The 44,576-nt window shown below is 62.9% G+C and carries 46 protein-coding genes; 19 read left to right on the forward strand and 27 right to left on the reverse strand.

Translation table 11 applies throughout. The features are described 5' to 3' along the window. Nucleotides 1–629 precede the first annotated feature (629 nt). Together BRAS3843_RS19715 and BRAS3843_RS19720 are read right to left on the reverse strand one after the other, a co-directional pair. The gene (locus BRAS3843_RS19715; protein WP_008970767.1) at nucleotides 630–887 is read right to left on the reverse strand and encodes a hypothetical protein; all 258 of its coding nucleotides are present in this window, start codon (nucleotides 885–887) and stop codon (nucleotides 630–632) included. 66 nt (nucleotides 888–953) lie between these two features. Next, a complete protein-coding gene (locus BRAS3843_RS19720) occupies nucleotides 954–1,988 on the reverse strand; it encodes a DUF2778 domain-containing protein (protein WP_008970768.1) in 1,035 nt (344 codons plus the stop codon). Between the two features lie 235 nt (nucleotides 1,989–2,223). Between BRAS3843_RS19720 and BRAS3843_RS19725 the strand changes: the two genes are divergently transcribed. Both BRAS3843_RS19725 and BRAS3843_RS19730 read left to right on the forward strand, forming a co-directional pair. Then, a complete protein-coding gene (locus tag BRAS3843_RS19725) occupies nucleotides 2,224–2,646 on the forward strand; it encodes a DUF1810 domain-containing protein (protein ID WP_008970769.1) in 423 nt (140 codons plus the stop codon). 163 nt (nucleotides 2,647–2,809) lie between these two features. Next, nucleotides 2,810–3,055 carry a hypothetical protein gene (locus BRAS3843_RS19730; protein WP_008970770.1) on the forward strand — a complete coding sequence of 82 codons (246 nt, stop codon included), beginning with the start codon at nucleotides 2,810–2,812 and terminating at the stop codon, nucleotides 3,053–3,055. 93 nt (nucleotides 3,056–3,148) lie between these two features. Here the strand turns inward: BRAS3843_RS19730 and BRAS3843_RS19735 are convergent, their stop codons facing one another. From BRAS3843_RS19735 to BRAS3843_RS19755, 5 genes are all read right to left on the reverse strand, one after another. Beyond that, nucleotides 3,149–4,771 (reverse strand): ABC-F family ATP-binding cassette domain-containing protein, encoded by a 1,623-nt coding sequence (locus BRAS3843_RS19735; RefSeq protein WP_008970771.1) that lies wholly within the window; start codon nucleotides 4,769–4,771, stop codon nucleotides 3,149–3,151. Between the two features lie 84 nt (nucleotides 4,772–4,855). Further along, nucleotides 4,856–5,317, reverse strand: coding sequence for a hypothetical protein (locus BRAS3843_RS19740; protein WP_008970772.1), 462 nt, complete (start codon nucleotides 5,315–5,317; stop codon nucleotides 4,856–4,858). 141 nt (nucleotides 5,318–5,458) lie between these two features. Next, nucleotides 5,459–6,289 (reverse strand): tetratricopeptide repeat protein, encoded by an 831-nt coding sequence (locus tag BRAS3843_RS19745; RefSeq protein WP_008970773.1) that lies wholly within the window; start codon nucleotides 6,287–6,289, stop codon nucleotides 5,459–5,461. A gap of 84 nt (nucleotides 6,290–6,373) precedes the next feature. Then, a complete protein-coding gene (locus tag BRAS3843_RS19750; RefSeq protein WP_035982253.1) occupies nucleotides 6,374–7,078 on the reverse strand; it encodes a hypothetical protein in 705 nt (234 codons plus the stop codon). Nucleotides 7,079–7,237: 159 nt separating this feature from the next. Then, on the reverse strand, nucleotides 7,238–8,272 hold the full coding sequence (locus tag BRAS3843_RS19755; RefSeq protein WP_008970775.1) for a glutamine synthetase beta-grasp domain-containing protein: 1,035 nt from the start codon (nucleotides 8,270–8,272) through the stop codon (nucleotides 7,238–7,240). Between the two features lie 544 nt (nucleotides 8,273–8,816). On the opposite strand from BRAS3843_RS19755, the gene BRAS3843_RS19760 reads away from it, so the two are divergent. Next, entirely contained in the window at nucleotides 8,817–9,029 is a 213-nt protein-coding gene (locus BRAS3843_RS19760; RefSeq protein ID WP_008970776.1) for a DUF2735 domain-containing protein, read from the forward strand. Between the two features lie 231 nt (nucleotides 9,030–9,260). Next, nucleotides 9,261–10,007: a tyrosine-protein phosphatase gene (locus BRAS3843_RS19765; protein WP_008970777.1), complete on the forward strand. Its 747-nt coding sequence runs from the start codon at nucleotides 9,261–9,263 to the stop codon at nucleotides 10,005–10,007. A 56-nt stretch (nucleotides 10,008–10,063) separates the two neighbouring features. On the opposite strand, the gene BRAS3843_RS19770 is transcribed toward BRAS3843_RS19765, so the two are convergent. Both BRAS3843_RS19770 and BRAS3843_RS19775 read right to left on the reverse strand, forming a co-directional pair. Next, on the reverse strand, nucleotides 10,064–10,285 hold the full coding sequence (locus BRAS3843_RS19770) for a hypothetical protein (protein WP_008970778.1): 222 nt from the start codon (nucleotides 10,283–10,285) through the stop codon (nucleotides 10,064–10,066). 112 nt (nucleotides 10,286–10,397) lie between these two features. Then, nucleotides 10,398–11,099 carry an SGNH/GDSL hydrolase family protein gene (locus tag BRAS3843_RS19775; protein ID WP_008970779.1) on the reverse strand — a complete coding sequence of 234 codons (702 nt, stop codon included), beginning with the start codon at nucleotides 11,097–11,099 and terminating at the stop codon, nucleotides 10,398–10,400. A gap of 128 nt (nucleotides 11,100–11,227) precedes the next feature. On the opposite strand from BRAS3843_RS19775, the gene BRAS3843_RS19780 reads away from it, so the two are divergent. The 3 genes from BRAS3843_RS19780 (at nucleotide 11,228) to BRAS3843_RS19790 (ending at nucleotide 13,274) form a co-directional block, all read left to right on the forward strand. Beyond that, nucleotides 11,228–11,908 (forward strand): SDR family oxidoreductase, encoded by a 681-nt coding sequence (locus BRAS3843_RS19780; protein WP_008970780.1) that lies wholly within the window; start codon nucleotides 11,228–11,230, stop codon nucleotides 11,906–11,908. 284 nt (nucleotides 11,909–12,192) lie between these two features. Further along, on the forward strand, nucleotides 12,193–12,891 hold the full coding sequence (locus BRAS3843_RS19785) for a DUF2161 family putative PD-(D/E)XK-type phosphodiesterase (protein ID WP_008970781.1): 699 nt from the start codon (nucleotides 12,193–12,195) through the stop codon (nucleotides 12,889–12,891). Nucleotides 12,892–12,968: 77 nt separating this feature from the next. Beyond that, nucleotides 12,969–13,274, forward strand: a complete 306-nt coding sequence (locus tag BRAS3843_RS19790) for a hypothetical protein (protein WP_008970782.1) — start codon at nucleotides 12,969–12,971, stop codon at nucleotides 13,272–13,274. Between the two features lie 126 nt (nucleotides 13,275–13,400). On the opposite strand, the gene BRAS3843_RS19795 is transcribed toward BRAS3843_RS19790, so the two are convergent. From BRAS3843_RS19795 to BRAS3843_RS19805, 3 genes are all read right to left on the reverse strand, one after another. Beyond that, nucleotides 13,401–14,024, reverse strand: a complete 624-nt coding sequence (locus BRAS3843_RS19795; protein WP_008970783.1) for a GNAT family N-acetyltransferase — start codon at nucleotides 14,022–14,024, stop codon at nucleotides 13,401–13,403. A gap of 155 nt (nucleotides 14,025–14,179) precedes the next feature. Beyond that, nucleotides 14,180–14,578 carry a PaaI family thioesterase gene (locus tag BRAS3843_RS19800; RefSeq protein WP_008970784.1) on the reverse strand — a complete coding sequence of 133 codons (399 nt, stop codon included), beginning with the start codon at nucleotides 14,576–14,578 and terminating at the stop codon, nucleotides 14,180–14,182. Between the two features lie 104 nt (nucleotides 14,579–14,682). Continuing rightward, a complete protein-coding gene (locus BRAS3843_RS19805; RefSeq protein WP_008970785.1) occupies nucleotides 14,683–15,966 on the reverse strand; it encodes an ArgE/DapE family deacylase in 1,284 nt (427 codons plus the stop codon). Between BRAS3843_RS19805 and BRAS3843_RS40840 the strand changes: the two genes are divergently transcribed. Together BRAS3843_RS40840 and BRAS3843_RS42220 are read left to right on the forward strand one after the other, a co-directional pair. Next, on the forward strand, nucleotides 15,959–16,264 hold the full coding sequence (locus BRAS3843_RS40840; protein WP_139024923.1) for a hypothetical protein: 306 nt from the start codon (nucleotides 15,959–15,961) through the stop codon (nucleotides 16,262–16,264). The genes BRAS3843_RS19805 and BRAS3843_RS40840 overlap by 8 nt on opposite strands. Further along, a complete protein-coding gene (locus BRAS3843_RS42220; RefSeq protein ID WP_008970787.1) occupies nucleotides 16,264–16,539 on the forward strand; it encodes a DUF6719 family protein in 276 nt (91 codons plus the stop codon). Before BRAS3843_RS40840 ends, BRAS3843_RS42220 begins: the two co-directional genes overlap by 1 nt. Nucleotides 16,540–16,566: 27 nt before the next feature. On the opposite strand, the gene BRAS3843_RS19820 is transcribed toward BRAS3843_RS42220, so the two are convergent. Both BRAS3843_RS19820 and BRAS3843_RS19825 read right to left on the reverse strand, forming a co-directional pair. Beyond that, nucleotides 16,567–16,929, reverse strand: a complete 363-nt coding sequence (locus BRAS3843_RS19820) for a hypothetical protein (protein ID WP_139024925.1) — start codon at nucleotides 16,927–16,929, stop codon at nucleotides 16,567–16,569. 469 nt (nucleotides 16,930–17,398) lie between these two features. Continuing rightward, entirely contained in the window at nucleotides 17,399–17,950 is a 552-nt protein-coding gene (locus tag BRAS3843_RS19825) for a CreA family protein (RefSeq protein WP_008970789.1), read from the reverse strand. Between the two features lie 233 nt (nucleotides 17,951–18,183). On the opposite strand from BRAS3843_RS19825, the gene BRAS3843_RS19830 reads away from it, so the two are divergent. From BRAS3843_RS19830 to BRAS3843_RS19845, 4 genes are all read left to right on the forward strand, one after another. After that, nucleotides 18,184–19,914 carry a L,D-transpeptidase gene (locus BRAS3843_RS19830; protein WP_008970791.1) on the forward strand — a complete coding sequence of 577 codons (1,731 nt, stop codon included), beginning with the start codon at nucleotides 18,184–18,186 and terminating at the stop codon, nucleotides 19,912–19,914. Between the two features lie 48 nt (nucleotides 19,915–19,962). Then, on the forward strand, nucleotides 19,963–21,603 hold the full coding sequence (locus BRAS3843_RS19835; protein ID WP_008970792.1) for a hypothetical protein: 1,641 nt from the start codon (nucleotides 19,963–19,965) through the stop codon (nucleotides 21,601–21,603). A gap of 283 nt (nucleotides 21,604–21,886) precedes the next feature. Further along, nucleotides 21,887–22,864 carry a polysaccharide deacetylase family protein gene (locus BRAS3843_RS19840; RefSeq protein WP_008970793.1) on the forward strand — a complete coding sequence of 326 codons (978 nt, stop codon included), beginning with the start codon at nucleotides 21,887–21,889 and terminating at the stop codon, nucleotides 22,862–22,864. Nucleotides 22,865–22,882: 18 nt separating this feature from the next. Continuing rightward, on the forward strand, nucleotides 22,883–23,443 hold the full coding sequence (locus BRAS3843_RS19845; RefSeq protein WP_008970794.1) for a dihydrofolate reductase: 561 nt from the start codon (nucleotides 22,883–22,885) through the stop codon (nucleotides 23,441–23,443). Nucleotides 23,444–23,445: 2 nt separating this feature from the next. Here the strand turns inward: BRAS3843_RS19845 and BRAS3843_RS19850 are convergent, their stop codons facing one another. Both BRAS3843_RS19850 and BRAS3843_RS19855 read right to left on the reverse strand, forming a co-directional pair. Further along, nucleotides 23,446–23,901 carry a DoxX family protein gene (locus BRAS3843_RS19850; protein WP_008970795.1) on the reverse strand — a complete coding sequence of 152 codons (456 nt, stop codon included), beginning with the start codon at nucleotides 23,899–23,901 and terminating at the stop codon, nucleotides 23,446–23,448. A gap of 133 nt (nucleotides 23,902–24,034) precedes the next feature. After that, nucleotides 24,035–26,344, reverse strand: coding sequence for an NADP-dependent malic enzyme (locus BRAS3843_RS19855; RefSeq protein WP_008970796.1), 2,310 nt, complete (start codon nucleotides 26,342–26,344; stop codon nucleotides 24,035–24,037). Nucleotides 26,345–26,585: 241 nt separating this feature from the next. Between BRAS3843_RS19855 and BRAS3843_RS19860 the strand changes: the two genes are divergently transcribed. Next, on the forward strand, nucleotides 26,586–28,589 hold the full coding sequence (locus BRAS3843_RS19860) for a hypothetical protein (protein WP_008970798.1): 2,004 nt from the start codon (nucleotides 26,586–26,588) through the stop codon (nucleotides 28,587–28,589). Nucleotides 28,590–29,432: 843 nt separating this feature from the next. Here the strand turns inward: BRAS3843_RS19860 and BRAS3843_RS19865 are convergent. The 6 genes from BRAS3843_RS19865 to BRAS3843_RS19885 form a co-directional block, all read right to left on the reverse strand. Next, nucleotides 29,433–30,107, reverse strand: coding sequence for a transporter substrate-binding domain-containing protein (locus BRAS3843_RS19865; protein ID WP_008970799.1), 675 nt, complete (start codon nucleotides 30,105–30,107; stop codon nucleotides 29,433–29,435). Between the two features lie 140 nt (nucleotides 30,108–30,247). Next, the gene (locus BRAS3843_RS19870) at nucleotides 30,248–30,745 is read right to left on the reverse strand and encodes an N-acetyltransferase (RefSeq protein WP_008970800.1); all 498 of its coding nucleotides are present in this window, start codon (nucleotides 30,743–30,745) and stop codon (nucleotides 30,248–30,250) included. 152 nt (nucleotides 30,746–30,897) lie between these two features. Further along, complete coding sequence (locus BRAS3843_RS40845) at nucleotides 30,898–31,233, reverse strand: hypothetical protein (protein ID WP_139024924.1); 336 nt, start codon at nucleotides 31,231–31,233, stop codon at nucleotides 30,898–30,900. Between the two features lie 252 nt (nucleotides 31,234–31,485). Continuing rightward, nucleotides 31,486–32,871 (reverse strand): PDZ domain-containing protein, encoded by a 1,386-nt coding sequence (locus tag BRAS3843_RS19875; protein ID WP_008970802.1) that lies wholly within the window; start codon nucleotides 32,869–32,871, stop codon nucleotides 31,486–31,488. Between the two features lie 45 nt (nucleotides 32,872–32,916). Next, entirely contained in the window at nucleotides 32,917–33,606 is a 690-nt protein-coding gene (locus tag BRAS3843_RS19880) for an L-2-amino-thiazoline-4-carboxylic acid hydrolase (protein WP_008970803.1), read from the reverse strand. Nucleotides 33,607–33,618: 12 nt separating this feature from the next. Then, nucleotides 33,619–34,737 (reverse strand): serine hydrolase, encoded by a 1,119-nt coding sequence (locus tag BRAS3843_RS19885; RefSeq protein ID WP_083841400.1) that lies wholly within the window; start codon nucleotides 34,735–34,737, stop codon nucleotides 33,619–33,621. A gap of 326 nt (nucleotides 34,738–35,063) precedes the next feature. On the opposite strand from BRAS3843_RS19885, the gene BRAS3843_RS19890 reads away from it, so the two are divergent. Further along, nucleotides 35,064–36,284 (forward strand): FAD-dependent oxidoreductase, encoded by a 1,221-nt coding sequence (locus BRAS3843_RS19890; protein ID WP_008970805.1) that lies wholly within the window; start codon nucleotides 35,064–35,066, stop codon nucleotides 36,282–36,284. A gap of 124 nt (nucleotides 36,285–36,408) precedes the next feature. Here BRAS3843_RS19890 and BRAS3843_RS19895 read toward each other — a convergent pair whose 3' ends face one another. Beyond that, nucleotides 36,409–37,416: a fumarylacetoacetate hydrolase family protein gene (locus tag BRAS3843_RS19895; RefSeq protein WP_008970806.1), complete on the reverse strand. Its 1,008-nt coding sequence runs from the start codon at nucleotides 37,414–37,416 to the stop codon at nucleotides 36,409–36,411. Nucleotides 37,417–37,690: 274 nt separating this feature from the next. Here BRAS3843_RS19895 and BRAS3843_RS19900 point away from each other — a divergent pair, with 274 nt between their 5' ends. From BRAS3843_RS19900 to BRAS3843_RS19915, 4 genes are all read left to right on the forward strand, one after another. Then, nucleotides 37,691–39,091 (forward strand): cytochrome c, encoded by a 1,401-nt coding sequence (locus BRAS3843_RS19900; RefSeq protein ID WP_008970807.1) that lies wholly within the window; start codon nucleotides 37,691–37,693, stop codon nucleotides 39,089–39,091. Next, nucleotides 39,088–39,579 (forward strand): (2Fe-2S)-binding protein, encoded by a 492-nt coding sequence (locus tag BRAS3843_RS19905; protein ID WP_035982252.1) that lies wholly within the window; start codon nucleotides 39,088–39,090, stop codon nucleotides 39,577–39,579. Before BRAS3843_RS19900 ends, BRAS3843_RS19905 begins: the two co-directional genes overlap by 4 nt. Next, a complete protein-coding gene (locus BRAS3843_RS19910; RefSeq protein ID WP_008970809.1) occupies nucleotides 39,576–41,795 on the forward strand; it encodes a molybdopterin cofactor-binding domain-containing protein in 2,220 nt (739 codons plus the stop codon). The genes BRAS3843_RS19905 and BRAS3843_RS19910 overlap by 4 nt, the downstream gene beginning before the upstream one ends. 63 nt (nucleotides 41,796–41,858) lie before the next feature. Beyond that, nucleotides 41,859–42,392: a DUF1003 domain-containing protein gene (locus BRAS3843_RS19915; RefSeq protein ID WP_008970810.1), complete on the forward strand. Its 534-nt coding sequence runs from the start codon at nucleotides 41,859–41,861 to the stop codon at nucleotides 42,390–42,392. A 43-nt stretch (nucleotides 42,393–42,435) separates the two neighbouring features. On the opposite strand, the gene BRAS3843_RS19920 is transcribed toward BRAS3843_RS19915, so the two are convergent. The 4 genes from BRAS3843_RS19920 to BRAS3843_RS19935 all read right to left on the reverse strand — a co-directional run. Further along, complete coding sequence (locus tag BRAS3843_RS19920) at nucleotides 42,436–42,786, reverse strand: hypothetical protein (RefSeq protein WP_008970811.1); 351 nt, start codon at nucleotides 42,784–42,786, stop codon at nucleotides 42,436–42,438. A 169-nt stretch (nucleotides 42,787–42,955) separates the two neighbouring features. Continuing rightward, nucleotides 42,956–43,228, reverse strand: a complete 273-nt coding sequence (locus tag BRAS3843_RS19925) for a DUF3551 domain-containing protein (protein WP_008970812.1) — start codon at nucleotides 43,226–43,228, stop codon at nucleotides 42,956–42,958. 82 nt (nucleotides 43,229–43,310) lie between these two features. Next, nucleotides 43,311–43,580 (reverse strand): DUF3551 domain-containing protein, encoded by a 270-nt coding sequence (locus tag BRAS3843_RS19930; protein ID WP_008970813.1) that lies wholly within the window; start codon nucleotides 43,578–43,580, stop codon nucleotides 43,311–43,313. A gap of 326 nt (nucleotides 43,581–43,906) precedes the next feature. Next, nucleotides 43,907–44,576, reverse strand: a 670-nt coding sequence (locus BRAS3843_RS19935) for an RlmE family RNA methyltransferase (RefSeq protein ID WP_063710313.1), incomplete at its 5' end; no start/stop codon positions are given.

Raw genomic sequence — 44,576 nt, forward strand, 5'->3', positions numbered from 1 at the left:
CGGAAATCGTGGTTGTCTATCGAGATCCCGCCTCATGCAGAGGGACGTACGCGTCGTCACGATACGTGGAGGTGGGCTGCGATGGACGTGAGGGAGCCAGTGGACGACTGGCGCTTGCACGGACGGTCAAGTCGTATGGTCCTGGCATCCCGACGCTGATGTCGCGCTGATGCGATAAGCATCATGCGCAATACGGTGACCAGAAAGCCCGGCGCACCGGGGAGAGTACGAAGCAGCCGTTAAAACCATTCGCGCAGGGAGGGCCGGGTTGAATCGGCCGAACCTGTGGTGACTGCCGCCTGCTTATTTTTCTGCAGGCGGGCCATGGGTGAGGTCTTCACCCGGCCTTCCCTGCGCCCTCGCTCTTAGAGGGTCCCGATCATGAGTCACTCGGACGCGTCAGCGTCGCGAGAACGCGAGACTGTGTTTGTATGCGAAACAAGCAGCGCCACCGTCGGCTCTCATGTGCCGCGCACGCGGAGCATCCAGTACGCCGCGACTCCTCGGTGGATCACTGGTGCGCTGGACTACGGGATCATCCGGTCAAGCCGGGCGACGGCGGGAGCAAGAAGCGCCGGCAGGTCAAACGAGACACTGCGTCTCAGGCACGTCCTGACCCAAATCCCCCGTCACAGGAGCTTGGCCTGGACAAACAGCGTGCGCACCGCGTTGGTAGCCTGCACGGTCATGATCGCGTTATCGGCCGCCGCCTGCAGCGCGGTCATGGCCTGGTCATGCAAGGACTTGAACTCCATCCACTCGACCGCGCTGACGCTCGTGAGGAACTGATGAGCCTGCCCCACCGTCGAGATCGCGGTCGATCTTCCATTGACCTTGATGTTGAAGGTGGTGCGCAACCGCGTTTCCGAGCTTGCCGGATCGTTCATCGGCATGCTCCAGGATGGGCGCCGGAAACGAGCGCCGCGGTCGCGCAGAGGCGCAGCAAAGCGTTGCTACTCCGACTTCAAGGCGGTCTTGGTGAGGGTGGCGCCGTCGAGCCTGGTCACGACTATGAGACGGCTGAACTCACCGTCATCATAGGCCTTCAGGAAGCGCTCATAGTTCCTGATCGACACACAGCCGTTGGAGTCGCCGTCGGGACCGAGCATGTAACTGTGGGTGAGCAGGCCGACGCGCCCGAGTGTCGAGCCCTCGACTGCCGTCATGCGCAAGGCGCGGACGCCGTGAAACAGCTTTTCGCGCGGCTTGAGGTCGTAAGTCGCCGGCGGGGTGGCGCCCACCATGCGCTGGTTGACGTGATCAGGGTCGTCGCGCAGACCGCCCATACCGGAATGCGCCTCGAGGCCGATGCCCGAGGGCAGATAGACCATCTTTGCCGTGATGTCGTAGACCGCGGTCTGCCGGTCATAGCCGAGGGCTGCGAGGTCAACACCGGCGCGAATACCGCTGTCCGGCGTCAGCGAGGCGAGCTTGGACGGGCTCGGCAGGAGGTCGGACAGCTTCTGCAGGAAGGAGCGGTCGTCCACGCGCCCGCCGACGTCGCCAGGATTGGCCGACGCCAGCAGCGTCGGCAGGTTGGCAGCGGCCGGTCGCGGCCGTGGCAGCGGCACGCCGGGCGCCGGCATCGCGACCGTGGTCCCTTCGGTCAGGGTCGGCCGCCAGTCGTTGCTAGCGGCATCGCCCGACATGGGATCGCGCGATCCCATTCCTTTCACCAGCGCGGCGCGCGCATCGAGCAGCTGGGTATCGATGCCGCGCGAGGCGAAACGGTCGAGCGCCCGGATGGCGTCTTTTTCCGAATAGGCGGTGGCGGACGCAGCCGCGGGCGCGAAACGCGATTCGAACGAGATCGGAGCGGCAGTCGGGATTGCAGCCGCCGCAAGCGGCGCCTGGTCGGCATCGGCGCCGATCCAGGCGGCGGCCCCTGCGGAGATGGCGAGCGCAGCCAGCAACAGCGCGACCACTTCGGAACGCCCGAACCGATCACGCGTCAGCAGCACGTCTACACCTGCTTCGTCGGAAGCCATCGCGACCCCAGTGTACTCCCATCGGTCCACCCTACCAGGCAACCGACCCCATGGGAGATTCGACCCGTTTTGACATAGGAAGGACAAGAGTGCGGCATAATCTAGACCAAGACCACCCCAAACCACGGAAACTTGCCGAAGTGATGGACAGGGGTCAGCGGCCGATCAGCTCCGTCTTCACCGCGATCACCCTGGAAACTCCTTTTAACCCAAAGGCTTGGAGCCGGACCTGAGCATGCTCGCATTTGACCTGGACCGCTTTGTGGCGGCACAAGACCCGCTTTATTCACAAGTGGTCGCAGAGCTTGCCGCCGGCCACAAGCAAAGCCACTGGATGTGGTTCATCTTCCCGCAGCTGGCAGGTCTCGGCTTCTCCGCCATGGCCCAGCGCTATGCGATCGGCTCGCGTGCGGAAGCCGAGGCCTATCTCGCCCACCCCGTTCTCGGACCGCGTCTGGTCGAGTGCACCCGACTCGTCGTCGAGGTGAGCGGCAAGAGCATTCACACTATTCTGGGCTCTCCGGACGACATGAAATTCCGCTCGTCGATGACGCTGTTCGATGCGGTCTCGGATCAACCGCTCTTCGCGCAAGCGCTCGACAAATACTATGAGGGCGAGAAAGATCAGGCGACGCTGGACATTCTCGGCCGGATATAGCGCTGGTCCTGCGCTTCAGCTTTGCGACGCAGCGACGAACGCGCAGAGGACCGTGATGGAGCAACGACACGATATTTCGGGTGACAGAAGCACAACTGAGCTTGATCGCGCCAAGATTTGGGGGTCCGATCCACGCGTTATTAGTCCCAAGGGAGACATGCCCATGAGAAAACTGTTTCTGGTTGCTGCGCTTGCCACCTTCGCGGCCGGGTCCGCTTTCGCTCAGGATACCTGCGAGACCAAGGCGGTCGGCAAGGATGGCAAGCCACTCGCCGGTGCTGCCAAGACCTCTTTCATGAAGAAGTGCATGGCCGACGCGTGCGAAACCAAGGCGGTCGGCTCCGACGGCAAGAAGCTCGCCGGCGCCGCCAAGACCTCCTTCATGAAGAAGTGCGAAGCCGGCGGCTAAGGTCGCCTATGACACAAAGATGGTCCCTACCAATCGCGGCGGGGACCATCGAAACGGGTTGAATGGAGAGGGAAAGAGAAAGAGGCGCGCTGGTCAGCTGCGCAAGCCGGGGGCCTCGTGTCCGCTGCGCGTGACATATTCGGTGTAGCCGCCGCCATATTGGTGGATGCCGTCCGGCGTCAGCTCGAGCACGCGGTTCGACAGCGCCGCGAGAAAATGCCGGTCGTGCGAGACGAACAGCATCGTGCCTTCGAAATCCCCAAGAGCCGTGATCAGCATCTCCTTGGTCGCCATGTCCAAATGGTTGGTCGGCTCGTCCAGGACCAGGAAGTTCGGCGGGTCGTAGAGCATCTTGGCCATCACCAGCCGCGCCTTCTCGCCGCCCGACAGCACCCGGCATTTCTTCTCGACATCGTCGCCGGAGAAGCCGAAGCAGCCGGCCAGCGCGCGCAGCGAGCCCTGCCCGGCTTGCGGGAAGGAATCTTCCAACGACTGGAACACCGTGCGGTCGCCATCGAGCAGGTCCATCGCATGCTGGGCGAAATAGCCCATCTTGACGCTGCCGCCGACCGTCACCGCGCCATTGTCCGGCTCGGCCGCGCCAGCGACGAGCTTCAGCAGCGTCGACTTGCCGGCGCCGTTGATGCCCATGACGCACCAGCGCTCCCTGCGGCGGATCATGAAGTCAAGGCCGTCATAGATCCGGCGGCTGCCATAGCTCTTGTGGACGTTCTTGAGCGCGACGACGTCCTCGCCAGAACGCGGCGCCGGCTGGAATTCGAACGCCACCGTCTGGCGGCGCTTTGGCGGCTCGACCCGCTCGATCTTGTCGAGTTTCTTGACCCGGCTCTGCACCTGGGCGGCATGCGACGCCCGCGCCTTGAAGCGCTCGATGAACTTGATCTCCTTGGCGAGCATGGCCTGCTGACGCTCATACTGCGCCTGCTGCTGCTTCTCGTTCAGCGCCCGCTGCTGCTCATAGAATTCATAATTTCCGGAATAGGTCGTGAGCTGGCCGGCGTCGATCTCGACCACCTTTCCGATGATGCGGTTGATGAACTCGCGATCATGCGAGGTCATCAAGAGCGCGCCCTCGTAGCCTTTGAGGAATTGCTCCAGCCAGATCAGGCTCTCCAGATCGAGATGGTTGCTCGGCTCGTCCAACAGCATCACGTCTGGACGCATCAAGAGGATGCGCGCCAGCGCCACCCGCATCTTCCAGCCGCCGGACAAGGCGCCGACATCCTTGTCCATCATCTCCTCGGAAAAACCGAGGCCGGCCAGCGCCTCCCGCGCGCGGCTCTCCAGCGCATAGCCGTCGAGCTCCTCGAACCGCGCCAGCACCTCGCCATAGCGGGCGATGATCTCGTCCATCTGGTCTGCCTGGTCGGGATCGGCCATCGCCGCCTCGAGCTGCTTCAGCTCGCTCGCAACCGCCGACACGGGACCCGCGCCGTCCATCACTTCGGCCACAGCACTGCGGCCGGACATCTCACCGACGTCCTGGCTGAAATAACCGATGGAGATGCCGCGATCGACCGCGACCTGGCCCTCGTCGGGCTGCTCCTGGCCCGCGATCATGCGGAACAGGGTGGTCTTGCCGGCGCCGTTCGGGCCGACAAGGCCGATTTTTTCGCCCCTTTGCAGGGCGGCGGAGGCTTCGATGAAGAGGATCTGGTGGCCGACTTGCTTGCTGACGTTATCGAGGCGGATCATAAGGGCTCAAAGCGTGGACGCGTTGGCGCCGCTCTTAATCCATGCCGCCCACGGTTGGAAGGCGCTTTCTCTGCGCCTCCGCCCTTACCGCTTGCCGGACTGCCGGAAAACCTGATTGGAAAACGGGTTTTCCGTGGGAACGCGGATCATGACAAAGCTGCGCTCCATGGAGCCGTGGCAGGCGTTGCAGCCATCGGTGAGATCGCCGACCGCCTTGGCAAAGCGCTTGTTATCCTTCGCATCGATCGAATCGGAAATCGCCTGAATAGGCGTCATCATGGTCGTGACGTTACTGACGGGGATTCCGGTATAGAGCACGGCCGCTTCCGCAAGCGCCGTCTTGAGCTGGCTCAGCTCGTACGCGGCGAGCGGCCAGTTCTGCGCCTGGCCCGCAAACCACAGCTTGGCATGGCGAACCTGAATGCGAGTCATCATGTCGCTCAGCCGCGGCGCGTTGGCGGGCGTGTCGAGCCCGGATTGCCCGAGAGCCAACGGGACCACACCGCAGGCAACCACCAGGCCACCAACCCATCCACGCCATTTCATCCGACTTCCCCATTTCTTGCACGCCGCGCAGCATCGCGGGTGCGACCATGCCACAGAAGAGCATCTAGCGCACAGCCAAGGGCGCCCTTTGCGCTTGATCAAAGTCGCACAAAGGCTGCGCTCACGACCATGAGAGCCCCTCTAGAAGCACAGATTGCTGACGAGATTGCCCCGCTTGTCCTTCAGAACGTACGGGCATTCCAGCCGCTTGAGCGCCTTCTTGGCATCCTCGTCGCCAAGATCAGCCGCGCGCTGGTAGTAGGTCTTGGCGAGATCACGGTCCTTCGCGCCGCCGCGTCCCTCCTCCGCGAAGGCCCCCATCCGCTCCAGCGCGCCAGGATGATTTTGTGCCGCCGCCTTCTCGAACATCGCTCGCGCGGCCGCCTCATCCTGCGGACCGCCCTTGCCGTCCGCCAGCATCAAACCGAGCTGATACTGTGCTTCGGCATTGGTCTCGGCGGCCTTCGCAAGCAGATCGCGCGCATGGGCCGGATCGGCCGCGGACGTGCTGGCGCCGCCGAGCGCCGCGAGGTTGCTGACCCCGCGCGGGTTGCCAGCCTCCGCCGCGCGTTCGAACAACTTGCGCGCCTGCGCCTCGTCCCTGGCTACGCCTGCGCCCGTCGCGTAGAGCACGCCGAGCTCCACCATCGCGGAGGTCGCGCCTTTATCGGCGGCCTTGCGCCATGCCACGATCGCTTCCCTCATCTGCTTGCCGGCCGCGTAGGCGCGGCCAAGCTCGAACAGCGCGCGCCGCGAACCGTTCGAGGCCTGTTTGCAGAACCTGATCGCGGTCGGAACATCCGCGGGTGCGATCTCGGTCACGCCTTTGACGTCGGCCGGTTTGTCGGGATCGGATGGATCGGCTGCGATGCGATCGCACAGCACGAGATCGGCCGATTGCGCATGCACGCCGGATGGCGTGGACGTGAACGCCAGAACCGCAAAGCCGAGGACAGGAAAGAGCTTTCTCATGGCGCGAAGGTGCGGCGGCACGCCGGCAAATTCAAGCGCGATCGTAGCACTCTCGACGCGCAGGTGCGGGGACGGCTTCCAGCCTCACGCCCGCTGCAGCAGCCTCAGTGCGGCCCTCAGACGCAAGCTCCGTTTGCCGGCCAGTGCCGTCGCCTCCAGCTGCGCTCCCGCCTCATCGCAGGTCCCGGAAAAGCCGATCCCGACCTCATGGCCTCCGAAGATCAGGTCAACACCGCGGGCCGGCGAATGCTCCTGGTTGAGGATCTGCCCCTTCCAACGGCCGTGTCCGGACGTATAGCTGCCGAGGTAATAGAAGTAATTGTCGCCACCCAGAATACGCCCGTCGAGCAGCAGCATGACTCCCGACAGACCGCCATCGACCCCGTCGAGCAGCCGAATGTGAATGGAATAGAGGCCGTTGACGATGCCCGCCTCGCTCGGCATGGCGTCGGTCGCAAATGGCTGGTCCTCGACCGGGGTCAAGGTCGATTTAAACGGCACGCCCGGCAGCTCATCGAGTTCGCCGGCGAAACGGTAAAGGCTGCCGTCCGGCCAGCCGCGGGCTCGCAATGTTGCCTCGTCGGTGCCCGCCATCGCTGGAAAGGTCGGGTCGGGATTATGCCGGCTCGTCCTGATGACGATCGCCACCTCGTCGTGGCTCTCTTCAAAAAGGCCGATATGGGCGAAGGCCGAACTGCCGCCGAGCATCTTGCCGTCCCGCGCATACATCACGCCGCGGCCGGGTGTCGGCCCGAGCTGGAACCTGCTCGTATAGAATCCCCTCAACACAGCCGTGTCCCCTTGCCGGCTGGACATCGCATTCTCCTGGTTAGCACGGTCGGCAAAGCGAGGGAAAGCGCCTCCAAAGCGAATGATCCGCCAGAGCGTTCGAGCTCTGACGGATCATCGCGGAGAACCCCCTGCCCCGGGGGTCGTGACGTTACGACCTTACGCCGCCGCTTTGGCGCCGGTCGGAACCGTGGAGATCGTCTTCAGGACCTGGGACGCGATCTGGTAGGGGTCGCCCTGCGAATTCGGGCGGCGGTCTTCCAGATAACCCTTGTAGCCATTGTTGACGAAGGAGTGCGGCACGCGGATCGAGGCGCCGCGGTCAGCAACACCCCAGCTGAAAGTGTCGATCGAGGCGGTCTCATGCTTGCCGGTCAGGCGCATGTGGTTGTCCGGACCGTACACCGCGATGTGGTCGGCACGGGCCTCCTTGAACGCATCCATCAGCTTCTCGAAGTACTCCTTGCCGCCGACTTCGCGCATGTGCTTGGTCGAGAAGTTGCAGTGCATGCCCGAGCCGTTCCAGTCGGTGTCGCCGAGCGGCTTGCAGTGGAACTCGATATCCACGCCGTACTTCTCAGCCAGGCGCAGCATCAGATAGCGGGCGATCCACATCTGGTCCGCCGCGGTACGCGAGCCCTTGCCGAAGATCTGGAATTCCCACTGGCCCTTCGCCACTTCGGCATTGATGCCTTCGTGGTTGATTCCGGCCGCGAGGCAGAGGTCGAGATGCTCTTCGACCATCTTGCGGGCGATGTCGCCGACGAATTTGTAGCCGACGCCGGTGTAGTACGGACCCTGCGGAGCCGGATAGCCATACTCCGGGAAGCCGAGCGGACGGCCGTCCTTATAGAAGAAGTACTCCTGCTCGAAGCCGAACCACGCGTCGGGATCGTCGAGGATAGTCGCGCGCGAGTTCGACGGATGCGGGGTCTTGCCGTCCGGCATCATCACTTCGCACATCACCAGCACGCCGTTGGTGCGGGCAGCGTCCGGGAAAACCGCAACCGGCTTCAGCACGCAGTCGGAGCTATGGCCTTCGGCCTGCATCGTCGACGAGCCGTCAAAGCCCCAAAGAGGCAGCTGTTCCAGGGTCGGAAAGGAGGAAAATTCCTTGATCTGAGTCTTGCCGCGCAAATTGGGCACCGGCTTGTATCCGTCGAGCCAGATGTACTCGAGCTTGTATTTCGTCATTGAGCCTCTCTGTCTAATCGAAAGGTGGGAGCGCAAAAATCGAGCGCACCCCGCTTACCCGGCCACGATCGGCCAGCGCACTCTTAAGCATGGAGCGTGCCAACCCCGCGACGTCGCGCCGCAGGCAAACGGGGGCGATTGCCCTGCCTCGCGCTGTGGATACCGCAAGGAAAGCGTGCGGCAAACCAGCGCACATAGGCAGGCGACGCACGCTGCGCCGCGAAGGTTTTGTGACCGAATCCCGCTTGATTCTGTGGCATTTTCCGCACCGCCACACAGGCCGAGATCAGCGCGGCGGCAGCTTTCCGAAATAATCGGAAAGAGGAGATCGCCCGCCAGCAACCTTCAGTCCGGCTCAAGCGTTAATCAGCTGCCTGCTGCCTCATGGAAGGCAAAGCCAAAATTGCCTCCAAATTGCGCACAGACTGATCTTCTTTTCATCAGATTGCATTTCGCGAGGCATCGCCGATATCGAGCTTGGTAACCACAAGAGAACGAGTCGGGCGCACCATGAGGTTGTGTTCCGATGGAAAGGAGATCGAGAATGAACACAGACTCCCCGATCGAGGGATCCGCCAGGATCTATCAATTCCCGCGAGGTGGCCGTGCGGCCCTCGGCGGCCAGCGCTACGGCGAAACGCAATCGTCTGCGCCGGTCAGCCAGGCGGTGCAGCCGTCGATCTGTAGCGGCAGCTGGTATCATGACGAGGCGATCCAGGAAGCCAAGTCCAAATCACAGCCCAGCTGGGACCACTAATGCCATCAAGTCATGGGAAAGCGAGCAGTCGTTGCCGCAGGTGCTGAAGGGTCGGAACGAGATCGTTCCGGCCCTTTTTGTTTGAGGAAGATACTGTGTATCCGCTCGCAGGCGGTCTTGGAGAATGCGAGCATCACGTCTCACCTTGGATTATCGACGATACCGGGACCGCAGGACGAGATCGCGCGCAGCAACGTTTCACACGGACTGGCGATGGCGTAGATTGCGGCCATGGCAAATATCCCGGCCCGCCATTTCAATCTCCAGGGCGCGAGTAATTTTCGCGATCTCGGCGGCTATCCAACCGGGCACGGGCGCCGCGTGCGCTGGCGGCATCTCTTCCGCTCCAATCATCTCGGGCAGCTGACGAATGCCGACATCGCGATCGTTCGCGCGCTTGGCCTGCGCGCGGCATTTGACTTCCGTGGACGCGAGGAGCGCATCGCGGCCCCATGTGGCATCGCTGAAATCTCAGTCCACTCGCTGCCGATCGAACCCACCGTGGTGGCGGCGCTCCGGACCGAGCTCGCTGCGGGACGGCTGAGCGCCGAGGCCGCCCTCGAGATCATGCGGGAATCCTATCGCAACTACGTGCGCCATAACACGCAGAGCTTCCGGACGTTGTTTGCGCACCTTCTAGACGATCACGCACCGATGGTGATCCACTGCACTGCCGGCAAGGACCGCACCGGTCTTGCCTGCGCCCTGGTGCTGCATGCGCTTGGCGTGGCTGATAACGTGATCCTGGACGATTATCTGCTCACCAACCGGTATTACCGGCGCGATCCGACGGCCGGCACCGACCTGCCGGACGATGTGCGGCAGGCCATCGGCACCGTTGACGCGTCATTCCTGGCCGCGGCATTCGATGCGATCCAGGCAGACTATGGCGGTCTTGATGCCTATCTTCGGGAAGGCATCGGCCTTGGTGCAGCGGAGCGCAACGCGCTCGAAGGGCGATACCTGGAATCCGCCTAGGGATCGCCTGCGGCACGGTTTACCCGCTAGAAGCTGCGCGTTGGCTTGTCTTCAGATCAGGCGGCTTCGTCCGATTCCACCGATTCCGCAGCCTCCATCGCATCCAGATCGGCAATCACTTCCTCGAACGCCGAAATGGCCTGCTGAACGGCCGCGATCTGCATCAATTCCCAGCCGCTGACCGGACCGGTGCGATTTTGCAGGGCGACCACGAGATCGCGCCGCTGCTCCTTGAGTTGCACCAGCGGCAAACCATGGTCCGGCAGATGTCTCATCATTATAAGGCTCCAACACCCCTCGACTGCAGGGACCAACCGTAATCTGGGCTCCGTCGCGATCCGATTACAAATGTCCGGTCAATTTTAACGATCGGGCGCTTAAACTTTCTGGCTACGCGACCGCGCCAGGGACGCCGCTGACCGCTGCGCCAATAGCCGCATCGAGCGCCGCCGTGACGCACGCAGTCGAATACTCTGTTTGGTGCAGACCATCCCCGGCGATGAGCTTCCCGGGGTCAATGCCATCCTTGACCCACTGCTCCATCAGCCTGAAGCGCGGAAACAGATTGGCCTTGGCCGCAACTGCGGCTTCGGCAATCAACGACACCATGAGGCGCGTGTCAGCCTCTTTGTCCTTCAGCAGCTCCGGTGCGTATTGGAGATCCATCAGGATCACATCGGCCTCGATCTCGAGGCTGGCCAGCCAGCTCAATCCGGTGGCGATGGTCGCGGCCACTCTATGCGGATCGTAGAGAGACCGGTGATAGATCGCGTTGGTGCCGACCTGCCAGATCACCAGCGCCGGCCCCTCCTCGATCACGTCAGCCTCGAAGCGCGCGGCTTCCTCCGGTGCTTCCTGCCCGCCGATCCCGCGGTTGACGACGTCGATCATGCGATCCGGAAAGCGCTTGCGCAGCGCAAGTTCGAGGCGTGCCGGATACGGGATCACATCGCCTTCGCCCGCCGTCGTCGACGATCCGATCGCAACGATCCGCGTTTTTCGCCACCGCTTGAGGCTTTCGGAGAGATGCTTGAGAGGATAGTTGAACTTAACCAGTTCAAGGTGCGGATTGCAGTTTGGCGTATCCGTCATCTGCGTTCCCCCTAGCCATCTTTGGTTGCATGTTCGTGCCGCGAAGTGGCGGCCATTGCAAGTCCCGTCGGGCTTGGCGATATTAGGCCCTTGGCGCCGATGGGCATGTGAATTGGGATTAAGGTGCGATGAACGGTACGGTGGTCGTCATCACGGGAGCGCTCGGCGCGCTGGGCAGGAGCGTTGCGGAACTCGCCCTCGCCCGCGGCGCCCGCGTCGCAGGCATCGATCACGCCCAGGCCGAAATTCCTGCGAGCGACGACCGGATTGAACTGGGCGGCGTCGACCTGTCCGATGCGGCGCAGGCCAAGACGGCGATTGACGCTGTTGCCGCCCATTTCGGATCGCTCGACGCATTGATCAATATCGCAGGCGCCTTCACCTTCGAGCCGGTCGCCGATGGCGACGATACCGCGTGGCAGAAAATGCACGCGCTCAATGTGTTGACGGCAATTCATGCATCGCGTGCCGCGATCCCTCATCTTGCCCGGTCGAAGACGGGCCGAATCGTCAATATCGGCGCCATCGGCGCGCTGCAGGCAGGCGCCGGTATGGGCCCCTATGCCGCTTCCAAGTCCGGCGTGCATCGACTGACAGAGGCGCTCGCGGCTGAGTGGAAAGGCAAGATCACGGTCAACGCCGTGCTCCCCTCGACGATCGATACGCCTGCCAACCGCGAAGCCATGCCAAAAGCCGAATTTGAAAAATGGGTGACGCCGCAGGAGGTCGCCGAAGTCATCCTGTTCCTGGCGAGCGACGCTGCAAGCGGCGTCACCGGCGCGTTGATTCCAGTCGCGGGGCGCGTCTAGCGCGGCGGACTTGAAGTTCTGATCACTTTCATCCGCGCGTCCGTCATCAGCGCTCAATCCAAGGCGCACGAGGAGCAACAATCTGCTCGTGCTCTCCTACCCTTCCGAAGTTCGCTTCATTTCGCGGCAGCCTCGCAAAGCGGAACTCGGCTTCGAACGGCACGCCGTCTGCGAGCCCAGATATTCGTTGGCGGCACCAAGACTTTGGCTGCACTTTTGGGCTGCCCTGGGTGGATACATGCGGCTAGAGTCGCGCGACCTGAGTCGCTTGCCCGGGACCGGCCTTGGAAACCGCGCTCTACATGCCAGTGAAACGCTTCCTCGAGACGCTCGGCTTCTCGGTCAAGGGCGAGATCGGCGGCTGCGACGTGGTCGCACTGAAGGGCAATGATCCTCCGATCGTGATCATCTGCGAGCTGAAACAGGCCTTCAATCTCGAACTCTTGCTGCAAGCCGTCGACCGTGCGGGCGCCAGCGACGAGACGTGGATTGCAGCCAATCTGTCCGCCCGCGGCAAGGGCCGTGAAGGCGATGCCCGCTACCGCAACCTCTGTCGACGGCTCGGTTTCGGCATGCTCGGTGTGACGACTGGCGGCGATGTCGAGGTGCTCGTCGCTCCGGCCACCACTGCCCCGCGTCGCAATCCAAAGAAGCGCTCGCGACTTGTCTCGGAGCATCAGCGCCGCAAGGGCGATCCGGCGCTCGGCGGCTCGACGCGGGCCCCGATCATGACGGCCTATCGTCAGCAGGCGCTTGCCTGTGCCTCGGCCCTGGCGACGGGCCCGAAGCGGGTGCGCGATCTCCGCCCAGAGATTCCGGACGCAGCCAAAATCTTGTTGCGGAATGTCTACGGCTGGTTCGATCGCACCGAGCGCGGTGTTTACGCACTGACGGAATCTGGCCGCGCCGCCTTGCGGCGATGGCCGCAGCACACCCACATGCAGGACGCCGAGGTGCAAGGTCGCAACATGGTGAATGCATAACAGGCCTGTCGCACCGATTTCATATTGCAATGCAACATTCAGCCTTCTAGGTATCCCGGATCATTCATGAGGCCCCAATGAGCGAAGACTGGAATACCAAGTATGGCCCCCGGCGCGTCCGGCGTGATCCGCCGACCCTCGAGGAGGCGATTTTCGCTGCGGCGGGCATCACTGACGATGTGCAGGCCCAGGCCGAGATCGCGTCGGCGCTGATGGGTCTTCCGCTCGAGCAAGTTCTGCCGGAAGTGAAGAAGGCAAGCCGCGTCGCGGCCCGCACCGCGACCCGCGTCATCACCGCAGATCAAGGTACGCAGCAGCGCGCCGTGGTGGTCGAACGCCGCACCGTCAGGCGCTTCAACATCGACAAGCGCACCGGAACCTGAAGCCCGTCGGCGCTCGTGCCGTGCGCAAATCATAGGCTTCGTTTCAGGTAGAAAGACCTTCCTCGACAAAAACGCGAAGGCGATGATCGCCCTCGCGTTTTGTATGCGCGACATTTGCCGTGTGGATCAGGCGGCGCGCTTGGTCGCGTACATGCGGCTCACCAGCTTCCAGCAAGCGCGGTTCAGGTTGAAGATCGCGCGCGCCGCGGCGATCGGGGTGTCGATCACGATCTTGGCCAACTCGTCCTGCGGCTGCTGCATGAGATCGATCGTGCCGGTTGATTCGCCGTGGCTGAAGACCAGATGCGCTCCGAATTTCGCAGCAAGGGCACGCATCGCGTGGTTCTGCGCACCGGTCGTGACCCGCAGCTTGCGGTAGCCCTTCCAACGCGCTTCCGAAATCACCCTCTCAAACAACAGGCTGCCGACGCCGCGCCGACGCACGCACGTCTCGACGCTGAACGCAACCTCCGGCAAGCCGTCATCGGACTGTTCCGGCGGATGCAGTTCGGCCGCACCGCGTACGATCCCGTTTTCCATGTACGCAACGATCACAGTGCCGTCGGCAGCGCATTTGGCGGCATAACGTTCGATGAAACCGTCATCCAGGAAACCGTTGAATCGATCGTGACGGCTTTCCGAATCAAGTCGCAACAGATGGTCGCGCAACAGCGGCAGTTCTTCGTGCTGGCTGAGCGTCCGCACATAGCCGAACCCCGGCCGCGGACGGAAAACATCTACCTGTGGCACAGCAAAATCTCCTCTTGGCAGCAGCCCTCGAGGAGGCGTCGATCCCTAGACAGACGCTATATTGTGCATCGCAACATTAAATTCAAGCCCGCGGCTCTCCTGAGAAAACATGAAGCCCATGCGACAAATGCTTGGTTAAAGAATGATTTCAGCGCTCAGAGCACAAGCTGGGTCTGCGTGACGACCGCAACCAGCTTGCCGTCGTCAGTTTCGACCCGGGTCTGCCATACCTGCGTGCGGCGGCCGCGATGAATCGGGGTCGCGGTCGCGACGACGGTGCTTCCCTCCTTTGCACCACCGATGAAATTGGTCTTGCTCTCGACGGTGGTCGTGCCCTTTGCGTCCTCGGGCAGATTGATCACGGTTGCTGCGGCGCCCACCGAATCGGCGAGCGCCATGATCGCGCCGCCGTGCAGCGTGTGGTTCAGGGTGCAAAGGTCCGGACGCACGGTCATGCTGGCGACCACGCGGTCGAGCGTGGCTTCCGTGAAAGTCACCCCCTTCAGCTCGGCAAACGGCATTTTGAGCGCATTGATCTTATCAAGCGGCGTCATACCGTCCCCTCCTTCGGTTGTTGCCAAGGATGTTCGGGAGATTGGCCCCGCAGCGTCATCGCGACAACGACCTGCGAGGTCATTGCCAGCAATGGTCGACCGTTCTAGGCCGCCGTTTCCACACCGCACCATTCAGCGATAAAGAGCGCGGTCGCCTTTGTCGATTTGCGCAGCGAATCCAGATCGACATATTCGTTGAAGCCGTGCATTGCAGCACCGCTCGCGCCGAAGCAAAGGCTCGGGATGTCGTAGTTCAGTCCATAAAACCGCGTGTCGGTCAGGGCAGTGAAGACGAGATCTTCGACAGCGCCGCCGAAGACGGCATTGTAGGCACGGTCGAAGGCGGCCTCCGGTTCTGCCGCGTTCGTGAGCTCATAGCCTTCGGACAGGAAGCCCGACCATTCCACGATCGGCGGATTGTTCGACAGGAAACGGTGGTGACGGGCAGCCGCCGCGACGCAGGACAGAATCTCCTTCTGGCACTCGGACACCGACCAGCCCGGAAGGATCGCGATGCGACAATCGACATCGCACCAGGCCGGGACACTCGAGGCCCAATCGCCTCCCTTGATGATCCCCGGATTGAAGTTGATCGGGTGCTGGAGCGTCTTGAAGTATCGATCGCTTCGGGCGCGCTCGTTCCATTCAGACTCGAGCTGCTCGAGCGCCTGGATCAGGTGGTAGGCCGCCGTAATCGCGTTGGCGCCGGATCCAGCCTCGAAGACGTGCACCGGGAAGCCGCGGACCTTCAGCCGAAACCAGATCACGCCGACCTGGGATCGCACCATTTTGCAATCGGTCGGCTCAGGGATGAAGCAGGCATCGGCCCGATAGCCACGCTGCAAGGTGGATAGCGCGCCGACGCCCGTGCTTTCCTCCTCGATGACGGACTGGAAATGGATTCGCCCCGTGGGCTTTAGCCCAGCGGCGCTGATCGCATCCAAGGCGTAGAGTGCGCCGATGGTGCCGGACTTCATGTCACAGGCGCCACGCCCGTACATCTTGCCGTCCTTGATCACGGGCGAGAAGGGCGGCGTCTCCCACATATCGAGCGGACCAGCCGGCACCACATCACAATGGCCCTGCAGGATCAGTGACTTGCCCACGCTGCTCGGCGGGCGATAGGTCCCGACCACGGTGCGTCCCTTGGAGACGTCGGTCTCGACCGGACCATAGCCGCGCAAGTCCTTCAGCTCACTGAGGTCGATGTGCCAGTCGTCCACCTCGTAGCCACGCTCGCGCAGAAGATCGCCGATCATGTCCTGGCAAGGACCCTCCGCACCGCGCGTGGAAGGAATTGCGACGAAGTCGCAGGTGGTGGCCAATTGCCGGTCAAACCCATCATCCACCGCGTCGACAATGCGCCGCGCAATATCGTTGGTGATCATTGCATTGAACATTCCTGTGTCCCGACTGACCATGAAATCACAACTTCGCGCCAATGGCACGGTTTTTGGCCCCGGCTTTCAGAATCGCAGAGGTCACCCTACAGTGCCGCATGCTTTTCTCGACCGGGTGGACCATTTGATGCGCAACAATCGCAACGTTCTCAGGCAGGTAGCGAAGGTCAAATCCGCTCCACCAGCATCAGCCATCTGCGTTTCCGACCGGAATCTCTGTGCGGCCGGGCAGCAACCTGAAGGTGTGCTGATCAATATCGGGCGAAAAGGCTTCGAGAGCAAGTGATGGGTGTAGCGTTCTCGTCCACGGCTCGCCTGAGCCGGTCCTTGTCCTGCCTGTGCGTTGGTTTGGCGCTGGTTGGCTTTGTCGTCGCGCCCGCGCAGGCGCAATATACCGGCCGTGAGCAAGACATCGCCGATCTCAGACTGGGCCAGCGGGTCCTGGTCGACGACGGAACTTGCCCGGCGGGTCAAGTCAAGGAGGTCTCCGGCGCCAGGATGACGTCGATGGGCGTCGAACGTGCGCGGAAATGCGTCCCGCGCTTCGGATCCAAGAAATAAAGGTAGGGGTAGATCCGGTCGCGATAGCTATTTCGCGGGATCGAACATGCACTGGAGGGCGGGCTTCGCGATCTTCGTGAAGGTCGGACCGATTTCCGCCTGCTTCCCGGCCGGCACCCAGTCGGTTTCGATGGTCGGTACACCCGTCTCGCTGATTCCGCGCAACAGCGCCTCACGCATGTCCGTGTCCTCAACAACGGCCGCGGCATGATCATGCAGACACGAGCAGACCTCTTCGGGATGGGCCCAGCGGCCGAGCATATGCGGAGCACATTGCCGAACGAAGTCTCCGCGTGGATCCGGAAGTCTGGCGGTCGGGCGGGCCTCGACGGAGACAAGCTGAAGACCAAAGCACAGGGCAAGGGCCGCTAGCCCAAGACGAGACAGCATGACGAGCCGTTGTTCTTCCGGTTCTTTCATGGTCGACACCGCCTTGACCGAGCGGAATTTGAGCTGGCCATTTGCCACATTCTTATTGTCCGCGCTGGTACCGGGCAAGGGTGATAACCATGGCCGGTTTCGGCAATTTTGCGTTGCAAGCAGAAAATGGTTTCATCCAGGGCGGAATTGTTTCGTCAGATCCCGCTCCGCGAAACAATTCCGGGCGCTCGAGCTTCCAAGAGCTGCTGCGCGGTTCTCGAGTTGTAGGTCCAATCTGTTGCCCGCGCGGAGTAATGACAGGCGCGAATTTCGGAAACGAAAGGTCCCTAGCAAGCCATTGTTTCTAGAGCGGCTTTGAATCTGAAATTCAGACGAGACGTGCGTAGACCGACTGACTGGAACTTAAATTCGCCGTTCCAGGGCGGCGACTTAGAACGGCGTTTTAAATCTCTTCTGTGACGAGTCGCTCGACGGCATCTCATTGGATGTAATCGCCACATTTTTGGATCACGCCGTCATCGGCGTTGCCCCACGGCATGATCGGCACCGTCGATGTCGAGTTCTTTGGCGAGCCCTCGATCAGCTTGTCGGAATAAACCATATAGACCAGCGTATTGCGCTTGGCGTCGCAGCCTCGGACGATCTGCATCTTCTTAAAGAACAGCGAGCGCCGCTGCCGGAACATGTCGTCCGCCTGTTCGAGCTTGTGCTTGAACCTGATTGGGCCGATCTGCCGGCAAGCCAATGAAATGTCTGAGACCTGCTCGGACAGGCCGAGCCACCCTGCATATCCGCCCTTTTCCGGAACGGTAAAGTGACAGGCGACGCCCTCCACTTCGGGATCGTCGACTCCATAGGTTGCAAGCTTGTCGTTGGGGCTGAGCAGCTTGAAAACGGTGGAGCGCCGGAAGATGAGATCAGGTTCGTCGGCCGCGGAGGCAGATGAGACGGGTGAGAACAGGCCGGCAAGTAGCAGCAAAGTGAAGCTTTTCAGCCTCAGTTCACGCAAGCCGACAGTTTTAAACGCCATCTCGATCTCCCATTTTTACCACAGCCAAGGCAGCTTCAGGCTTCTGCCCATGTAGGACCACAAACGCCTGCGAGAAAGGCACCCGATGCCCCCCGAGCGCCCGCCGTTTAACGTGATGTGAGGCTTTTTTGCTACGCTGATGGCGAGAATCGCAGAGGGCAGAAGCCCCAAGCTGGTGAACGCAGACCCCGTCTGCGACACTAACACCATCTGGTTGTTGAGGATTTGTCGGAATGCTCTGCGTTCATTCGGCCGTCAGGCGCAGATTTTATTGCGCAGCCATTCTTTCAGGCTCGATTGCGATCGGAGCCGGATCACAGGCCGCGGCGCAGGGCTATTCCTACTGGAATCCGAGTTTCTACCGACCTGAGCGGCAGATCTTTCATCACCAGCGTCCCAAGGCGCGCCACCATCAGACGCAATCCGCTGTCACCCAGAAGGAAGCCGTCAAGCCGCAAGGGCCTCTGATCGTCGCAGTCTCGATCAACAGACAGCAGGTCAAGGTCTACGACAGTAACGGTCTGTTCGCCGAGGCGCCGGTCTCCACCGGCATGAAGGGTCATTCCACGCCGACGGGCGTGTTCAGCGTGATCCAGAAGCAGAAATTTCATCGTTCGAATATCTATAGCGGCGCGCCGATGCCGTTCATGCAGCGCATCACCTGGTCGGGTATCGCGCTTCACGCGGGTGTGCTGCCCGGATATCCGGCCTCTCATGGCTGCATCCGCATGCCGCCAAGCTTCGCGGTGAAGATGTATGGCTGGACTCGAGTCGGGGCCCGCGTGTTCGTCACGCCGGCTGAGGTCGAACCGTCCGACTTTACGCATCCCTTGCTCGCGTCCTTGAAAGCGCCACAGCCGAGCGCGTCGGCTCTGCCGGAAGCGACCACGCCGGCTGCGCCGAAAGCCGACAAAGGGGCCGCCCTGATTCCCGTCACCGTGAACGCGAATCTCGACCTGCGCTCGACGATTGGTCACGATGAATTGAGCGGCTCCGCCGGGCCCGCAGCACCGCTGCGTGGCCAGACCCATACCGCGGACGCCAGTGTTGCCCCCGGCTCGACCACCATCTCCGACGTGCCGCGGGTTCAGGTGACACCGCGCGTTGACGTGTCCGAGAATGTCACACCAGTCAACGCCGGCCAGAGCTCCGCAAGCGGAAGCGACCCCGCGGCGGGGGACATTCCGACCAAGCCAGGTGCCGGCGCGGCTGCCGAGGCCGGGACAAGGCCGGAGAGCAAGCCGGCCGATGGCGAGCCGAGCAAACATGACGATATGCCGACGACAACGACCAAGGGTCCGGAGAAGCCGCAGGACGTGACGGCAGTGCCGGCTTCTGGTGTTCCTGCTTCCAATGTCGACAAATCCGCCGACGTCAACTCTGCGGACAAGCCGGCTGAGCCTGCCAAGGCGAGCGCGGATGGTCCGGCAGCCCCCGCCGACAAGGATCAGACCCGATTATCCGAAAGCGAAAAGGCGCCCCTCGCGAAGCCCGAACTGAAGCGCAACAGTCCGGTTGCCATCTTCATTAGCCGCAAGGATTCCAAGCTCTACGTTCGGCAGAACTTTGCGGCCGTCTTCAAAGTTGCGGTCACGATTGCACCGGCTGATCGGCCACTCGGGACCCATGTGTTCACGGCAACGGCCGATAAAGCCGATTCCAATGTGATGCATTGGTCTGTGGTATCGGTTCCGGTCTCGGCGCGCGCGACCGCGCGAAACGAGGACGGCGAGCGGACCGCCCGGCACAGTCATAAGAAGGGTGGCGACGCGCCGATTGAAGCCAAGGCCGTACCCCTGCCGGACAGCCCGACCGAGGCGCTGGACCGGATCACGATCCCCGCCGACGTTCAGGCATGGCTTGGCGATGCGCTGTCGAGCGGCAGCTCGCTGATCGTGTCCGACCAGGGCATCAACCAGGGCGAGACCGGCGAGGGCACCGAGTTCATCCTTTCGCTGCGCTGACGCCGGTTCTGGCTTCCTGGTGCGAGGCGGTTGGGCTAAGTCCGCCGCATGACCCAGCTTGCTGCCCCTGCCCGCGCTGCTGCGCCGCAATCCCTGAGCCCCCAAACCGCGCTTGACCGTCTGACCATGTTCGGTTGGCGCGGCGGCTTGGCGGCCATCCTGGCCGGGCTGGTGCTTTCGTTCGTCCTGTTTGGATATTGGGTCGTCTATTTCCGCAATGCGGATATGGACTTCATGGTCATCTACAACGCGCTTGTCATGAACGACGGCAAGCCGCAGGCATTTTTCGATCATCCCGCCTATCTCACTATTCTCAGCCTTAAATCCTGGTTTCGCCTGCTGCACACAGCAGGTCTGCTCAAGGCCTGGACGTTATCAGCGATTCCGCCGGCCTCCGATGTCGCCGCCTTCGATGCAGCGATGACAGGCGCGGTGCGCGCCGGCCGCGTGCTCGCACTTCTGATTGCGCTCGCCTGCGTGGCGATCTTCGCGTTCCTGACCCGGCTCATCGTCCGCGATTGGCGGGTTGCCCTGCTCGCCACCCTGGCCTTCGCCTTGTCCGGCGGTGTCGCAGTGCATTCGCGCATCCTGCGCAGCGAGCTGATCGCGGCGATGCCGGTGATCTTTGCGCTGATGATCCTGATCGTGATGAGCCGGCGCGCCAGCGCTCTGCGTCCGTTTGCGCTGGCGCTTGCGGCTGCGTTGTGCGTGATCGGACTTGAAAACAAGGTGCAGGCCATTCTGTTGATCGGCGCCCTGCCCGTTCTGATCCTGCCATTCGGCAGTGAGGCCAGCCGGAGCGTCGCATTCTGGGATCAAGGCTCCGGCTGGGCGGCGGCCTTCGTGGCGATGAGTGCCGCCGCTGCAGCAGTGTGGATGGCGTTCCCGCTCGTCACCGTCGGTTTTGATCGTGCCCTGCTTGACGCAGCGCAACTTCGTCCCATCCTGTTCAACGGCTTTGGTCACTATCAGGCCGCCATTATGCTTCTCATTCTGAGTTGCATGATCACCTACGCCCGGATCTGGCGAATCAGCGCCGCCGAGACTGTCGCCTCGATGGCCGCCGTGATCGCAGGCGCGGCGCTGGCGCTCATGCTGCTCGATGTCGACTACGACAGCAGAAACGTGATCGCCATCTTCAATCCGCTGGAAAAGATGCTGACCTTCGCCGACGCCAGCACATCAGATGCCGCCCATGCAGCGAGCCCGGGCGCGACGCTCTTGATGCTGCTGCAAGGCCTGGGATCGGTGCTGGCGCGTTATACGTTCGTGCTGCGTTCGTCGGCCCGCCCAACCGTATTTCTGACCTGGCTGATCGTTCCGGGTCTGATCGTGGCATGGCGGCGCGGTGAGCGGCTGTTGGTACTGCAGGCGCTTCTGCTGCTGCTCGCTGCGATCGGGATCGACACGCTCGGCGTCCGCCGCGGTTTGAAAACCGAGTACTTCATTTTCACCGACCCCCTGATCATCCTGGCCGGCGCCATCCTGCTCGATCGCATCACCGAGATCGGATCGCATCGCTTTGCGCTGCCGATCGGCTATGCGCTGATCGCGCTCCACATCGCGATCGGACAGGCCGAGCCGGTGAAATATGCGACCAAGCGCACCGGACCGGAGTCGATCTGCGAATGGCATGGCTACTATATGCCGCTGCTGCAGCTGCCCTGGTGTCCGCCATCAAAAACGTGACCGGAACACGAAGGCAGGATGCGCGGACCGCAGCTTCAACACTTTGTTACCTTCTGCCGCTGCTGAAAAAATCGTCGCGGGATTCGGCGCTCGTGCGGGCTTGTGCCGGACCGATAAACCACACTGCGAAACATTGCTGCGGATGACCGCAATTTTGGCGCTGTTTTGCAGATCGTTTCCTTTGCCGCGGGTCGAACGACTGGGCTAATATCCTCAACAGGATAGGCACTGGATGAAGCGCGTCGCGTGCGCCGTGACGGTGCGGACCATTCGAGGGAACAAGATGCGTGTTGCAGCAGGATTGATCGTCGCGGGTTCCGTCGCTGGTTTCTTGGCGATGTCGATGTTCTCCTCTGGAGCCGCGTGGGCCCAGGCACAGAAGACTGCCGCTGCTCCGGCGCCAGCAGCGGCTGCTCCCGCGCCTGCACCCGCAGCGACGCAAGCTGTTGCGCAGCAGCAGCCGCCCCGCGCGCCCTGCATGAACCCGGAGGCGCTCGGCGTCGGCCGCACGGTCGAGATCGACACCACCGGCGGTCCTGGCTTCGGCTTCGAGCATTTCAAGGAGCTGGACTTCCTGCGCGATCATGAAGTCGTGCTGACCTTCGACGATGGCCCCTGGCCGGAGAACACCCCCGCCGTCCTGAAGGCGCTGGCCGATCAGTGCACGACCGGCATCTTCTTCTCGATCGGCAAGCACGCGACCTATTACCCGGAGATCCTCAAGCAAGTGTACAATGCCGGGCACACGGTCGGCACCCACACCTGGTCGCATGCGACGTTGACCAACAAGAAGCTGACGGAGGACCAGCGCAAGGACGAGATCGAGCGCGGCATCAGCGCCGTCAAATGGGCGCTTGGCGGCGTCTCGCCGGCGCCCTTCTTCCGCTTCCCCGCCCTGCAGCATCCGCCGGAGATGGTGACCTATCTCGGCACCCGCAACATCGGCATCTTCTCCTGCGACCTCGATTCCTTCGACTTCAAGGCCCGCAACGCCCAACAGGTCATCGATGTCACCTTCAAGAAGCTCGACAAGCTCGGCAAGGGCATCATCCTGATGCACGACTTCCACAAGCACACCGCCGAGGCGCTCCCGGAGCTTTTGCGTCGGCTCAAAGCAGGCGGCTACAAGGTCGTTGCGATGCGGGCCAAGGCGCCGGTGCAGTCGCTGCCGCAATATGACGAAGACCTCGGCAAGATCGCCAAGCTGCCGACGGTCAGCCAGCGCCCGGTGTCGAGCGTGGTGACCACGGTCGCGGAATAATTTTCGTTCGCGTCGTTCGTGGCTCCGCTCCGCATCGAGGGCTATGTCATCGTCTCGGCTGAGGGCATGCTGGCGGACGCCCGCAACGTCATGCCCAACGCCCTCAAATTCGACGGCGACGCCAAGTTCTTCAGCGCCGCGCTCGACCGTGCCGATCTGATCGTGCATGGCCGCAACTCCTACGAAGACCAGCCGAACTCGCCGAAGCGCAGTCGCATCATCCTGACCCGCGGCGTGAAGGCGCTTGCGCCTGATCCTGACAACCCCAAGGCGACCTTGTGGAACCCTGCCGGCGCACCGTTCGACGCGGCCTCCGAGGCAGCGGGCGTCAAGAGCGGCACGGTCGCGATCATCGGCGGGCCGGTCGTGTTCGGCATGTTCCTGGACCGCTACGACACGTTCTATCTGTCGCAGGCCCCGCACGTGCACCTGCCGGACGGCGAGCCCTGTTTTCCCGGCGTCGCGGCCGCTCGCTCACCGCAGCAGGTGCTCGCCGCTCATGGCCTGCAGCCGACTGAGAGCGAGGTGCTCGAGCCGGCTTTCGACGTGACCGTGACCGCGTGGCGGCGGAACCTGTAGAGCTAGATATCCCCATAGGCCGTTTCGGCCGGCTTCGCCGGTCCGCGGCCGTAGCCGAAGATCATGAACAGCGCGCCGATGATCGAGAGATTTTTCAGCGCATCGATCAGGGTCTTGGCGTTGTCGGGCGACGGCTGGTTCCAGAAATCGTGGAAGTAGTAGATCGTCGCGCCCACGAAGATGATCATCAACAGCGAGAACAACCGCGGCAGGAAATTGATCGCGATCATCAGCCCCGCCACGATCTCGAACGCGCCGACCGCAATGGCCAAGAGCTGCGCGATCGGCATCTTGGTCAGGGTCTCGAGCTGCGCCGTGTAGGGTGCTGCAATCTCCGGGATGGTCACCTTGGTTGCGATGAAATCGGCCGTCGCCTGAATGCCGAACAGCTTGGTCGCGCCCGTGTAGATGAACAGCACGGCGAACAGGACGCGCCCGAACGTAATGAATGCTGGCATGCTTGGCCTCACGATGAGCTAGTTTGGCGGGGAACCGGCGAAAGTATGGAGCTTCTCCTCAAGTCTTTCAAACAATCAAATAGCGGGCGGAATGCGACCGAACTCGGACGAATTCCGCCACACCGTCGTCAAATCACGCAAACAGCGTCGGCTGCTGGCGCCCGGCCCGCTCTTGGGCTTCGACCGCAGCGACCGCCGTCATGTTGAGAATGCCGCGCGCCGTCACCGATGGCGTGAGGATGTGCGCCGGGCGCGCCGGACCGATCAGGATCGGTCCGACCGGCACGGCATCCGCCAGCACCTTGATCATCTGATAAGCCACGTTGGCGGCGTCGAGGTTCGGCATGATCAGGACGTTCGCCTCACCCTCCAGATTGGAATGCGGCAGGATCAGCTTGCGCGCCGTGGCCGACAGCGCAGTGTCGCCCTGCATCTCGCCGTCAGCTTCCAGGTCCGGGCGGTTCTGCTTCAGGATCGCAGTGGCCTGGCGCATCTTGCGCGAGGACTCGGTGTCGTAGCTGCCGAAATCGGAATGTGAGACAAAGGCGATCTTCGGCTTGATGTTGAAGCGCGTCACATGGTTGGCCGCGAGCGAGGCCATTTCCGCCAATTCCTCGGCGGTGGGGTTGGGTCGCACCTGGGTGTCGGCGATGAAATAGGCGCCCTTGCTGGTGATGGTCAAAGCCAGCGCCGCGAAATCGCTCACCCCCGGCATGAAGCCGATGATCTCGCGCACGTGGCGCAGATGGCTCATATAGCGGCCCTCGACGCCGCAGATCATCGCGTCCGCCTCGCCCCGGATCACCGCAAGCGCCGCGATCACGGTGGCGTTGGTGCGCACCACCGTGCGCGCGGCATCCGGCGTCACGCCGCGACGGCCGGCGACGTCGATATAGGTCTGCACATAGGAGCGATAGCGCGGATCATCTTCGGGATTGACGAGATCGAAATCCTTGCCCGCTTTGATCGACAGGCCGAAGCGCTTGATGCGCGCCTCCACCACCGAGGGACGTCCGACCAGGATCGGGCGCGCGAGCTTCTCCTCGAGCACGACCTGGGTTGCCCGCAGCACGCGCTCGTCCTCCCCCTCGGCATAGATCACGCGCACCGGCTGGGTTTTCGCTTTCGCGAACACCGGCTTCATGATCAGGCCGGAGCGGAAGGCGAAGCGCTCGAGCAGTGCGGTATACTCGTCGAAATTCTTGATCGGGCGCGTCGCGACGCCGGAGTCCATCGCCGCCTTGGCCACCGCCGGCGCGATGCGCAGGATCAACCGCGGATCGAACGGCGACGGGATCAGCGAGCCCGGCCCGAAGCCTTGCGTCTCGCCGGTGTCGAAGCCGCGCGAGACCGCATCCGACGGCGGATCCTGCGCGAGTTGCGCGATGGCATCGACCGCGGCCTGCTTCATCGCTTCATTGATCGCGGTGGCGCCGACATCGAGCGCGCCGCGGAAGATGAAGGGGAAGCAGAGAACGTTGTTGACCTGGTTCGGGAAGTCCGAACGCCCGGTGCAGATCATCGCGTCGGGCCGCGCGGCGCGCGCCTCTTCCGGCATGATCTCGGGGTTCGGATTGGCCAGCGCCATCACCAACGGCTTGTCGGCCATCTGCTTGACCATGTCCTGCTTCAGGACGCCGCCGGCCGAGAGGCCCAAGAAGATGTCGGCGCCGCCGATCACGTCGGCGAGCGTGCGCTTGTCGGTCTTCTGGGCATAGACCGCCTTCCAAGGGTCCATCAGCGTGTTGCGGCCCTCGTGGACCACGCCATCGATGTCGCAGACCCAGATATTCTTGCGCTGCGCCCCCATCGAGACCAGGAGGTTGAGGCAGGCGATCGCGGCAGCCCCCGCCCCCGAGGTCACGATCTTGACCTCCGAGAGCTTCTTGCCGGCGAGCGAGAGCGCGTTCTTGATCGCGGCGCCGACGATGATGGCAGTGCCATGCTGGTCGTCATGAAAGACCGGGATCTTCATCCGCTCCTTCAGGCGCGCCTCGATCTCGAAACATTCGGGACCGCGAATGTCCTCCAGGTTGATGCCGCCGAACGTCGGCTCCAGTGCCGCCACCGTCTCCACCACCCGGTCGATGGTGTCGGCATTGATTTCGATGTCGAAGACGTCGATGCCGGCAAATTTCTTGAACAGGACCGCCTTGCCTTCCATGACCGGCTTCGAGGCGAGCGGACCGATATTGCCTAAGCCCAGCACGGCCGTGCCGTTCGAGACCACCGCGACCAGATTGGCGCGTGCGGTCAGCGAGGCCGCTTCCGCCGGATTGTTGGCGATCTCGGTGCAGGCGGCGGCAACGCCCGGCGAATAGGCCAGCGCCAGGTCGCGCTGGTTCGCGAGCGGCTTGGTGGCCTGGATCTCCAGCTTGCCCGGGCGAGGCAGCCGATGGTACGCCAGTGCTGCGGAATGGAGATCTTCAGAATAGGACGACATAACGGCTCCAGCGTTTCCGGCCCCGGACTATTGCTGTCATGAACTTGGTTCAGGAGGGCGTTTTCCGGCAAATGGAAACGCATGTGAAGCACGCGAAACAGCGTTCGTGCAACATCCGAAACCATGCCGATCGACAGGCGGGGACGGCAATTTCTCAAGGCTACAGAGACACATCCCTACCCGATCCATTCCGCCAAGACTATGACCATTGCTTTTGCCTAGACCGTAAGCGGGGCATCGAATGAAACGGATTTTGGCTGGACTTCTCGCCGTGGTTGCAGTTGCAATCGCAGGCTTTTTCGGTTTCGGCTGGTACGTCCAGCACCGCGCGACGGCCGAGGTTGACGCCGTGTTCGACCAGATTCGCGCGAGCGGCGGGAGGGCCACGCACGGCAAGGTCGCCTTCGACATCTGGAGCCGGACACTGACGGTTGCCGATGTCGCCACCGAATCGGCCTCGCCATCGCCTGCCAACCTCAGGATCGGAAATCTGACGGCGACCAATGTCAGCCAGAGTGATCCGGCGCACTTTTCGGCGGCGACCATCGACGTGAGGGACATCACGGTCGAGGCACAACTGCCGGCTCCGTCGAGCGCGCATCTGACCTACAAGGCACCCCAGCTGGTGGTGAAAGACTATTCCGGTCCGACGCGGCTGCAGCGGCCGCCATCGACGGCATCGCTGGTCGAGGTCTCCCGCGCGCTGGTCGAGCAGTTCATGACCGTGAGCGCCGCCTCGATCGCCGTGCCGCAGGTCACCGGCACCATGGCGCCGAACCCGGCCGCACCGGGCGGCGGCGAATTCACTTATTCGGGCTTTATGGTCGACGACATCAAGGCCGGCAAGATCGCGCGCTACAAGCTCGACGAAGTGGCGTTCACGATGGACCTGCCGCCCACGGCAGCGGCGCCAGGCAAGGCTGACAGCAAGGCGGGCAAGATGCACGGCCGCGTCGTCGACATCGTCCACAGCGACATCGATACGAGCGCATTGGCGGCGATCCTCGATCCGGACAAAGCCAAGGACGACCATATTTATCGTCTGTATCGGCAGGCAACGGCTGGCGCCTACGAGATCACCTCCGACCTCGGCGTCCGCATGCGGATGGACGGGATCAGCATGGACGATGTCGGCGTGCGGCCCTCGAAGCTGCAATTGCCGGCGCTTCTGGCCGCGATCCCCCAGCCCGGGATGCAGCCGACGCCGGCGCAGTCGCGCGAGCTGCTCGACAAGGTCGCCTCGCTCTACGAGGGCCTTCAATTCGGCAATCTCGAGCTGCGCGGGCTCGCGCTCGAGACCCCGGAGGGGCCGTTCAAGCTCGCCGCCCTGCGCGTCAGCCTCGCCGACGGCAAGGGCGACCTCGCACTGGAAGGCTTCGACGGGCGCTCTCCGCAAGGACCGATCAAGCTCGGCCGCTTTGCGCTCAAGGCGTTCGATATCGCCGGCCTGATGCGGCTCAGCGCGCAATTTGCCGACAAGCCGGGGCAGCCGCAGCCCGGCGCGGCTTTGGCCGCACTGAAGCTCATCCAAGGCGTCGAGCTTAAGGCGCTCGAAGCCCCGTTCAAGACCACGAACAAGCCGGTCAAGATCGACAACGTCGCGCTGAACTGGGGCCAGTTCGTCGGACCGATCCCGACCCAGGCGCACCTCACGACCAAGATGGCCGGCCCCGTCGATCCGTCCAATGCGGCCATGCTGCCGCTGCTCGCGGCCGGCATCGACACGCTGGCACTGGATGCCGATCTCGGCGTCGGCTGGACCGAGGCCTCCAGCAGCGTGGCCCTCTCGCCCGTCAAGATCGAGCTTGCCAACCTGCTCGGCGCCTCCGCGAGCCTCTCGCTCGCGCATGTTCCCCGCGCGCTCTTCACGCCCGACCCCCAAGCGGCGACTGCAGTGGCCACGCAGATCGAGGCCGGCGGCCTGGAGCTTTCCTTGCGCGACCTCGGCGCGATCGACCTCCTGGTGGCGCAATATGCGCGCACGCACACGATGACGCGCGAAGATGCGAAGAAGGCGCTGGTCGACAGCTTCAGGGATAGCGGGCAGCAATTTGCCGCCAGCAATCCTGATGCAGCGGCTGCGATCGAGGCGATCAGCCGCTTCATCGAAACGCCGCGGCAGACGCTGACACTCAAGCTAACACCGCGCGCCAAGGTGCCGGCGCTGCAGCTGGTGCAGCTCCTGAAGATCGATCCATCGATGGCGCTGGCGCAGTTCAAGATCGAGGCCACGACAGGGCTGTGAGAGCGCGGAGGCGAGCTTGCGGCAAGGCCCCACAACAGACTGCGGGCATGACAACCGGACACCCGAGATGACAGCGGACATCGTAGCCGCTGTCTCCATACGTCATTGCGCGCAGGTGGCGTTCTTCCATTGTACGTCTCAAACAGCAGCTATGAGTTCGCGATCCCGCGGCGTGATCACGCCCGAGTCTTGCCGATCTCACACCCTCTAATACGAAGAGGGCGCAGGGAATGCCGGGTGAAGGCCTCACCCGCGGCCCGCCTGCAGAAGAAAAGCAGGCGGCAGTCACCACAGGTGCAGCCGAACATCCGGCATTCCCTGCGCGATGGGCTTACGGCTTACTCCGCGCTCTCCCCGGGGATCGGCTGTCTTGCCCCCGTCATCCGCGCGATGCCCTCGCACCGCAAAGCGATGTCGAGTTGCATCGTCGCGAACTTAGCGCCAGCACCGAGGCGCCAGGACCACGCGGCTTCACCGTCCGCAACCACCGTCCGTCCGCGCCCAGCGAGCGCTCCCGATGTTTCGCGGCCACCGCCTCCCCGCCTCGCGTGTCGTGACGATCGCGCGCAACGCCCCTCCGTGATGAGGCGGGATGTCGTCAGACAACCACAATTTCTGGAAAAACGAAACAAGGAAATTTTTCGCGACAGGACTGGACACGCCGAGTCGCATTGAATTCGCAAGTGAACTTCGTGTTTTGGCGCACGCGATCTGGATGAATTTTGTCGCGGGCGCGCTCTCGAACCGCCACTGGACCGGCGTCCGCCTGCTCCTGAAGAACGGAAGCCGGCGTCTTCGATTGTTTGATCGCCTTGGGGCCAGGAGCCGACATTCACGTAGAGGCTATTTCGTTCGCCAGTCCTCATTGATCTTCTGCCAAGTACCGTCTCCGCGTATCGAAGCAATTCCAGCGTTCAAACGCGTGAGCAGTTCGGTTTGCTTGCCTTTTGGCACGGCAACTGCGAGCGGCAGCTCTAGAAACATGTCAGGCGACCTGAGAACTTGGCCCGGAAAAATCCGATCAGCAATGCGCGAGCCCACGTGATAGCTCGGCGGCGCAGCAACAGCCTCACCACGAACGAGACGGCCTAGGCTGTCTTCGTAGTCTGTGGTGACCACCAACTTTATTGTTGGCGCTGTCTTCTGAATGAAGGGCGCGATCGGGCCGGTTCGCGGCGTTACCACTATCTTCTCAGCCAGCTCGGCAAGGCTCTCAGGAAGGACATCGGAGGCGCGCACAAACAGAGAGCCGCCCGTGACGATCAACACGTCGCTGAAATCGAATGATTGCAGACGTTCCGGCGTGATGGAGAGAGGCAAGTATGCATCAGCGCGTCCATCAGCCAAGGTGAGCTGTCTCTGCTCGAACGATACGGGCACGAATTCCACATCGATGCCCACCCGCGCGGCGGCCGCGCGAAAGATATCCACGGCCAGTCCTTCCGATTTGCCGTCTTTGACCTCGGCAAAGGGCGGAAAGCCACTATCGTGAGCAACTCGGAGAGGTGGGACGATCATCTTGCCATTGTAACACGATCAATGTCGGAAATGGGTCACAAGCGGCCTAGCGGTTTGCGGATTGCAGACTTCTGGTCATGCTCCGAGAGCGGACATCCTCAGCGCCGTCCGGAAAGGTCGGAATGGGCCAGAAGCTGCTATCAGCTCGCGGAGAATGCCGGGTGATAGTCCACCACGCCCCGGAGCGGGGCACCCCGGATGATTAGCCGTTGGAAATGCTCTGAAGACATGGTGCCGAAGCGAAGCCCAGGATCGCTTTGAAATCCAAACCGGCGGTAATAGGCAGGATCACCGAGGACGACACATCCTCGCGCTTTACGTTGCTCTAAGCGATCCAGTCCGGCCTTGATAAGAGCCGCTCCGATCCCGCGGCGACGCTTTCCTGCGAGTACGGCAACAGGCCCAAGGCCAAACCATCCGACGTCTTGTGAGTTCACGGTAACCGGCGAGAATGCCACATGGCCAACAATCCTCCCCTCGTCCTCCGCGACCAGGGAAACCGTCAAATCACCATCTGCCCGAAGCGCATCCACGATATCCGCCTCATTGCCATCGCTGCGCGCTGCATCGCTAAACGCTGCTGTCACGACTGATGCAATTGCCGATGTGTCTGCTGGGTTTTCCGAGCGGATGATCATGCCAAACCTATATAGCTCGAGCCGATGTCGGACAATGGCAGGTGTGGGTCACAAGCGACTAATGGGTCCCGGATTGCAGACTTCCGGTCATGCTCCGAGAGCGGACATCCTGAGCGCTATCCGGGAGGGCCGGAATGGGCCAACACCAGAAATCATTCCGGACGATGTTTTCTGATCCAATCCGGGTTACCGCGCGGAGGTGTTTGGGAGCGAATTGGCGGATCGGCGTGATCGGACGAGATTAGACGTACCCGCAGTTCATCGCCGATCTTGAACTGATCCGTGTCACACCAGTCGATCAAGGTGACGCCTTCGATGCCGCCCACGGCACAACTAATCCCTGGTATGGCTCCCGCTGACGAAGCTGCGACTGATGAAGCATCTGGCTCTTTGCCAGCCCAGCTCAAAATGACGGACAGAACGCCTGTTTCACGGACGCCAGCCGTCGTCAGTTTCTCACCATTTCTCCAAACCTCGAAGCAGAGCATTCGCCTCTCCATTCGCCGTGCGGTCACCGTCGCACGCCCACACTTTATAGATGGTTGTGAATGCCAAACTTTTCAGAGCAAAGGCCGGCTTCGGGTCAGAATGTGAAACACTCGGCCCGAGCAATTCCGGTCCGCTGACCACCTCAGAGCGGACCTCAAAGCGGCGGCGCGCCACTTCGCTAATGGGCCATTTCCGGACGTGGCAGTGAACCAGGTAAGAAGCATTGGGGGGCAAAACGCCCGGAATTTCGACTACTGGTCAACTGCGGAAGAGGGTAGAGCCTTTTTCGCGGCGCTCTGAGCTTCCATCCACGTCACGGTCCGCTCAACAACCTGCTCGCCGAATGGACCGACGAACTCGTTCGCGACGCCATCATCGAGCGATTGATGCGCAACAAATCCGTGGTCGAGTTTTGGAACCACCTGCCAACTTGCCCTGCCCGGATGCTGCGCGTTGACGATCGCCGCGAGATATTCGTGGTCGAATTGAGTTGTTCGGATATCGAATTCTCCAATCATCGCCAACACCGGAAGGTTTAGAGAGGCCCAGCTCCGCGCGACATTCTCGTCGTTCAGCTCCCGATAATATTGCAATGACCGCTCATCGAAGAGGTGATCAAAGTCCTGGAGAAAGACCTTCTTTGTCACTGGCGTGAGTTCGGGATGTTTGGCGATAGCCTCCGCAGCCGAGAGTCTCTCGATCAATACGTAGTGGAGAAGGCTGGCGTATTGACGTTGCTCGTCTTCGAGCTCCGCAAGGTCGGGATGGGTCCTGAGCCACACGTTTCGTCGCCTATTCTCGATCAGATATTCCATGAACGGTCGTACAACCGTGCCATACACCGCAATGCCTTTGACCGGCTCTTGCATCGCGACCAGCGGGCCGATCCAACCGCCTGCGCTATGGCCGAAGATGAACACATTGTCCTTGTCGACGTAATCGTAAGACTTGAGCTTTCGCAAGGCGCTCGTGAACATAGCGACCTCTTCGTGAAAGCCAACGTCGCGGCACGGCCTCCCGAGACTATCCCCAACGCCGCTCTTTTCGGTGCGCATGACGACAAACCCTGAACGGGTCAGCCGGTAAGCGAAGTCCCGGGTAAGATTCGGCGTTGCCAGTGGCGCCTCGATCGAGAGGCAGCCAATTCCTTGCACGAAAAGAACTGCAGGCCGCTTGCTCCTGCCATCCGTCGGCATTGTGATCAGGCTTCGCAAAGTCGCTTCGCCCGCCCGCACCGTGTCATATGTGACCTGAATGTCGTTAGGCTGCTCCCGAGGGGCCTCGCCCAGAGTGATCTCGATATCCATCTCGTTTATGCCGCGCTGGACGTGGCAGATAACGCGGTCCCCCAGCTTGAAGGATCGGACCCTGGCGACGAATGTGCTGACGGAGTCGATAGCTGCGCCGTTGACTGAGACCAGAATATCGCCCGGCTTCAATTCTGAGCGTGCCGCGCTGCTGTCGGGATACAGGCCTGCAACCCGGACGTGATGGCCGGGCGCAGGCTCGGCTGTGACACCCAGAAACGGATGCCGAGGCAACGTGTCCGAAGATAGCGGTACGTCGACGGCCGCTCGAACGGGGAACGAAAGGGATAGGCAGACCAGCGCAGACATCAAATAGGAAAGTGACTTCATCATTTCCCCGCCCGGATATCGTCAAAGCAAGAAACGTCCGTCGCCCTACTCCGGCGGCAGCCGCGAGAATCGGAAATTGCAGTGGCTGGCGCCGCCAGCCAAGGTTTGCGTCCGTTCCAGGTGGATGCCTCGCGTGGCATAGGCGTCGAAATCAAGCCCGCAAATGTTCGGCAGGATTTCCTTGTCGCCGTGGCGAGCCGCGAATTTGCAAAAGCCGCAAGCCTTGTAGTTGATGCCGAATTCGAAGTTGTCGCCCGGGCTCGGCTCGACGAAATCGTAGACGAAATCGTCCGGGAACTCTTGGCGATGGGCTTCGGTCGCGCTTCTTGCCGCCTGCTCGCGCAGCAAGGCCTGGTTCTGGGACGACATGAATTGATTCCCCGCGGCGAGGCGCTCCGCTTCGGGCATGGTAAGCAATTGCGCCTTATAGGTCTCTCGCTCGATTTCGCCGATCACGGGCGACGGCACGCCGTGTCGGTAGAGCACGCGGCTGATGGCCATGAATCCCATCAGACGCATGAAGAAATCGCTCATGCGATTTTCCGCGCCGCCGACATAGGGCATCTGGGTGAGCACAATGTCGAATTCGTCCATCACCTCCTGCCCGATCCCATCAAGATCGGACAGATTCGCGCGCTCGCGCAGCATCGCTTCGGCAAGCTCGAGGCGATGGCGCATGGCCGCCTCCATTGCACCGCGATGTGCCTCGTAAAAGGGATGGATGATGTCAGCCATTGCGACAGGTCCCTACATTCGCGACACGAAGCTCGGCAGCACGACTTCGGTCAGGACCGCGTTGATCACGCCGCGCTGCTCGCCGTTCGCTCGGCCATAGTTGCCGCAGTGGATCACCACGACGACATCGCGGCCGGGAACGACGTGCAGGCGCTGGCCGCCCCAGCCGATGCCGGCGATGAAGCGCGGCGGATCCGATGGCGCGCCGTCCGGACGCGTGCCGACGTACCAGTGATAGCCATATTTGAAATCGCCGTCGATCGTGACCGTTGGTGTCGCGACGCGCTTGACCCACTCCGATGGGACGATCTGGTGGCCGTTCCACGTGCCGCCGGCGAGCATCATCTGTCCGATCTTCAGGAGGTCGGGTGGCAGCAGCCGCAAGCCTGAAGCCGCGATCGGATCACCGTGCTGGTCGCGATGCCACTCGAACGCGCCGAATTGCAGCGGATCGAACAGTACGCGCTTGCAATAGGCAGGCAGTTCGTCGCCGGTGCCCTTCGCGATCAACCGGCCAAGCAGCGCGGTGGCACCACCGCAATAGATCCATTTCGCACCGGGCTCACTGACGACAGGACGTTCGAGGATGAATCGGAATCGATCAGGCGCGTCGTCCATGGCGTTCTCACTGTTGGCCGGACTGCCATACGGAATCGAGATTTCGTCCCATTCGAATCCGAGCGTCATGCTGAGCACGTTGTGGATGGTCAGGCGATCGCGGCCGGGCTGGCTGGCGAGGTCGGAATATTCCGGAAACTGTTCGTAGAGCTTGGCTTCCGGCGGCGGCACCTTGCCTTCCGCAAGCGCGATCCCATAAGCGAGCCCGACAATGCTCTTGGATACCGAGCGCAGGTCGTGCAGCACGTTGGGTGCAAACGCGACCTCACCGAGCGGCCGGCCGCGGGCCTCGTCATTGCCTTTCTCATAATGCTCGACGAGAAGTTTGCCGCCCTGGCTCACCAGCAATGCATGCAGGCCGAACACGCGGCCGGCCTGCTCGGCCTCGCTGAGACGTTGCGCGATGTCGGCGGAGACGGATTGCGCATGCGCCGAACGCGCTGCGATGAGGCCCGCACCGAGTCCGACCAGGACGTGACGACGATCGAGACTGATCACGACGAGTCCTCCCATGAACAATCCGCGCCGGTCGTACGCGGCAAGCTCCACCATATCCGCTTTCGGTCCGGTGGTCGCGACAAATTGACGGCACGATCTCAGGTCGAGCTGCTTTCGTTATTCCTTCACATCCCATTGATCGGAAGCTGCTTCGGAGTAATGCCACAGGGATGCGTCGCGCCCTGCCTTATTGTCCGCGCTACGATCTGCCGAGACTACAAACCAATTCCGAGCTAATTTGCAAATTGGCAGGAACCGCACCGGGGCGAATGGTTTACAGCACCGACGGATTCGAGCACCGGACGATACAGCACCGGACGATACAGCACCGGACGATACTCATGGCGATCGACCCCCAAAACACCCGCCGCGTCACCTGCTGCATCGTCGGCGGCGGTCCGGCCGGAATGATGGCTGGCTTGCTCCTGGCGCGCGTCGGCGTGTCGACGCTCGTCCTGGAAAAACATGCCGATTTCCTGCGTGATTTCCGCGGCGACACCGTGCACCCCTCGACCCTGGAAATCCTCGACGAGCTCGGTCTGTACGAGGAATTTCGGCAACGTCCCCATACCGAAGTGACGCGGCTGCGTGGCCGTTTTGGCGATCTCGAGGCGACGTTCGCCGATTTCACCCATCTGCCGACCCGCGCGAAGTTTGTGGCGTTGATGCCGCAATGGGACTTCCTCGACTTCCTCGCCGCCCACGCGCGCCGCTATCCGAGCTTCGAGCTGATGATGCAGGCCGAGGCAACCGCGTTGCGCCGCGCCGATGGCAAGGTGATCGGGGTCGAGGCAAAGACCGCGGCGGGACCGCTGCAGGTGACGAGCGACCTCGTGCTGGGTTGCGACGGCCGCCATTCCATGGTGCGGCAGCAGACGAACTTGCCGGTCGAGGATATCGGCGCGCCGATGGATGTGCTGTGGTTTCGGCTGTCGCGCAAGCCGACCGACCCGAACGATCTGGTCGGCAGCTTCGGCGCCGGGCACATCCTGGTCGGCATCAACCGCGGCGACTATTGGCAATGCGGCTTCGTCATCGCCAAGGGCACGCTGGAACAGATCAAGCGGCTCGGGCTCGACAGCGTCCGCGACGCCATCGCGAGGCTCACGCCGTTCCTGGCAGACCGTACGCATGAGATCACGAGTTTCGATGATTTCCGTCTGCTGACTGTGGGCGTCGACCGGTTGACCAGCTGGCATCGTCCGGGCGTGCTGTGCATCGGCGATTCCGCGCACACGATGTCGCCGGTCGGCGGCGTCGGCATCAATCTCGCGATCCAGGATGCGGTAGCGGCCGCGAACCTGCTGGCGCGGCCGTTAAAGGAGGGCAAGGTCAGCGAGGCCGACCTTGCGGCGGTGCAGGCGCGGCGGCTGCGCCCGACGCAACTCGTGCAATGGCTGCAGGTGCAGATCCAGAAGCGCGTCATCTCCGGCGTGCTCGGCAGCGCGAAGCCGCCCGAGCCGCCCTTGCCGCTGCGACTGATCGCGCGTTTCCCGGCGCTCGCGCGCATTCCGGCGCGTCTCATCGGCTTGGGCTACCGGAGGGAACGGGTCGAGCTGTGAACGCACGGCAACACCGTCGGCTGATCTCCTGCGAGACAACCCGGTCGAACTCGCGCAATCGCCACTCGAGGGTGCGCGCGAGGCCGGCGTTGCGCGTGCCGGCCTCGCGCACAGCAGTGTGACCTCACGCCAGATCGAATTGCAGGGTACCGAGCTTCTCGATGCGGCTCGTGATCCGGTCGCCAGCCTTGAGCCAGACCTGCTTCTCCTTGGGCATGCCGACGATGACGCCTTCGGGCGTGCCGGTGAAGATGATGTCGCCCGGCTCCAGCGCGAACAGCCGCGAGGTGTAGGAAATCACTTTCTGCGGGTTGAAGATGAACTTCGAGGTGTGGGATGACTGCCGCGGCCGCTCCTCGTCATTGACGTAGGTTTCGATCGTCAGATTGTTCGGATCCACCTGATCGGCCGAGACGAAATAAGGTCCGATCGGCGCAAAGCCGTCCAGGGTCTTGCCGACCATCCACTGCCCGCCGGTCTCGAGCTGCAGGTCGCGCGCCGAGAAATCGTGCCCGATGGCGTAGCCCGCGATATAGTCGAGCGCCTCGGCCTCGGAGACGTTGCGCGCGGTCTTGCCGATCACGACCAGAAGCTCGGTCTCATAGTCGAACTTGTAGGACACCTCGCGCGGCGGCAGCTTGATCGTGGTGCGGTGCGGCGCCAGCGTGTTGTTGTACTTGTTGAACAGGATCGGCTGCTTCGGCAGCTTCTCGCCGGCCTCCTCGGCATGCGCCTTGTAATTCAGCCCGACGCAGACGATCTTGGCCGGATCGGTGAACAGGCGGCCGAACTTGATCGAGGCCTCGTCCTTGACGAATTCCTTGCGATCCCGGGCGGCGGCAATCAGCTGATCGAGCTGCGCACTGCCGGAGACGAGCAGCGCGTCCAGCGTGGCCGGGGCGGCCATGTTGAGCGCTTTTCCCGCCGCCGCAACGTCGAGAATGCCGTTCGGCAGCTTGACGCCGAGCGTCTCGCTGCCGTCGGACTGGACCATGGACAGCAGCGTCAGCCCGCGCGGCATCTGCTGCGGACCTGCGGCCGGCGCGGCGTCCGTCGCAGCACCGGTGGTCCCGAGCGTCGCGGCGCCGACACCGGCGGCGGCGGTCTTGATGAAATCACGTCGCGTCGTCATGTTTCCTCCTTCTCGATTATGGCTCCTGAGATCAGCTCCCGGGCCGTTTTGGCGGTGCCGGCGAGCATACAACTCCCCGATGGCGGCGCCAGCGCGCTGATTGCATTGGCGTCGACGCGTTTTGCGGGCTCGCTCGCAGCAACGCTGCTCAATCCACGTTATTCCGCACAGCGGTCTGCGGAACCGTCAATAAGTGGTGAGTAGATGACGCCGGAGAAACCGGCTAAGACGGGGCCCGTTATCGGACGATCGCACATAAGAACAACGACCCGATATGACGCTCTCGGCACGGATCGGCCTCATCATCGCGGCTGCGCTCATCGTCCTCGGCGCGGCGGCGGGAGCGCTGGCGTGGCGCCCCGCCATCGCGGCGATCGAGCCACCGAACCCACGATCGTTTGACCCCGAGCTTGTCAGGCGCGGCCGCCAGCTGGTCGCGCTCGGCAATTGCACCGACTGCCACACCGTGCGCGGCGGCCAGGAATTCGCCGGCGGCCTGCCGGTCGTCACCCCGTTCGGGACGGTGTTTTCCACCAACATCACCCCCGATCCGGAGACCGGCATCGGCCGCTGGTCGGAGCAGGCCTTCCAACGCGCGATGAAGTCGGGCGTCGACCGCGCGGGCCAGCATCTCTATCCGACCTTTCCCTATGATCATTTCACCCATGTCACCGACGCCGACGATCGCGCGCTCTACGCCTATCTGATGACGCGCCGGCCGGTGCGTGCACCGGCGCCTGCCAACCATCTCACCTTTCCCTATGATCAGCGGCCGCTGATCGCCGGTTGGAAGCTGTTGTTCCTGCAGCGCGATGAGGTCACACCCGATCCGGCCAAGAGCACGGTCTGGAACCGCGGCGCTTATCTGGTGCAGGGCCTGGCGCATTGCGGCGCGTGCCATACCCCGCGCAATGCGCTCGGCGCCGAGCGGACGGCGGCCAGTTTCGCCGGCGGCCAGGCCGAGAACTGGGTCGCCTACGCGCTCAATGCAGCATCGCCGGCCCCGGTGCCGTGGACGGAGGATGCGTTGTTCGACTACTTACGCAACGGCTGGCAGAAGGATCACGGCGTCGCGCGCGGGCCGATGGCGCAGGTGGTCAACAATCTGTCGCTCGTCGATGACGACGATGTCCGGGCCATCGCGGCCTACACTGCCGATATTTTCGGACCACCTGCAGCCGGGCGCATTCAGGGCGCCGAGGCGGTGCGCGCGGAAGCCGCCAAGCCGCGATCAGGACCACCGCAGACATCGGCCTCGACGTCAGCGCCGAAGGCGAGCGGCCCCGACAGCACTGAGGGCGCCGCGATCTACGTGGCGGCCTGCGCGAGCTGTCATGAGACCGGCCGCGCCCTGCCCTATGTCGGCGTCGATCTGCACCTCTCCACCGGCATCAACGCGCCCGATCCGCGTAACGTCGCCAACACCATTCTCTATGGCCTGGCGGCGCGCAACGGCGAGCGCAGCCCGATCATGCCCGGCTTTGCCGCCAGCATGACCGACGCGCAAGTGACCGCGCTGCTGAACTATCTCCGGGCCACATTCAGCAAGCAGCCGCCCTGGAGCAATATCGCGCAGACCGTTGCGGACGCGCGGCAAGCGCAGGCCGCGTTCCTGCAGACCGCGGCGGAGCCGCCGAACATCGCCATCCATACCTCGCCGCGAGGCCAACCATGATGAGCTTGAAGATCAACGGCCAGGACCATCAGGTCGATGCCGAGCCCGACACGCCGCTGCTCTACGTGCTGCGCGACGACATCAAATTGAACGCAGCGAAGTATGGCTGCGGCCTGGGGCAATGCGGCGCCTGCACGGTGATCGTCGACGGCAATGCCGTGTTCTCCTGCGTCACGCCGATCCTGCTGTTGAAGGACAAAGAGATCACGACCTTGGAAGGTCTGGGCACGATCGAGAAGCCGGCGCCGATCCAGCGCGCCTTCATGGCCGAGCAGTCGGCGCAGTGCGGCTACTGCATTCCCGGCATGATGATGCGAGCCCAGGCGCTGCTGCAGCGTAATCCCAATCCGACGGACCAGCAGATCCGTGCCGAGCTGGCCCCGCATCTGTGCCGCTGCGGCACCCATATGCGCATCCTGCGCGCGGTCCATCGCGCCGCCGAGATGATGACCAGGGCTGACGCCGGCGATCAGGGAGGGACGCTATGATCGCCGCTTTCACCCTCGATCGCAGGCAGGTGCTGCTCGGCGGCGGCGCCCTCATCGTCGGCTTCTCGCTGCGCGGAGCAGCGGCCCAGGAGGCCGCGAGCCCGGCGAAGCGACCGGGTAGCCTGGCGACAACGCCCTATCTCGACTCCTGGATCAGGATCGATGCCGACGGCCGCATCACCGTGTTCACCGGCAAGGCCGAGCTCGGCCAGGGCATCAAGACCGCTCTCCAGCAGATCGCTGCCGAAGAGCTCGACGTGTCGTTCGAGGCCGTCGAGCTCGTCACGGCCGATACCAAGCGCACGGCGAACGAGGGCTATACCTCCGGCAGCCATTCGATGCAGGACAGCGGCACCGCCATTCGTCATGCCGCGGCTCAAGCGCGCGAGCTGTTGATCGCGCAGGCCGCTCAACGCCTCAACCAGCCGGCTGACAGCCTGCGGGCTGAGAACGGCGCGGTGATCGCGCCTGATGGCACGCGCCTCGGCTATGGCGAGCTGATCGCCGCGGACATTCTGCATGTCGAGGCCCAGCCGAGCTCGAAACTGAAGGACCCCGCAAGCTTCAAGGTGATGGGACGCCCGATCCCGCGGGTCGATATCCCTGCCAAGGTCACCGGTGGCGCCGCCTATGTGCAGGACATGCGGCTGCCCGGCATGCTGCACGCGCGGATCGTGCGACCGCCGAGCTATGGCGCGACGCTGACGGACGTGGACGGCGCCGCTATCGAGAAGATGCCGGGCGTCGTGAAGGTGGTCCGCAACGGCAACTTCCTTGCCGTCGTGGCCGAGAAGGAATTCCAGGCGATCAAGGCGATGCTCGCCCTTGCCGCGGCCGCCAAATGGCAGGAGCACCCGCAGCTGCCGGCCGAACGCGGCGTGCGCGAGCTGCTGACCAATCTGCCATCGCGGGACATGACGATCCTCAATGTCAGCGATCCGTCGGTCTCGGGCCTCCGGTCGATCGAGGCGACCTACACGCGGCCCTATCAGGCCCATGGCTCGATCGGCCCGTCATGCGCTGTCGCGCAGCTGGTGGACGGCGCGATGACGGTCTGGAGCCATACGCAAGGCGTCTATCCCGACCGCCAGGCCATTGCCGAGATGCTGCAGCTCGCGTCCGACAGCGTGCGCGTGATCCATGTCGAAGGCTCCGGCTGTTACGGCCACAATGGCGCCGACGATGCGGCCGCCGATGCCGCGCTGATCGCGAGCCTCATTCCTGGACGGCCGATCCGGGTGCAATGGATGCGCGAGCAGGAGCATGCCTGGGAGCCGTTCGGCCCGGCCATGCTGACGCAAGCGAAGGCCTCGCTTGATGCCGAGGGCCGGATTGCAGATTGGCACTTCGAGGTCTGGAGCAATACCCATTCCATGCGTCCCGGCGGTGCCGGCTGCCTGCTCGCCGCCCAGCACAAGGCGGAGCCGGTCGCAGAACCTGCGCCGAAGCCGCTTCCCCTGCCGGAGGGCGGCGGCGACCGCAACGCGATCCCGATTTATGCATTCCCCAACGCGAAAGTGGTGCATCACTTCATCAGCCAGATGCCCCTGCGGATCTCCGCGATGCGCTCGCTCGGCGCCTATCACAACGTGTTTTCGATCGAGAGCTTCATGGATGAGCTCGCCGCGCTGGCCGGGAAAGATCCTGTCGAATTCCGGCTGGCGCATCTGAAGGATCAGCGCGCACGGGACGTGGTGCAGAAGGCGGCTGAAGCTTTCGGCTGGGCCCAGGATCAAAAGCCGCCTGCCGGCCGCGGCTACGGCTTTGCCTTCGCCCGCTACAAGAATCTCGCTGCCTACTGCGCGATCGCCTCCGAGATCGAAGTGATCAGCGACACCGGCCGCGCGCGCCTGGTGCGCGCGGTCGCAGCGGTCGATGCCGGCCAGATCGTCAATCCGAACGGGCTGATCAACCAGATCGAAGGCGCGATCGTGCAATCGTCAAGCTGGACGCTCTATGAGAGCGTCACCTTCGACGACACCAGGATCACCAGCATCGACTGGCAGACCTACCCGATCCTGCGCTTCAGTGCTGTCCCCGACACGATCGACGTCCACCTGATCGATCGCCCGGGCGAGCCGTTCCTCGGAAGCGGTGAAACCGCCCAGGGCCCCGCTGCCGCCTCGATCGCAAATGCCGTCACCAATGCGATCGGCAAGCGGCTGCGGGATCTCCCATTGACACGTCAGCGCATCAGGGCGGCGATCGAGGCTTGAAGCTGTAAGAAGGCGGCAAACTCGCCACGGGAACGGTTCGCGGCAGACACCGTTGCCCTCTCGATGACCAGAGAACTTGCTCCGGACACCGCTCCGAGCCAAGGTCTGACACCGGCCTTGGAGCGGAACATCAAGGCCCTCGTCGACCGGCGGAAACGTAAGGAAGCTGAGGCGAACACCGAACAGAAGCTCGCCGACGCGATCACGCGCTTCACGGGCTCGATGCCGTTCGTCTATCTGCACCTCTTCGTGTTCGGTTTCTGGATCGTGGCGAATGTGCATCTCGTTCCAGGCGTGCCGGCGTGGGATGAAAGCTTCGTGATACTCGCCATGGTCGCCTCGGTGGAGGCGATCTTCCTGTCGACTTTCGTGTTGATCTCACAGAATCGCATGGCGGCCGAGGCGGACAAGCGGGCCGACCTCGATCTGCAGATCAGTCTCCTGACCGAAAACGAACTGACCCAGGTGGTGACGCTCCTGAATCAAATGGCATCCCGACTCGGGATCGAGCCCGATGCGCAGGCGGCGCTGCGCGAAGCCTCGCGCGATATCGCGCCTGAACGGGTGCTCGACAAGATTGAGGAAGCGCAGGGCTGAGGCCGGCATCATCGCAAGATGACGATGCAGCCGCTCGAATTGGTCAGCCGCAATTCCAGACCAGGCCGATCGGCGTGCGCGTCCAGCACGGGCCGAAGCTGCCACCATTATAGTGGCCGCGGTAGAAGCCGGGACGGCCGAAATAGTGCCACTCGCCATTGTAGAGATAGTAGCGCGGCGTGGGATCGATGTACCAATGCCGGCGCTTCGGCCCCTCGCGCAGCGCGTCCTTGTCGGCATAGAGCGGAAGGCTATTGTTCGGCGGCTGGTGGTAGCCGGGCAGGAAACCATAGCCATGCCAGCGTTGCGGTTTCTTATGTGCCGAGGCGGCGAAGGCGATGGCCGGCAGCAGGACAACAAGAAGAGCACTGAAGACAGTGATGAAGCGCGACATGCGCGCATCATAGCGGGCCGGCGGCCCGAAATCGATTCAAATCGAAGCGCACCTCAGTCCGAGAAACGAACAGTCACCAAATTGCGGGACACCGTTGCGCTCGCGCATCTCGCCAGTCCCACGCGTCCGCCCCGAAACAAACGGAAACGTGGCACAAACAGGTCGATGGTCAGTAAGCGTGCCGATGCCGGCGATGCTGCGAGCGCGCCGGCAGCGGCGCTTCCACAAAATATGGATTGATCACGCACATCGCAGCGCGGCCCGAGGCCGAAGCCCGGCACTGCGGCAGCGACGTGTAGCTGCAGTCGATCCATTCGCCGCCGCCGTCGTCGGACCCGTCATAGACCTTCATGCACACGGGGACACGAGGGTCGTAGGTCTGGGCCTTCGCTGGAAGAGACGAGATTGCGAGCATCAGAATGCTCCAGGCCAGGACACGCATCAGAACCTCCGTCGCAGCACTCGTCGGCAACCGTTGACCTGTATCAACACGTGAAGAAGGCGAGAACGCCGAATTCACGTCCTCAGTAGGCGCGGCGATGCCTGCGACCGGCCCATTCGGGCGGCGGCGCCGGCGGAAACCAAGGATTGATCACGCACATCGCCGGACGGCCCGAGGCCGTGGCCTGACACTGCGGCAGCGACGTGTAGCTGCAGTCGATCCATTCGCCGCCGCCGAGCGGCCCGGCATAAAGTTTCATGCACACGGGAAAGCGAGGATCATAAGTCTGAGCTTTGGCCGGAATGGACAGGATGGTGGCGCACACGAGGATGCTCCAAGCCAGAACGCGCATCGGTATCTCCGTGGTAGCGGTCGTCAAAAGACAAGCCGGCAAGATCGACTTGGCACTTTGCTTTGGATCAAGAAAAGTCATGGCCCGCTCAGCGTCCTTGCGTGACGAACGCCGAGCGATTGTTGAGCTGTATCAACACACGGCGAGAGCCGGAAGGGCAAATTAATCAGGTCACAATCCAACACGGTTTCCCGCCATGATCGAACCGAAGCTTGCATTGATGTTGGTGCTGATAGGAACTCTCCTGCTGTCGCCGCATGTTCCGGAGCATCCCCTTCGGATTTTGGCGGCTCGACTGCCTCGCCGAATCGGCCGCAACCAGGCCGCTACTCGACGTCGGCCGCCTGACCGCCTCTGAATCCCAAGGCGAGCACGTAGCGCTCGGAGGAATCCTGCCGGCTCGCTGCCGGCTTGACGTGGCGGACGCTGGCAAAATCGCGCTTGAGCTGTGCCAGCAGGTCTGCATCGGCACCGCTCTGGAAAGTCTTGGCAACGAAAGCCCCGCCGGGCTTGAGCACCTCGCCGGCGAAATGCGCCGCGAGCTCGACCAGGCCGACGATGCGGAGCTGATCGGTCTTGCGATGGCCGGTGGTGTTGGCCGCCATGTCCGACATGACCACGTCGGCGCGGCCGCCAAGCATCGCCATGAGCTTGTCCGGCGCGTCACTGGCGTGGAAATCGAGCTGGGTGAAGGTGACACCCGGAATCTCACCCATCTCCAAAAGGTCGATCGCGATCACACGGCCGCGGCCGGCATCGGCGCCGACCCGCTTCGCCGCGATCTGGCTCCAGCCGCCGGGGGCGGCACCGAGATCGACCACGGTCATGCCCGGCTTCAAGACGTGATATTTGTCGTCGATCTCGAGCAGCTTGTATGCCGCGCGCGAGCGGTAGCCGTCACGCTTGGCCTGCGCGACATAGGGATCGTTGAGCTGGCGCTCCAGCCAGAGCTTCGAGGACAGCTTGCGCTTGCCGCCGGTCCTGACCTGCACATGC

This window comes from Bradyrhizobium sp. STM 3843 (assembly GCF_000239815.1).
Lineage (GTDB): Bacteria > Pseudomonadota > Alphaproteobacteria > Rhizobiales > Xanthobacteraceae > Bradyrhizobium.

What these genes read in the sequence shown, in the direction of transcription:
- BRAS3843_RS19860 (WP_008970798.1), top strand. Translation starts at nt 26,586, where the DNA reads ATGAAACGGATTTTGGCTGGACTTCTCGCCGTGGTTGCAGTTGCAATC.
- BRAS3843_RS19770 (WP_008970778.1), bottom strand. Translation starts at nt 10,285, where the DNA reads ATGATGAGACATCTGCCGGACCATGGTTTGCCGCTGGTGCAACTCAAG.
- BRAS3843_RS19850 (WP_008970795.1), bottom strand. Translation starts at nt 23,901, where the DNA reads ATGCCAGCATTCATTACGTTCGGGCGCGTCCTGTTCGCCGTGCTGTTC.
- BRAS3843_RS19890 (WP_008970805.1), top strand. Translation starts at nt 35,064, where the DNA reads ATGGCGATCGACCCCCAAAACACCCGCCGCGTCACCTGCTGCATCGTC.
- BRAS3843_RS19760 (WP_008970776.1), top strand. Translation starts at nt 8,817, where the DNA reads ATGAACACAGACTCCCCGATCGAGGGATCCGCCAGGATCTATCAATTC.
- BRAS3843_RS19825 (WP_008970789.1), bottom strand. Translation starts at nt 17,950, where the DNA reads ATGGCGTTTAAAACTGTCGGCTTGCGTGAACTGAGGCTGAAAAGCTTC.
- BRAS3843_RS19755 (WP_008970775.1), bottom strand. Translation starts at nt 8,272, where the DNA reads ATGACGAAATACAAGCTCGAGTACATCTGGCTCGACGGATACAAGCCG.
- BRAS3843_RS19880 (WP_008970803.1), bottom strand. Translation starts at nt 33,606, where the DNA reads ATGGCTGACATCATCCATCCCTTTTACGAGGCACATCGCGGTGCAATG.
- BRAS3843_RS19735 (WP_008970771.1), bottom strand. Translation starts at nt 4,771, where the DNA reads ATGATCCGCCTCGATAACGTCAGCAAGCAAGTCGGCCACCAGATCCTC.
- BRAS3843_RS19930 (WP_008970813.1), bottom strand. Translation starts at nt 43,580, where the DNA reads ATGCGCGTTCTGGCTTGGAGCATCCTCGTGTGCGCCACCATCCTGTCC.
- BRAS3843_RS19740 (WP_008970772.1), bottom strand. Translation starts at nt 5,317, where the DNA reads ATGAAATGGCGTGGATGGGTTGGTGGCCTGGTGGTTGCCTGCGGTGTG.
- BRAS3843_RS19925 (WP_008970812.1), bottom strand. Translation starts at nt 43,228, where the DNA reads ATGCGTGTCCTGGCCTGGAGCATTCTGATGCTCGCAATCTCGTCTCTT.
- BRAS3843_RS19840 (WP_008970793.1), top strand. Translation starts at nt 21,887, where the DNA reads ATGCGTGTTGCAGCAGGATTGATCGTCGCGGGTTCCGTCGCTGGTTTC.
- BRAS3843_RS19820 (WP_139024925.1), bottom strand. Translation starts at nt 16,929, where the DNA reads ATGCTGTCTCGTCTTGGGCTAGCGGCCCTTGCCCTGTGCTTTGGTCTT.
- BRAS3843_RS19875 (WP_008970802.1), bottom strand. Translation starts at nt 32,871, where the DNA reads ATGAAGTCACTTTCCTATTTGATGTCTGCGCTGGTCTGCCTATCCCTT.
- BRAS3843_RS19765 (WP_008970777.1), top strand. Translation starts at nt 9,261, where the DNA reads ATGGCAAATATCCCGGCCCGCCATTTCAATCTCCAGGGCGCGAGTAAT.
- BRAS3843_RS19715 (WP_008970767.1), bottom strand. Translation starts at nt 887, where the DNA reads ATGAACGATCCGGCAAGCTCGGAAACGCGGTTGCGCACCACCTTCAAC.
- BRAS3843_RS19895 (WP_008970806.1), bottom strand. Translation starts at nt 37,416, where the DNA reads ATGACGACGCGACGTGATTTCATCAAGACCGCCGCCGCCGGTGTCGGC.
- BRAS3843_RS19725 (WP_008970769.1), top strand. Translation starts at nt 2,224, where the DNA reads ATGCTCGCATTTGACCTGGACCGCTTTGTGGCGGCACAAGACCCGCTT.
- BRAS3843_RS40845 (WP_139024924.1), bottom strand. Translation starts at nt 31,233, where the DNA reads ATGCTCTGCTTCGAGGTTTGGAGAAATGGTGAGAAACTGACGACGGCT.
- BRAS3843_RS19775 (WP_008970779.1), bottom strand. Translation starts at nt 11,099, where the DNA reads ATGACGGATACGCCAAACTGCAATCCGCACCTTGAACTGGTTAAGTTC.
- BRAS3843_RS19900 (WP_008970807.1), top strand. Translation starts at nt 37,691, where the DNA reads ATGACGCTCTCGGCACGGATCGGCCTCATCATCGCGGCTGCGCTCATC.
- BRAS3843_RS19835 (WP_008970792.1), top strand. Translation starts at nt 19,963, where the DNA reads ATGACCCAGCTTGCTGCCCCTGCCCGCGCTGCTGCGCCGCAATCCCTG.
- BRAS3843_RS42220 (WP_008970787.1), top strand. Translation starts at nt 16,264, where the DNA reads ATGGGTGTAGCGTTCTCGTCCACGGCTCGCCTGAGCCGGTCCTTGTCC.
- BRAS3843_RS19870 (WP_008970800.1), bottom strand. Translation starts at nt 30,745, where the DNA reads ATGATCATCCGCTCGGAAAACCCAGCAGACACATCGGCAATTGCATCA.
- BRAS3843_RS19790 (WP_008970782.1), top strand. Translation starts at nt 12,969, where the DNA reads ATGAGCGAAGACTGGAATACCAAGTATGGCCCCCGGCGCGTCCGGCGT.
- BRAS3843_RS19905 (WP_035982252.1), top strand. Translation starts at nt 39,088, where the DNA reads ATGATGAGCTTGAAGATCAACGGCCAGGACCATCAGGTCGATGCCGAG.
- BRAS3843_RS19855 (WP_008970796.1), bottom strand. Translation starts at nt 26,344, where the DNA reads ATGTCGTCCTATTCTGAAGATCTCCATTCCGCAGCACTGGCGTACCAT.
- BRAS3843_RS19910 (WP_008970809.1), top strand. Translation starts at nt 39,576, where the DNA reads ATGATCGCCGCTTTCACCCTCGATCGCAGGCAGGTGCTGCTCGGCGGC.
- BRAS3843_RS19865 (WP_008970799.1), bottom strand. Translation starts at nt 30,107, where the DNA reads ATGATCGTCCCACCTCTCCGAGTTGCTCACGATAGTGGCTTTCCGCCC.
- BRAS3843_RS19915 (WP_008970810.1), top strand. Translation starts at nt 41,859, where the DNA reads ATGACCAGAGAACTTGCTCCGGACACCGCTCCGAGCCAAGGTCTGACA.
- BRAS3843_RS19720 (WP_008970768.1), bottom strand. Translation starts at nt 1,988, where the DNA reads ATGGCTTCCGACGAAGCAGGTGTAGACGTGCTGCTGACGCGTGATCGG.
- BRAS3843_RS19920 (WP_008970811.1), bottom strand. Translation starts at nt 42,786, where the DNA reads ATGTCGCGCTTCATCACTGTCTTCAGTGCTCTTCTTGTTGTCCTGCTG.
- BRAS3843_RS19805 (WP_008970785.1), bottom strand. Translation starts at nt 15,966, where the DNA reads ATGATCACCAACGATATTGCGCGGCGCATTGTCGACGCGGTGGATGAT.
- BRAS3843_RS19885 (WP_083841400.1), bottom strand. Translation starts at nt 34,737, where the DNA reads ATGGGAGGACTCGTCGTGATCAGTCTCGATCGTCGTCACGTCCTGGTC.
- BRAS3843_RS19730 (WP_008970770.1), top strand. Translation starts at nt 2,810, where the DNA reads ATGAGAAAACTGTTTCTGGTTGCTGCGCTTGCCACCTTCGCGGCCGGG.
- BRAS3843_RS19780 (WP_008970780.1), top strand. Translation starts at nt 11,228, where the DNA reads ATGAACGGTACGGTGGTCGTCATCACGGGAGCGCTCGGCGCGCTGGGC.
- BRAS3843_RS19745 (WP_008970773.1), bottom strand. Translation starts at nt 6,289, where the DNA reads ATGAGAAAGCTCTTTCCTGTCCTCGGCTTTGCGGTTCTGGCGTTCACG.
- BRAS3843_RS19830 (WP_008970791.1), top strand. Translation starts at nt 18,184, where the DNA reads ATGCTCTGCGTTCATTCGGCCGTCAGGCGCAGATTTTATTGCGCAGCC.
- BRAS3843_RS19800 (WP_008970784.1), bottom strand. Translation starts at nt 14,578, where the DNA reads ATGACGCCGCTTGATAAGATCAATGCGCTCAAAATGCCGTTTGCCGAG.